Origin of the sequence: Enterococcus sp. SB12 (assembly GCF_030910025.2) — a bacterium.
GTDB classification, from domain to species: Bacteria; Bacillota; Bacilli; order Lactobacillales; family Enterococcaceae; genus Enterococcus_B; species Enterococcus_B faecium.
In genome coordinates, this window is the sequence record NZ_CP175675.1 from 1,587,081 (window position 1) to 1,644,751 (window position 57,671).

The 57,671-nt window shown below is 37.9% G+C and carries 54 protein-coding genes, 1 pseudogene and 1 riboswitch; of the genes and pseudogenes, 11 read left to right on the forward strand and 44 right to left on the reverse strand.

Translation table 11 applies throughout. The features are described 5' to 3' along the window. The first annotated feature begins 104 nt into the window (after nt 1-104). Both RBL01_RS07810 and RBL01_RS07815 read left to right on the forward strand, forming a co-directional pair. Nucleotides 105-503, forward strand: a complete 399-nt coding sequence (locus RBL01_RS07810; RefSeq protein ID WP_002298119.1) for a VOC family protein — start codon at nt 105-107, stop codon at nt 501-503. A 236-nt stretch (nt 504-739) separates the two neighbouring features. Continuing rightward, nucleotides 740-1,282 carry a folate family ECF transporter S component gene (locus tag RBL01_RS07815; RefSeq protein ID WP_002298120.1) on the forward strand — a complete coding sequence of 181 codons (543 nt, stop codon included), beginning with the start codon at nt 740-742 and terminating at the stop codon, nt 1,280-1,282. An 82-nt stretch (nt 1,283-1,364) separates the two neighbouring features. On the opposite strand, the gene lepB is transcribed toward RBL01_RS07815, so the two are convergent. From lepB to RBL01_RS07845, 6 genes are all read right to left on the reverse strand, one after another. Beyond that, nucleotides 1,365-1,916: a signal peptidase I gene (lepB, locus tag RBL01_RS07820; protein WP_002319406.1), complete on the reverse strand. Its 552-nt coding sequence runs from the start codon at nt 1,914-1,916 to the stop codon at nt 1,365-1,367. A 150-nt stretch (nt 1,917-2,066) separates the two neighbouring features. Then, nucleotides 2,067-2,294, reverse strand: a complete 228-nt coding sequence (locus RBL01_RS07825) for a YozE family protein (RefSeq protein WP_002327112.1) — start codon at nt 2,292-2,294, stop codon at nt 2,067-2,069. Beyond that, the gene (gene msrA, locus RBL01_RS07830) at nt 2,291-2,809 is read right to left on the reverse strand and encodes a peptide-methionine (S)-S-oxide reductase MsrA (RefSeq protein ID WP_002288397.1); all 519 of its coding nucleotides are present in this window, start codon (nt 2,807-2,809) and stop codon (nt 2,291-2,293) included. The genes RBL01_RS07825 and msrA overlap by 4 nt, the downstream gene beginning before the upstream one ends. Before the next feature lie 19 nt (nt 2,810-2,828). Further along, nucleotides 2,829-3,542: a YpmS family protein gene (locus RBL01_RS07835; RefSeq protein ID WP_002288396.1), complete on the reverse strand. Its 714-nt coding sequence runs from the start codon at nt 3,540-3,542 to the stop codon at nt 2,829-2,831. Between the two features lie 2 nt (nt 3,543-3,544). After that, the gene (locus tag RBL01_RS07840) at nt 3,545-4,441 is read right to left on the reverse strand and encodes an SGNH/GDSL hydrolase family protein (RefSeq protein WP_002319404.1); all 897 of its coding nucleotides are present in this window, start codon (nt 4,439-4,441) and stop codon (nt 3,545-3,547) included. A gap of 157 nt (nt 4,442-4,598) precedes the next feature. After that, nucleotides 4,599-5,441, reverse strand: coding sequence for a DegV family protein (locus RBL01_RS07845; protein WP_002298122.1), 843 nt, complete (start codon nt 5,439-5,441; stop codon nt 4,599-4,601). 131 nt (nt 5,442-5,572) lie between these two features. Between RBL01_RS07845 and trhA the strand changes: the two genes are divergently transcribed. Continuing rightward, nucleotides 5,573-6,226, forward strand: coding sequence for a PAQR family membrane homeostasis protein TrhA (gene trhA / locus RBL01_RS07850; protein ID WP_002288393.1), 654 nt, complete (start codon nt 5,573-5,575; stop codon nt 6,224-6,226). A gap of 62 nt (nt 6,227-6,288) precedes the next feature. Here trhA and RBL01_RS07855 read toward each other — a convergent pair whose 3' ends face one another. The 8 genes from RBL01_RS07855 to RBL01_RS07890 all read right to left on the reverse strand — a co-directional run bounded on the left by RBL01_RS07855 (nt 6,289) and on the right by RBL01_RS07890 (nt 14,816). Continuing rightward, entirely contained in the window at nt 6,289-6,816 is a 528-nt protein-coding gene (locus tag RBL01_RS07855) for a dihydrofolate reductase (RefSeq protein WP_002298124.1), read from the reverse strand. Nucleotides 6,817-6,835: 19 nt separating this feature from the next. After that, the gene (locus RBL01_RS07860; protein WP_002298126.1) at nt 6,836-7,783 is read right to left on the reverse strand and encodes a thymidylate synthase; all 948 of its coding nucleotides are present in this window, start codon (nt 7,781-7,783) and stop codon (nt 6,836-6,838) included. 11 nt (nt 7,784-7,794) lie between these two features. Then, complete coding sequence (locus tag RBL01_RS07865) at nt 7,795-9,678, reverse strand: ABC-F family ATP-binding cassette domain-containing protein (protein ID WP_033581979.1); 1,884 nt, start codon at nt 9,676-9,678, stop codon at nt 7,795-7,797. A 167-nt stretch (nt 9,679-9,845) separates the two neighbouring features. Then, complete coding sequence (locus RBL01_RS07870) at nt 9,846-11,918, reverse strand: cation:proton antiporter (RefSeq protein WP_002319403.1); 2,073 nt, start codon at nt 11,916-11,918, stop codon at nt 9,846-9,848. Between the two features lie 12 nt (nt 11,919-11,930). Further along, nucleotides 11,931-12,206, reverse strand: a complete 276-nt coding sequence (locus tag RBL01_RS07875) for a hypothetical protein (RefSeq protein WP_002290188.1) — start codon at nt 12,204-12,206, stop codon at nt 11,931-11,933. Nucleotides 12,207-12,567: 361 nt separating this feature from the next. Further along, nucleotides 12,568-13,023 (reverse strand): hypothetical protein, encoded by a 456-nt coding sequence (locus tag RBL01_RS07880; RefSeq protein WP_002290187.1) that lies wholly within the window; start codon nt 13,021-13,023, stop codon nt 12,568-12,570. Between the two features lie 153 nt (nt 13,024-13,176). Continuing rightward, nucleotides 13,177-14,385, reverse strand: a complete 1,209-nt coding sequence (locus tag RBL01_RS07885) for a CCA tRNA nucleotidyltransferase (protein ID WP_002319402.1) — start codon at nt 14,383-14,385, stop codon at nt 13,177-13,179. A gap of 98 nt (nt 14,386-14,483) precedes the next feature. Next, on the reverse strand, nt 14,484-14,816 hold the full coding sequence (locus RBL01_RS07890) for a nucleotide pyrophosphohydrolase (RefSeq protein ID WP_002290045.1): 333 nt from the start codon (nt 14,814-14,816) through the stop codon (nt 14,484-14,486). Nucleotides 14,817-14,963: 147 nt separating this feature from the next. Between RBL01_RS07890 and RBL01_RS07895 the strand changes: the two genes are divergently transcribed. Next, on the forward strand, nt 14,964-15,839 hold the full coding sequence (locus RBL01_RS07895; RefSeq protein WP_002319401.1) for a YitT family protein: 876 nt from the start codon (nt 14,964-14,966) through the stop codon (nt 15,837-15,839). A gap of 81 nt (nt 15,840-15,920) precedes the next feature. Here RBL01_RS07895 and RBL01_RS07900 read toward each other — a convergent pair whose 3' ends face one another. The 11 genes from RBL01_RS07900 to RBL01_RS07950 all read right to left on the reverse strand — a co-directional run bounded on the left by RBL01_RS07900 (nt 15,921) and on the right by RBL01_RS07950 (nt 27,342). Next, entirely contained in the window at nt 15,921-16,502 is a 582-nt protein-coding gene (locus RBL01_RS07900) for a ReoY family proteolytic degradation factor (protein ID WP_002289878.1), read from the reverse strand. A 5-nt stretch (nt 16,503-16,507) separates the two neighbouring features. Further along, nucleotides 16,508-17,767: a tetratricopeptide repeat protein gene (locus RBL01_RS07905; protein ID WP_002298134.1), complete on the reverse strand. Its 1,260-nt coding sequence runs from the start codon at nt 17,765-17,767 to the stop codon at nt 16,508-16,510. A 1-nt stretch (nt 17,768) separates the two neighbouring features. Next, a complete protein-coding gene (locus tag RBL01_RS07910; protein WP_002328593.1) occupies nt 17,769-18,815 on the reverse strand; it encodes a hypothetical protein in 1,047 nt (348 codons plus the stop codon). A gap of 233 nt (nt 18,816-19,048) precedes the next feature. Then, the gene (locus tag RBL01_RS07915; protein WP_002290178.1) at nt 19,049-19,324 is read right to left on the reverse strand and encodes an HU family DNA-binding protein; all 276 of its coding nucleotides are present in this window, start codon (nt 19,322-19,324) and stop codon (nt 19,049-19,051) included. Nucleotides 19,325-19,566: 242 nt separating this feature from the next. Next, complete coding sequence (der, locus tag RBL01_RS07920) at nt 19,567-20,877, reverse strand: ribosome biogenesis GTPase Der (protein WP_002296982.1); 1,311 nt, start codon at nt 20,875-20,877, stop codon at nt 19,567-19,569. A 181-nt stretch (nt 20,878-21,058) separates the two neighbouring features. Next, entirely contained in the window at nt 21,059-22,288 is a 1,230-nt protein-coding gene (rpsA, locus tag RBL01_RS07925; protein ID WP_002327116.1) for a 30S ribosomal protein S1, read from the reverse strand. Between the two features lie 144 nt (nt 22,289-22,432). Next, a complete protein-coding gene (locus tag RBL01_RS07930; RefSeq protein ID WP_410779629.1) occupies nt 22,433-23,392 on the reverse strand; it encodes an IS30-like element IS6770 family transposase in 960 nt (319 codons plus the stop codon). A 98-nt stretch (nt 23,393-23,490) separates the two neighbouring features. Then, nucleotides 23,491-24,171, reverse strand: coding sequence for a (d)CMP kinase (gene cmk / locus RBL01_RS07935; RefSeq protein WP_002294405.1), 681 nt, complete (start codon nt 24,169-24,171; stop codon nt 23,491-23,493). 48 nt (nt 24,172-24,219) lie between these two features. Beyond that, on the reverse strand, nt 24,220-24,855 hold the full coding sequence (locus tag RBL01_RS07940; protein WP_002294404.1) for an SAG1386/EF1546 family surface-associated protein: 636 nt from the start codon (nt 24,853-24,855) through the stop codon (nt 24,220-24,222). 65 nt (nt 24,856-24,920) lie between these two features. Next, nucleotides 24,921-26,324: a RecQ family ATP-dependent DNA helicase gene (locus RBL01_RS07945; RefSeq protein ID WP_002311164.1), complete on the reverse strand. Its 1,404-nt coding sequence runs from the start codon at nt 26,322-26,324 to the stop codon at nt 24,921-24,923. Then, nucleotides 26,311-27,342, reverse strand: coding sequence for a helix-turn-helix domain-containing protein (locus RBL01_RS07950; protein ID WP_002327117.1), 1,032 nt, complete (start codon nt 27,340-27,342; stop codon nt 26,311-26,313). Before RBL01_RS07950 ends, RBL01_RS07945 begins: the two co-directional genes overlap by 14 nt. 30 nt (nt 27,343-27,372) lie before the next feature. On the opposite strand from RBL01_RS07950, the gene RBL01_RS07955 reads away from it, so the two are divergent. Next, nucleotides 27,373-27,594 (forward strand): ferredoxin, encoded by a 222-nt coding sequence (locus tag RBL01_RS07955; protein ID WP_002319399.1) that lies wholly within the window; start codon nt 27,373-27,375, stop codon nt 27,592-27,594. 164 nt (nt 27,595-27,758) lie between these two features. On the opposite strand, the gene RBL01_RS07960 is transcribed toward RBL01_RS07955, so the two are convergent. The 9 genes from RBL01_RS07960 to xerD all read right to left on the reverse strand — a co-directional run bounded on the left by RBL01_RS07960 (nt 27,759) and on the right by xerD (nt 36,387). After that, entirely contained in the window at nt 27,759-28,496 is a 738-nt protein-coding gene (locus RBL01_RS07960) for an alpha/beta hydrolase (protein ID WP_002319398.1), read from the reverse strand. 153 nt (nt 28,497-28,649) lie between these two features. Beyond that, on the reverse strand, nt 28,650-29,990 hold the full coding sequence (locus RBL01_RS07965) for a M20 family metallopeptidase (protein ID WP_307781036.1): 1,341 nt from the start codon (nt 29,988-29,990) through the stop codon (nt 28,650-28,652). Between the two features lie 236 nt (nt 29,991-30,226). Then, nucleotides 30,227-31,750 (reverse strand): YfcC family protein, encoded by a 1,524-nt coding sequence (locus RBL01_RS07970; RefSeq protein ID WP_002327119.1) that lies wholly within the window; start codon nt 31,748-31,750, stop codon nt 30,227-30,229. Between the two features lie 377 nt (nt 31,751-32,127). Then, a complete protein-coding gene (locus RBL01_RS07975; RefSeq protein WP_002294393.1) occupies nt 32,128-32,739 on the reverse strand; it encodes an ECF transporter S component in 612 nt (203 codons plus the stop codon). Nucleotides 32,740-32,861: 122 nt separating this feature from the next. Continuing rightward, nucleotides 32,862-32,986, reverse strand: a riboswitch (FMN riboswitch). Nucleotides 32,987-33,067: 81 nt separating this feature from the next. Continuing rightward, entirely contained in the window at nt 33,068-33,784 is a 717-nt protein-coding gene (locus RBL01_RS07980) for a pseudouridine synthase (protein WP_002294391.1), read from the reverse strand. 5 nt (nt 33,785-33,789) lie between these two features. Next, nucleotides 33,790-34,359, reverse strand: coding sequence for an SMC-Scp complex subunit ScpB (gene scpB, locus RBL01_RS07985; protein WP_002327120.1), 570 nt, complete (start codon nt 34,357-34,359; stop codon nt 33,790-33,792). Then, nucleotides 34,343-35,113, reverse strand: a complete 771-nt coding sequence (locus RBL01_RS07990) for a segregation/condensation protein A (RefSeq protein WP_307781037.1) — start codon at nt 35,111-35,113, stop codon at nt 34,343-34,345. Before RBL01_RS07990 ends, scpB begins: the two co-directional genes overlap by 17 nt. Then, the gene (locus tag RBL01_RS07995; protein ID WP_002298147.1) at nt 35,110-35,481 is read right to left on the reverse strand and encodes a GNAT family N-acetyltransferase; all 372 of its coding nucleotides are present in this window, start codon (nt 35,479-35,481) and stop codon (nt 35,110-35,112) included. Before RBL01_RS07995 ends, RBL01_RS07990 begins: the two co-directional genes overlap by 4 nt. 18 nt (nt 35,482-35,499) lie before the next feature. After that, nucleotides 35,500-36,387, reverse strand: coding sequence for a site-specific tyrosine recombinase XerD (xerD, locus tag RBL01_RS08000; RefSeq protein WP_002294386.1), 888 nt, complete (start codon nt 36,385-36,387; stop codon nt 35,500-35,502). Nucleotides 36,388-36,596: 209 nt separating this feature from the next. Here xerD and RBL01_RS08005 point away from each other — a divergent pair. After that, nucleotides 36,597-37,887 (forward strand): annotated as a pseudogene (locus RBL01_RS08005) (ISL3-like element IS1251 family transposase). A 100-nt stretch (nt 37,888-37,987) separates the two neighbouring features. Here RBL01_RS08005 and RBL01_RS08010 read toward each other — a convergent pair. From RBL01_RS08010 to RBL01_RS08045, 8 genes are all read right to left on the reverse strand, one after another. Then, nucleotides 37,988-38,461 carry a Fur family transcriptional regulator gene (locus RBL01_RS08010; RefSeq protein ID WP_002294385.1) on the reverse strand — a complete coding sequence of 158 codons (474 nt, stop codon included), beginning with the start codon at nt 38,459-38,461 and terminating at the stop codon, nt 37,988-37,990. Between the two features lie 104 nt (nt 38,462-38,565). Further along, a complete protein-coding gene (locus RBL01_RS08015; protein ID WP_002290060.1) occupies nt 38,566-39,429 on the reverse strand; it encodes a virulence factor B family protein in 864 nt (287 codons plus the stop codon). A gap of 407 nt (nt 39,430-39,836) precedes the next feature. Further along, nucleotides 39,837-41,936 carry a cell division site-positioning protein MapZ family protein gene (locus RBL01_RS08020; protein ID WP_033606461.1) on the reverse strand — a complete coding sequence of 700 codons (2,100 nt, stop codon included), beginning with the start codon at nt 41,934-41,936 and terminating at the stop codon, nt 39,837-39,839. 219 nt (nt 41,937-42,155) lie between these two features. After that, complete coding sequence (gene rpoD / locus RBL01_RS08025; protein ID WP_002289498.1) at nt 42,156-43,265, reverse strand: RNA polymerase sigma factor RpoD; 1,110 nt, start codon at nt 43,263-43,265, stop codon at nt 42,156-42,158. Nucleotides 43,266-43,288: 23 nt separating this feature from the next. Beyond that, nucleotides 43,289-45,130 carry a DNA primase gene (dnaG, locus tag RBL01_RS08030; protein ID WP_072538623.1) on the reverse strand — a complete coding sequence of 614 codons (1,842 nt, stop codon included), beginning with the start codon at nt 45,128-45,130 and terminating at the stop codon, nt 43,289-43,291. 181 nt (nt 45,131-45,311) lie between these two features. Beyond that, entirely contained in the window at nt 45,312-47,627 is a 2,316-nt protein-coding gene (locus RBL01_RS08035) for a cation-translocating P-type ATPase (RefSeq protein WP_002327123.1), read from the reverse strand. Nucleotides 47,628-47,811: 184 nt separating this feature from the next. Next, nucleotides 47,812-48,672, reverse strand: coding sequence for a DUF368 domain-containing protein (locus RBL01_RS08040; protein ID WP_002298152.1), 861 nt, complete (start codon nt 48,670-48,672; stop codon nt 47,812-47,814). Between the two features lie 58 nt (nt 48,673-48,730). Continuing rightward, on the reverse strand, nt 48,731-49,363 hold the full coding sequence (locus RBL01_RS08045; RefSeq protein ID WP_002289460.1) for a lysozyme family protein: 633 nt from the start codon (nt 49,361-49,363) through the stop codon (nt 48,731-48,733). A gap of 166 nt (nt 49,364-49,529) precedes the next feature. On the opposite strand from RBL01_RS08045, the gene RBL01_RS08050 reads away from it, so the two are divergent. Both RBL01_RS08050 and mprF read left to right on the forward strand, forming a co-directional pair. After that, complete coding sequence (locus RBL01_RS08050; RefSeq protein WP_002289461.1) at nt 49,530-50,291, forward strand: alpha/beta fold hydrolase; 762 nt, start codon at nt 49,530-49,532, stop codon at nt 50,289-50,291. A 25-nt stretch (nt 50,292-50,316) separates the two neighbouring features. Beyond that, nucleotides 50,317-52,908, forward strand: coding sequence for a bifunctional lysylphosphatidylglycerol flippase/synthetase MprF (gene mprF, locus RBL01_RS08055; RefSeq protein ID WP_002328595.1), 2,592 nt, complete (start codon nt 50,317-50,319; stop codon nt 52,906-52,908). Between the two features lie 187 nt (nt 52,909-53,095). On the opposite strand, the gene tuf is transcribed toward mprF, so the two are convergent. Then, the gene (gene tuf, locus RBL01_RS08060; protein WP_002289463.1) at nt 53,096-54,283 is read right to left on the reverse strand and encodes an elongation factor Tu; all 1,188 of its coding nucleotides are present in this window, start codon (nt 54,281-54,283) and stop codon (nt 53,096-53,098) included. Between the two features lie 367 nt (nt 54,284-54,650). On the opposite strand from tuf, the gene RBL01_RS08065 reads away from it, so the two are divergent. Next, a complete protein-coding gene (locus RBL01_RS08065) occupies nt 54,651-55,007 on the forward strand; it encodes a YxeA family protein (protein WP_307780973.1) in 357 nt (118 codons plus the stop codon). Nucleotides 55,008-55,301: 294 nt separating this feature from the next. Here the strand turns inward: RBL01_RS08065 and RBL01_RS08070 are convergent, their stop codons facing one another. After that, nucleotides 55,302-56,306 carry a nucleoid-associated protein gene (locus RBL01_RS08070; protein WP_002294378.1) on the reverse strand — a complete coding sequence of 335 codons (1,005 nt, stop codon included), beginning with the start codon at nt 56,304-56,306 and terminating at the stop codon, nt 55,302-55,304. A 165-nt stretch (nt 56,307-56,471) separates the two neighbouring features. Here RBL01_RS08070 and RBL01_RS08075 point away from each other — a divergent pair, with 165 nt between their 5' ends. Together RBL01_RS08075 and RBL01_RS08080 are read left to right on the forward strand one after the other, a co-directional pair. Next, nucleotides 56,472-57,323, forward strand: a complete 852-nt coding sequence (locus RBL01_RS08075) for an aldo/keto reductase (RefSeq protein WP_002319269.1) — start codon at nt 56,472-56,474, stop codon at nt 57,321-57,323. Nucleotides 57,324-57,339: 16 nt separating this feature from the next. Then, entirely contained in the window at nt 57,340-57,585 is a 246-nt protein-coding gene (locus RBL01_RS08080) for a hypothetical protein (RefSeq protein WP_002319268.1), read from the forward strand. The last annotated feature ends 86 nt before the right edge of the window (nt 57,586-57,671 follow it).

Here is a 57,671-nt window from a genome sequence, read left to right on the forward strand (position 1 = left end):
ATGATGTAAATTTTATTTTGGTTTCTATATATGAATCTAAATTTTTGACAGCGTTTCCTAAATAAGAGATGATAGACGAACAAAACAGAAAGGAGACGAAACAAATGAATAGTATGGTTTTTGTTAATTTTCCTGTTGCTGATGTCAATCGTTCCGTTGCTTTTTATGAAAAGCTGGGTTTTAAAAAAAATGAAGAATTTTCTACTGAAGAAGCTGGTTCAATGGTATGGGATGACACTTTTTGGGTAATGCTTCTCTCTCATGATTTTTATAAAAAATTTATAAAAGATAAAGAAATAGCTGATAATAAAAAAACAAGTGGTGCTTTGATTTCGTTTAGTGTTGAAAACGCGGATGAAGTAAAAAAATTTGCTCAAATTGCAAAAGAAAATGGTGGTACTTTCCACGAAGTAGATATGGGAATGCCTGAAGAAGAAATGTTTTCATTAGAAGTCCAAGATCTAGACGGAAATACATTAGAACCCGTATGGATGAAGATGTAAGCAGATAACTAATCTGACGTTTTTTATAACAAAAAAACAAAGGCGGATGATACGATAAGTATTCTCCGCCTCTATTTTTTTCATTCGTACAATCTCTTTTTTACAGTTTATAAAAGCAGTCTTCTCACCCTTTTTTTAATTATTAGATGCCAGTGTATGTAAATCACCAATGTGTCATGACACATTGGTGGTTTTATGGTATCCTTTTATTATTAACTGACAAAGGAGAGAATATTTTGAACACTTTGATTGCAAAAGACGTTTTTAGATTGCCCGAAATGAATGCAAGATTGTTGTCGACCTCTGCTCTTTTATTAGCCCTTGATGTCATCTTATACAAGATAGCGATTGGTCCTGCTTATTTTCAAATCACATTCGGATTTTTAAGTATGGCGCTTATGGGTTATCTATATGGACCGATCTGGGCTGGTTTGCTTGAAATGTTGTCGAACACTTTAAATTTCACGATATTTGGTTCAGGAACGTTTCAAGCTGCTTTTCTTATCACGGCTTTCCTTGGTGGATTTATTAATGGCTTATTTTTATATCATAAAAAGATAAACCTGCCTTCCGTCATCGCTGCCCAATTATTGATTATGATCCCAGTCAGCCTTTTTATCAATTCTTGGCTGATGTCTGTTTTGTTTGGTGCAGATTTCAAAGTGATTTTTCTAGGTAGAGTCATCAGGAATATGATCCAAATCCCTATTCAAATAATGGTTGTTTATTCATTTATCAAAACTTTAGAGGCTAGAAAAGTGTTTAAACGAGCTGTTTGATTTTACGTACTAAGGTAGTAAACTGATTTTGGATTAAACAATAAAGCGTGCAGTCTCAACAGACTGCACGCTTTATTGTTTCTCACTGGATCCATTTTATTTCATCAAGTGGATAATAGACAAATCTTGCTTTACCTAGAATATCAGTTTTATTGATCGTGCCAAACGAACGACTATCTTTTGAAACTCTTCGATTATCTCCAAGTACAAAATAATTATCTTCCGGAAGCTTGGATTGTCCCGTTAGCTCTTGTAGTGTAAAGTCCGTCGTATAGGATGCATTTGCATGATCTGATTTCAGGTTTTTAGTTAGATAAGGTTCCTTAACTACTTTCCCATTGATCTTCAATTGATCATTTTGGTAGCTGACATTTTCTCCTGGAAGACCGATTACTCGTTTGATATAAATCGTGCCATCTGCTAATTGAAAAACAACAATATCAAATCGTCTGATCTCCGAAAATTTTTCCATCACAACCATATCACCTTGCTTCAACACGTTTTCCATTGAATTGCCTTCCACTGGTACCGGGATGAATAAAAATCCCCGCAACATGAACGCAAGGAATACAGAAACAAGTAAGTATTTGAATATAAGCCAGAAGCGATTAATATAGCGTTGTTTTTTTGTCAATCTCTATCAATCCATCCCTCGTTTTTTCATTCTTTCTTTATTATAAGAAAAATATCAAAAAAATGCGACTAGATAGCTGAAATAAAAATAATTCTTTCAATTAGGCTATTGGACAAAAAACTTTTTGATCATAAAGTACAAAACTATCTCTTATATGTCATGATTATTTTCTAAATATTTTTCCCATGCTTCGTCAAAGATATCCATGGATGGCAAATAGTCGACATTCAGTTCCAGATAATTAGAAATTTCTTCGTAGCTAGAGCTGTGCTTAGGAAATTGGATGTCTTTACCGGCTTCTGTAGCGAAAACAGATAAAGCATCATGTATGCCACCGCCTCGCAGTGTCATTAAATAATGAAAAAAGCTTCGATTCACCCTTCGTTCCTCCAATTTTCTTCGATAAAGGCAGCCCGGCGTGCATGGTTTCTTTTAAAATTTTCAGGATGCTTTTTATAATACTCTTGATGGTCTTCTTCTGCTAGATAAAATGGTTGGGCTGGTTCGATTTTTGTAACGATTGGCTGTTCGAAACGTCCACTTTCAGCTAACTGTTTCTTACTTTTTTCAGCAATGATCCGCTGTTCTTCTGTCAAATAAAAGATCACCGGGCGATAATTGTCACCGCGATCCTCGAATTGTCCGAAAGCGTCAGTTGGATCAGTTTGCTGCCAGTAAAGTTCTACTAATTGTTCATATGAAATCAATGTTGGATCATAGATAATCTCCACTGCTTCTGTATGTCCAGTCGTTTGGCTTTTTACTTGTTCATAAGTCGGATCTGGTACATGCCCTCCAGTATATCCTGACATCACTGTATGGATACCAGGAAGCGTGTCGAAAGGCTGGATCATACACCAGAAGCAGCCTCCTGCAAATATTGCTCTTTCCATTATGATTCCCCCTCTAATACTACTCATCCGATGATTTTTTATTTTCTTTTGTCTTGCTTTCAGTACTGCTGGTGCTAGTTTTGTTGGTATTTGAGTTATTTGAAGCATCAGAGGTATCTTTTGGCAAATATAGACTAAACCGAATGTCATCATTTACTAAGTCGATTTTATCTGCTTTAATATACATCCCGTTTTGCATTCGGAATTGATCCAACCTAAGCATGATAGTCAGATCATCTGTATTGACTTCGATCCAATCTGGTAATTTATAGTTTCTCTTGATCATATTCATCACATCTTTGATTGGCAAACTCAATGTTCCGATAGAAAGACTTCTAGCTTTTAGTTGGACATTTCCGTTTTCCATCACATACGGATCAAAATATAAATAGAAATCGATAGGAAAACCTAGTACTTCGAAAGTACCATTGAGTAGTGCTTCATTTTCCAAATAAAATTTATATTCAATATCACTATCTTTTTGATACTCACTAAGGAAAAAGCTGATGATTTGATTGACTTTTTCTTTATTTGAATTGATCGTTAAGACAGGATCTCCTTGTCTTTCCGTAAGAGCCGGTATTTCTGGGAGTTCTGGTTCCCGATTAGCAAAAATACGGCTGCCTAAAAATACGGTCGAACCAAGTACTACCCCAAGAAGGATAAGGAAGGCGAATTTCCAGTAATTTGTTTTCTTTGTTTTGTTTGAAGATACGTCAGATCTTGTTTTCATGTTTATTGATCATCCTCCTTCTCTAGCCATTGGTTTTGTGTCTCGATCAGCTGATCTCTCACTGCATTTGCCATCAATTGATAACCTAAATTATTTGGATGGAAATGATCTTCTTCATAGAGCACATTATTTTTGATGCCATTTAGATTTTCTGTCGTGCTGGTTGTTTGATCTGTTCCTTCTTCTGTGACACCTACTTCCTGATTCAATCCTTGATAAAGCAAATCATTGATTGGGATAAAGTAGCAGTTCGGCATTTTTTTCGTCACCGTTTCTGTTCCTTTGTTCCAATTGTTAACAATTGTCTGCATGTCAGTGATCTCAGGAAAGTTCAAATAAAATGGATTGTAGATGCCTAAAATGTAAATAGGTGCGGTTTTATTGAGGGATCGAAATTCTTCCAATAGTTCTGTGACATTTTCCTGATAGTTTTTCAGTGGCTTTTTAAAGGAATTGACCGTTAACCCGAATAAATTATTTTGGATAACTTTCATCAAATCATTACCGCCAACAGTCAGTGTGATAAAATCAGCTGTTTTGATATTGTTTCGAATTTCTTCTTTTGTTTTTACTCGCTTTAAGATCTGGTCACTTCGTTCACCATTTACACCATAGTTTTCTGTTTCAACCGCGGTCAAATTATAACGGTCTTTTAGATCATTTGCGACAAGGGGAACGAATCCTCCTTGCTTGGTTTGATCTCCTACTCCTTCAGTCAGCGAATCTCCGATAGCTATGTAGTGAAGTTTTTCTTTTTTATTTGGATTTTCTCTCACAGTAGTTACTGGTTTCATTAGTGGGCCAGCTTTCGGTATAGAAGCAGCTAAACCTGCATAGATGATGATCGCAATTAATAATGGGAACAAAACGAGGATCAAATGTCGTTTCGTTAATTTCATTTTTTCACCTCTTGTATTCGATTGGTTCTAATGTTATCAAAAATTTTATCAAAAAGGTAGTCTTTATGAAAAAAGAAAACAATTATTTTCCTAATTTTATAAAGAAAAAGAGAATAAGCTGCAAGCCTTTCAGGCTGAGGGCTTATCCTCTTTTCGACTAATCTACATAATACATGATTGCAAACGCGTCTTTACCAGTATGCGTAGCGATAACCGGATTCGTATGCAGTACAGGGATATGCATGTCCGGGAATAATTCTTGCAAACCCTCTTTGAATTCTTGCGCCAATTCTTTTGCATCCGCATGTGAAATACCGATTTGTCGCACATTTGGCAATTCTTTCAGTTCATTTTTCAAATTATTAAACCATTTATCGAACGTTTTCTTTCCTCGCCCCTTAGTTACAGGGATTAATTCAGAATGGGCGAAATTCATCACCACGCGTATGTTCAAAACACTAGACAGCAAACCAGTTGTTCGGCTGATTCTTCCACCTTTTACCAAGTTATCTAGTGTGGATATTCCGATGTATAATTTTGTATTGTCTTGTACTTTTTTGACTTCTTCAAGGATTTCCTCTACTGTTTTACCTTCTTTTGCTAATTCAGCTGCTCGAATTACCTGAAAAGATAATCCTTGGTCAGTGGTATCACTGTCGATAACCGTTACTTTCGTTTTTGTTAGATTACTGGCTTGTCTTGCTGCTTCTACTGTTCCACTCAAGCCTTTTGTCATATGGATCGAAATCACTTCACTGCCGTCTTCTCCTAGCTCATCATACATCGAGATGAATTCTCCAATCGGTGGTTGGCTTGTTTTGGGCAGATTTTTTGCTTTCGCCATCATTTCCATAAATCTTTCGCCGTCTAGTTGGTCATCATCGGGATATACTGTTCCGTCGATCATGATGGATAGCGGCATGACACGAATGCCTAAAGCATCGCGTACATTTTTTTCCATCGTACATGAAGAATCTGTTACGATTTTTACATTTGTCATTATTTTCTCTCTCTCTTTCTTTAACAAGATGCCTTATTCATGTTAAACTACATGTAAGACAATTTCTATTTTTAGTATAACAGACAAATAATGATTTTTCATTAATTACACCTAGTAAAGGAGCCGTTTTCATGGAAAAAACGAAATTTAATCGAACGTATGAAATATTAAATGAAGTGTTTAATGCAGTCACCCATGGAATTGGGACTGGATTGAGTATCGCGGGACTAGTGGTTCTTTTAGTAAAAGGTGCCCACTTGCATTCCTCCCTCCATATTGTCTCTTATGCTATCTATGGATCGATGATGATTCTTTTATTTTTAACGTCTACTTTGTTTCATTCATTGATTTTTACAAAAGCAAAAAAGGTGTTCCAAGTATTCGATCATAGTTCGATTTTTCTTTTGATTGCAGGAAGTTATACTCCTTTTTGTTTGCTGAGTATCCGAGGATGGCTAGGTTGGACTTTATTTGTATTAATCTGGTTGTTTGCGATTCTTGGCATTATATATAAAGCGTTGACGTTGCATAAACGGGAGAGAGTATCAAAAGTATCTACGATCATCTATATTTTTATGGGGTGGCTCTGTGTCGTGGCTGCTGTTCCTCTTTATCACTCTCTTGGAATGACTGGTGTTATTTTGATGGTAGCAGGCGGGCTTTCTTACACGATAGGCGCATTCTTTTATAGCTTGAATTCTATCCGCTATATGCATGTTGTTTGGCATTTGTTTGTTATGTTAGGTGCAGGTTTTATGTACTTCTCTGTTTTATTCTTTACTTAATAAAAAAAATAAAGCTATGGATGGGACAGCTCTAAATAACAGCTAGTCTATCCATAGCTTTTTTATATCGTCAATTCGCCTGTCCCGCTTTTTACAGGATTCTCATTACGCTGATACGTTTCAAATTGATGCGGATAACGATTTTTTTCATCTATTTCTCCTTGACTAGTATTGATCAGTGACCAATCAGACCAGTCAACAGGTGGAAAATAAGCATCTCCATCGAATACATGATGGATGACTGTACGGTATAATATCGTACAAAATGGCAGAAATTCTTGATAAACAGCTGACCCTCCAGCGATGAAAAAGATACCATCTGTTTCTTTTTCCAGAGCAAGCACGTCTTCCACACTATGCATGACATGCACGCCTTCTGCTTTATAGGAAGAATCTCTCGTCAAAACAATCGTCTGACGATTCGGCAACGGACGGCTACCCATCCCTTCGAAAGTTTTTCGTCCCATCACTAGTGTATTTGCTTCTGTCATTTGTTTGAAGAATTTCAGATCATTTGGCAAACGCCAAGGAAGACGGTCTTCTTTTCCAATCAATCCGTTTTCATCCTGTGCCCAAATTGCAGCTAACATTTTCTCATCCTTTCTGATTCTAAACAGCGATAGGAGCTTTGATCGCCGGATGTGGGTCATATCCTTCTAATTGGATATCTTCCATCTCAAAATCAAATACTGACTGCTTTTCCTGATTCAAAACTAAAGTCGGAAATGCGCGTATTTCTCGGCTCAATTGTTCTTTCATTTGTTCGATATGATTGATATAAAGATGAGCGTCTCCTAATGTGTGAACAAATTCGCCAACCGCTAAACCTGTTTCATGTGCAATTAGGTGAGTCAGCAACGCATAACTTGCAATGTTGAACGGAACGCCTAGAAACACATCCCCACTGCGTTGATACAATTGGCAGCTTAGCCGTCCCTCTTGAACATAAAATTGAAACATCGTATGACAAGGAGGCAAAGCCATGCTAGGAACATCTTCCGGATTCCATGCAGAAACGATCAATCTTCTAGAATCAGGCGTCTTTTTGATTGCTTCGATCACTTCTTTGATTTGATCGATAAAGCCACCGTCTTTTGTTTCCCAGTGTCGCCATTGATAGCCGTAGATGTGTCCAAGATCGCCGTATGTTTCAGCAAAGGAATCATCGGTTAGGATCTTCTCGCAAAAAAGCTTGCTCTGCTTTTTATATTCTTCATTGAATTCAGGATCTGTCAAACATCTATGGCCAAAATCAGTCATATCTGGTCCATTATAGTCTGGACTTTTGATGTAGCGTTCAAATGCCCATTCATCCCAAATATGGTTTTTATTTTGTAATAGATAGCGGATATTCGTATCTCCTTTTAAAAACCAAAGCAATTCACTTTTGATCAATCCAAAAGGTACTCGTTTCGTTGTTAACAAAGGAAACCCTTTTTGCAGATCAAACCGCATTTGGTATCCGAATAAGCTTAATGTGCCTGTGCCTGTTCTGTCTTCTTTACGATGCCCTTCTTCCAACAATTTTCTTCCTAAGTCAAGATACGCTTGTTCCATCCTTTTTCCTCCTAATCTTCTACCCATTCACTCAAGTATTCCCACCGTGCCATTTTTTCTTCAAGTTGTGCTTCTGTTTCAGATACGTCGTTTTGCAATTCTTGTAATCGAGTGAAATTATCTCCTTGATGATTCATCTCTTCTTGGAGCAATGAGATTTTTTCTTCAAGTTCTGCAATCTCATCTTCAATCGTTTCCCATTCTTTTTGTTCCATGTAAGATAATTTCTTCTTTTCAGCAGGTTCCTTGCTCTGTATTTTTGGTTTCGCTTTTTCAGCAGGCTGCTGGGTCTCTTTTTGCTTCAGTAAATAACTGGACATGTTTCCGTAATAAAGTTCTTGTTTTCCGTTTCCTTGGAATACTAATAACTTATCTGCTACCTTGTCCAAGAAATAACGGTCATGGGAAACAGTGATCACAGCACCTGGAAAACTTCTAAAATAATCTTCCAAAATCGTCAATGTTGCTATGTCCAAATCATTGGTCGGTTCATCCAATAATAAAACATTAGGTTGCTGGATCAGCAGTTTCAACAAAAATAACCGGCGTTTTTCTCCGCCTGAAAGTTTGCCTATCAGTGTCCCATGCATAAATCTTGGAAATAAAAATCGTTCAAGTAATTCTGCTACTCCGATTTGACTGCCATCTGCTGTTTTTGCTTCTTCAGCAGCTTCTTGTAAGTAAGCAATCATCCGTTTATCTGGTGCCATTTCTTCATTTTCTTGTGTATAATACGCAAGATGAACCGTTTCACCGATAGACATTGTACCGCTATCCAGGGGAATTCTGCCAGCTAGAATATTAAGCAATGTCGATTTTCCCGCACCATTTTTACCAGTAATACCTAGTCTTTCCCGAGATTGAATCAGTAAATCTAAATGTTCTAGCAGTGTTTGGTCATTTATACGGTAACTGCCATCTTTGATTTCCAGTACTTTTTTCCCTAAACGTTGTGTCGCTAGGTTCAGCTCTAAATCATCTTCTTGATTTACTTGGTACAAGTTCTCCTTTAGATCTTCGAAACGGTTGATCCGTGCTTGCTGCTTGGTGCCACGTGCCTGTACGCCAGCCCTCATCCAAGCTAATTCCTGTTTATAAAGCCGCTTGCGCTTTTCTTCTTGTTCTACTTCTACACGATCACGTTCTGCTTTTTCTAAGACGTAAGCTTCATAATTTCCTTTGTACTCGTATAATTTTCCAAATGAAAGTTCGAAGATTCGGTTTGCTACTCTATCTAGAAAATAACGATCGTGGGTAACCATCAATAGGGCGCCACGGTATTGTTTCAAATAGTTTTCCAACCACTCGATCGCTTCATAATCTAAATGGTTTGTTGGTTCGTCTAGTAATAGTAAATCGGGTTCATCAATCAACACTTGCGCCAGACTAACTCGTTTTTTCTGACCACCTGATAAAGTACTGATTTTTTTATCTAATTCACTGATTCCTAATTTTTGCAAAATAATCTTTGCGTTGGTATCTGTAGTCCAAGCATCTTCTTTATTCATTTGTTCTTCTGCTTTAGCATAACGTTTTTGCACATCAGGGTCTTCTCCGTTTTCCCCTAGTTCGATCAATGCTTCCTCATATGCTCGAACAGTTTGGATCAAGGGGCTGTTTCCTTGAAAGACTGCTTGGAGAACAGTTAATTCATCGGAAAATTCAGCTGCTTGAGAAAGATAACCAATACGGTAATCAGTTGGATAAAACACTGTTTGCCGATCACCGTCGCCGCTATCGATACCGGCAATAATATTTAAGAGACTTGTTTTACCCGTCCCGTTCGTCCCAATCAACCCGATACGGTCTTTTTCGTGGACCAAAAAAGAAATCTGGTCAAACAAATCTTTTTCACCATAAGTTTTTTTGAGGTCAGTTACTTTTAATTCTTTCAACATGTTCCCTCCTTATCTTGGATATTGTATCATAAAAATAGTGAACTTCAGGAAAATTTTTTTGGTATTTGTTCTTTTTGTGTTCTCAAAAAAAGAACAGGACCGATTCGATCCTGTTCTGATATGTTTTGTTTTTTATAAAACTTGAAAATTTTTACCTTTTTATTTTAATGGACTCGTTTTTTTGACTTTGCTCGAAAAGCAAATCGGAAAGAAAAGTTATCAGATGGTTTGTTCATCGTATAAGATTCTAACAAATTGATATTCCTGCGATAGCTGTTCGCAGAAAACGTCGTGATTTTCTCAGCAACTTCATATTCATCAATGATTTTTCTTTCAAGATAATAACCTCTTAGCATTTTTTTCGTAAACAGACTATCTTGCTGGATCATCCACGAAGAAATCAAATTCCCCGAGTTCATTTTTATTCCTTCAAGTTTGCGTTGCTGGATAAAAAATTGAACCATCGTTTCATCATAAATATCAGTCAAGTTATCTAAACTTTCAATAATCAACTGAGTATTTTTTTGATATGTCTCTCTGATTTCTTGGATATCTTCATCACTAATAAATGTCTGACGATCAGCATATCTTCTTTGCCAAAACATTTTCGGATGGAGAACGATTCGCATTAACCTACGGACAACAATGAACCAAAAGCCGATAAAAGACAAAATCTGGCTTGTGATAGAATGTTCGAATCGAGAAAGAAAACGGGAGTAAAAACGATAACCATTAGAAGAAAGCTTGCCCGAACGATAACTTTCATCCAATCCATCCCGTTCGATCGACAAAATCAGTGCTTGTATTTCTTGTACTTCTTGCTTTTCATCATCGGTTAAATCTTCCAAGTACAGATCACGTATCCGTTCTTGATAATTTTCTATCACTGCTTCAGTGGCTAAAAATTCTTTTGTATTACGATCAATTTCCTTTATTTCTTTTCGCAAAACTTCAACGACCTCTTCTAAAATCATCAAAGCATTCAAATCCGTGCTTTTCGCTTCCTCTGTTTCCGTCAGCATAGGCAAGACAATGATCCCTATGACCAAAGTCACTAAGATAACACCCGCCGTCAGGAACAAAAGCAAAGACCGCTGGTAAAACATCATATTATTGATTGAAAATGGCAAAATAAAAATCGTAGCCAAACTGACTGTTCCCTTTACACCGCCAAATGTTAAGATCAAGATCTCGTTCAACTGTTTTTTGAACTTTTTGCTGCCATCTTTGAATACATAAAAAAGACTGATAGAAATGAATCTGATCACAAAAAGCATGACAGAGATCAATACGATAATCGCTAATAAAAGACCGTTTGGATATAAACCGTCTCCCCATACTGGCGAGAACACTTGCGTCAATTCGATTCCTAAAAATATAAATACTAATGCATTCAGCGTAAAAGCAATAGTTGTCCATGTACTGTGGGACAAGCTCGACAATTCTGCATCAAACACAGAGATTTTCCTAAAACCAGAAGCTTGGAGAATACCTGCTGCCACTGCAGCAATGATTCCAGATACATCAAATGCCTCTGCCAATACATAGGCTAGAAAAGGAAGCAAAAGTTCGATCAGCAGATACCCTGTGACATCTTGTGCTGATGCTTTTTCGATCAAATGAATTATTTTTTGTTTGAACCAGACAAGCAAAAAGCCGATCAAAGCTCCCCCAATACTAGAAACTACTAGACTCATCCCCGCGTTTACTGCTGAAAAAGATCCGGTGATCAGCGCACCAAGAGCAAACTGGAAGGCAGTAACACCTGATGCATCATTCAAAAGACCTTCTCCTTCCAAAATATGCATCGCCTTTTTAGGGATATTCACTCGTCCAGAAAGAGAACTGACTGCTACCGCATCTGTCGGACCTAACGCTGCTCCAAAAGCAAAGCAGGCAGCAAGTGGGACACTTGGCAACAGGAATGATAATGTCGCACCTACCCCGACAAGGGTCAAAATGACTCCTCCAAATGCCAAAAACAAAATTGTCCCGAAATTTTTGAGAATCGAAGAAATATCTGCTTTTTCTCCTTCTCTAAATAACAATGGTGCAATAATCATAACTAAGAACAATTCAGGTTCAAAATCGATTGATTGTCCCCACTCTGTCAGACCTAATACCACTCCAAGGAAAATTTGGATCAGTGGAGCTGGAATCATTGGCAAAATGCGGCTAGCTATGTTCGATAAGGTGATCGTTACTGCAAATACAATAACTAACTCAGCAAATTCCATCGTCCATCCCCTTTATTTTTTATTTTGTGTAAGCATTTTTAAAAATTGTTCTTTTTTCTTTAAGATTTTGGTTTCGACTACTTCAACCTGTGTTTGGTTTCCCTCTAATTCACACTGTACACGTTTTGACTCCAAACGAAGCAGATCATGTTTCAGACGTTCCAACTGACGATACATCAATATATTTCTTTTACGCAACTTACAAAGTATTTGACGGCGGTCATCCATCGAAAGGGCGCCATAGCGATCATGCAACAGTTTTTTTTGTTGTTCAAAACTCTCTCTCATTTTCCAGATCTCCTATACACAAACTTCCATCATTATAGCAAAGTTCTTTTTGGATGAAAAATATTTCATTGTTTCATCGTTTATTGCTAGTTAGAAATTTCCATAAATTTTTCAACGCCTCATTCTATTCCAAATAGTATCAGATATCAAGTAAAACTTAAGAAAGATAAAAGTTTCTGACAAAAGGATGTTTACTTTTCCATTCCTGCCTTTCTTGTTCTTTTATCACAACAAAAAAATGGGGCTGCGACAAAAATCTTGTCACAGTCCCTTATTCTGAATAAACGGTGTGCAAGAGACAGCCTATCAGTAGTAATAAGACACATCTCTTTCACAGCCTCATTTTTGCGTAAAAATCGATTTATTCGAAAAATTCCCCGTATACATCTTCTACACGTTGATCTGGATTGATCACGATATACAAGTTACCTGTTTTTTCGCTGATTTTTGTTGATTGATATTGATTGTCTAATCCTTCTGTTCCTTTATCTAGATATGGGAAGTACACAAGATCAGGTGTGCCATTTCGGTAAAGGATTTCCATTCGCTCGATATCTTCGTATTTCAATGCGCGATTAAACATGCCCATTTCCAGTCCGCCTAGGTTGATATCATGTGTCGCAACTGCGTCCCCTTCATGGAAGATTTCGATTTTAAATCCAGCACACGGATGGATTTCAACAAATTCACTGCCATTGATTCGTCCAAAACTTGTTGTGATTTGTTTAATCCAAAGATCGCCGATATGACGGCGGTTGATCGTCCAGGTTTCTCCATTTCTAAAATAAAATTTTAGCGCTGTCATTTCTTTACTCATTAAAAAGACTCCTTTATGATGTAATTTATTCTTGTACTACCTCAGTTTAGCACAAATTTATGTAAGTGGTCACATCTTATGTTTTTTCTTCTAATGACGTATCTGCCCACTTTAAGTAGCCAACAAAGCTGAGCAGATACAGTCTAGTGTTTTTTAAATCAATTTTTCTTTCGATAAAAAATCCAAAACCTGTTTTTTATCATTTTTTATTCTTTGTTCTACGACGGCTTTTTCAGCTAATTGCAAAGCTTCACTAACCCACTTACCAGGTTTTTTTCCAGTTTCTTCTAGCAAGATTTTACCATCTACTGCTAATTCGCTTAATGACTTGATAGGTAAACGATCATAGGATTCTCCTACGGCATCCATCTGAGGTGTTTCGTCAAAATAGATCATCAATTCTTCTACTTGCAGTGCATGTTTTTTGCCTAAGAAGTACAATTCGAATGGTTCCAAAGCTCCAGTTTCTCGTTGTCGTAGTCCTTGGACAAGTGCTTGAACGTCTTTAATCATTTGGTTAGAACACTTCCACGATTTCAAAAAGGAACGAATCTCATTTTCTTTTAAATCCAGTTGGCTGATCAATAATGTCCATGCTTGGCTCTCTTCTTTCAATGTGACGGATGGTAATTCAGCAAAACGTAAAAGTGCTTCGCCTTCTTCTTTCAAACCGGGACAGCAAATGTAGCACTCTGTTTCAATAAATGCATGGATTCCCGCGGCTCGTTCATTTCCCAAGAGCATCTTGATGAATTCCACATTTATACGTTCTACAGATATTTTACCTAATAGCTCGTGGTTTTCTTTGATGGCGTAGAAGGTTTCTTCCTCTAATTTGAACCCTAGTTGACTGACAAAACGCAACCCGCGCATCATTCGTAAGGCATCTTCATGGAACCGCTCATGAGGATTGCCTACAGCTCGCAAGATCTGTTCTTCTAGATCTTGCAGACCATCGAACAAATCGATGATTTCTCCATCTTCTTTCAAAGCAAACGCATTGATCGTAAAATCTCTTCTTTTCAAATCTTCTGCCAACGAACGAACGAATTCGACATGATCTGGTCTGCGGTAGTCCTGATAAGTTGATTCCGTCCGAAATGTGGTGATCTCATATTGTTCATCATTTTCTAATACCAACACAGTTCCATGTTCGATCCCAATATCTATCGTTTTTGGAAAAAGCTGTTTGATTTCTTCTGGAAATGCGCTTGTTGCGATATCCACATCATGGATTGGCTGGTTCAGCAAGATATCACGAACACTTCCACCTACAAAATAAGCTTCATATCCTGCATTCTCTAATTTTTTCAGAACTGGAATTGCCTTTTGGTATTCCAGAGGTAATTGTTTTAATTTCATTTTTCCAACCTTTCCTGCGTGTTTCTTGTACTGAGATAAAGACTCAGTTGCATGGTGACTGTTTGACAAGTCCGTTTCAGAGTCTTCAAGGCCAGGACTTACTCGTCCTTACGCTCAAAGCGATTATGGTCTCTTTGATTGAATTTTTCCATGTTTTTTTCAAAAACTTCAGTTAAGTCGATATTCAATGAATTAGCCATGATCATCGTAACGAATAAAACATCACCAAGTTCTTCTGCTACCGAGTTAACTGGTTCAGAAGCCTTTTTGCTTTTTTCTCCATAAGTGTGGTTGACTTCTCTTGCCAATTCACCTACTTCTTCAGTTAATCGAGCCATCTGAGCTAATGGAGAGAAATACCCCACCTTGAATTGCTGGATATATTCATCCACTTCCTGCTGCATACTGTATAAAGAACGCTTTTTATCCATCTTTTCCCCTCCAAAACTATCTTACCAAAACTTTAACGCAAATCCTAGATAAGAGCAATTGAGAAAATCGAATTTCCATGCTACATTTAGGAAGGAATTTCTAAATGGAAATTCTGTGAAAATACATAATTGAAAGCTGGAATTCATATGGTCAAACGAAAAACAGTAAAAGAAGTTCTTTTTATCATTATAGGAACAAGTATTTATGCATTTGGTCTTGTTTACTTGAACATCGCTAATCATTTAGCAGAAGGGGGAGTCTCAGGGATCACCTTGATCTTAAGAGTTTTATTTGGTATTGATCCAGCTTATACGACTTTATTAATCAACATCCCATTGATTTTACTAGGAGGAAAGATCCTGGGTAAACGTTCCTTGGCCTATACTGTTCTAGGTACACTTTCTTTGTCATTCTTTTTATGGATCTGGCAAAGGGTTCCACTAGAAATCAATTTACAGCATGATCTACTGATCGTTTCTCTACTTGCGGGTTTAGTTGCAGGTGTAGGAAGCGGGATCGTCTACCGCATGGGTGGAACAACAGGCGGCAGTGATATTATCGCTCGGATTTTAGAACAAAATTACGGCATCACTATGGGGCGTTCCCTATTGGCATTTGATATCATCGTCTTACTTGCTTCATTAACCTATATCGACTTGAAACTTATGATGTATACGTTGATTGTTTCGTATGTTTTCAGTCGTGTGATTGATTCGATCTTAGATGGCGGATATTCTGCAAAAGGTCTACTTGTCGTCTCCAACAAAAGCGAAGAGATTGCACCACTACTGATGACCGGTCTGCAAAGAGGTGTGACTTTCCTTTCTGGAGAAGGCGCATTCTCTGGTAATTCAAAAAAAATCATCTATATGGTCGTTAGCTCTAGTGAATTAACTGAAGCTAAGAGGATCGTCCATGAGATTGACGAAAAAGCTTTCCTTTCAATCATCAATGTGCATGAAGTGGAAGGGCAAGGCTTTACTTATTTGAAGCCACAGACAAGATTACTGAAAAAACTATAAGAAAAAAGACAAAGATTGGCTATGAGGAAAGATTCCACATCCAGCTGACCTTTGTCTTTTTTAGTACTATACTATTTTTAACTAATTGTTATGTTCACTTACCCGGTTACTTTTCTTTTGTGTCTGCAAAAGGATCTTTCGGTTAACTTCATCAGATAATTTCAAAAAAGCATCCCTATCTCCATCTTCTAGTGCTTGATCGATTTGAGCATAAAGCATTTTTAGTTTTGCCTCTTCTTCTTTTTCTTGAAAATATCGTTCGATTAATTCAGTATCTTCTTCACTGACTGAAGAATCCCAAGAAGAAAATGGATTGTCTTCTAAGATAGATAGATATTCTCTTGTCTGCCAAGCATTTTCGAATATACATTCCACATATAAAGGCTTTTTCCAATTCAAACGGATTTCATGAAAAATCTGGTCTGTGTCCGTAAATTCTTTTCCCTGCAAAAACAATTTCATGGGTTCCCCTTCAACAGATAGATCACTGATCTGCAGTCCTCGATCCGCAAAATTCGCCCCTTCAACAAAGTGGACATTGCTTAAAATCGCTTCATGATTGGCAAGATAATTCAAGATCCAAAAAACTTCTCTTCGGCTAAAAGATACATGATTGACCATCCACGTTAAAAAATTCTTCTTTTCCCGTACATCAATTAGCATTTTTCTCACCTCTCTGTTAGGTCATCTAATAATGACAGTGCCTCCATATCTCCTGGTTCAAGTGTTAAATAATAAGTCAATAATTCTTGCGCTCTTTTCAGCTGCCCTTCTTCTCTTAAGAAAAAGGCATACTCTTTCAAGAAATCTGGTTCATGTGATAGTTCATGATAAGCCTGTTCATAGTGTACAGCTGCAACGGTAAAGTCTTCTAATTCATTATAAGCATGGGCTAGGTTCCATTCTGCATAAGGATTAGCAGTTTCTTCCATCTGATTGATCACTTGTATCACATCTTCATATCTTTCATCATCCAAGTAAAGATTGCTTAAAGTAAGTAATGTTTCATCTTGTTTGTCTCCTACTTCTAAAGCTTTCAGTAAAAGTTCTTCTGCTCGCTGTCTATCATGCAGACGGAAAGCATTTTCCGAGGCCAGGTGATAAAGTTCGACTTGGTAAGGATTTTCTTTGATTCCTTCTTCTAACACTGTTTGTGCTTCTTCAATCATTTCTTCTTCTTGAAGAGCTTGTCCTAGATATAGATATAACGATTGATAATGCGGATTAACTTCTCGAAGTTCTTCCAGATAGTTGATTGCCTGCTGATTTTCTTTCAATTGAAGATTCGTAAAAGCTAGCTGGAACAGTCGATCATCTGTCCTTTCTTCTTTCAGTGCTTCTTCTAAAGGTGCGATAGCTGCTTCGAATTCTCCTTGCATACTTAAGGATTGTCCTAAACGTTCCTGCATCGAGATTCCTGAAATTTCATTTATCCCGCTTGCCAACAATGTTTCATAAACCACTGCTGCCTCTTTGAAACGATCAACTGAAAAATACAATTCAGCTAGCGCAAACTGGATCAATGGTTCATCAGGAAGCAACCCAGCTGCTTCTTTCAATTTTGCTTCACTCACTTCAGGGATTCCGATAACTTGGTACAAATCAGCTATCGCCAATAAGCTTTGCGGATAGTAATCACTTTGCTTATCCACTTTTTCCAGGTATTCAAAAGCTAAGTCGATCTCATTATCTTCGATTGCAATTTCTGCTAACGGGATGTTCAGTCCGTCATTTTCTGGGTATTGGTTGATCAGTTGTTCAAAAATCTGTTTTGCTTCGATCAAAAAGCCAATAGCCAGCAATTCTTCGCCTAGTTCAGCTAATATATCTGCTGGGTCTTCTTTTAATGCTTTTTCTAAAAAGATTTGTGCTTGTGACAAGTCTTCATCTGATAAAGCTTGCAACATTTTTTCGCTATTTGTATTCATTTCAATTCCCTCTTATCTCACTGACGATTTGTTGAAATACCGTCATTGTTCTCAATAATTCTTTTTCGTTTGGACGTTGGTATCCGTCTATTATACCTATTTTTTCTAAAACAAGTATTTTTTTGCTTTTTTCTGCCAAAAAAAGAACTTTTTCCAAATACTCCATCTTTGAAATCTGTTCCAGCCAGTGGATTGGATAGCCAAGCAAGTCCAGCCACACAAAAAAGTTTTTTAGTTGGAAATCAAAAGGATATGCTTGGAGATTCCACACGAAATGAAACATCATTCCTAAAAATTTTTTCATACTAGCAGAAAGTAGATGGCCATTTTCGGTCAGATAAAAAGCTTGTTCAAACAGTTTACCATAATTTGACAGGTTTTCTGCCTCTAATTGATAAAAATAGATCATTTCTTCGATCATCCCGGCAAACGGCCGAGTCGTTAATTGCTTTTTATTTGGATAGTTTTTATACAGATTTTGCAAAAAACGATGATCACAAATCATTCCGCAACAGATAAAAGTCAAAAAGTCAATCTGCTTTCCGTCCACTTGCCGCTCGCTGATTGTTTGATCATAAACGATGCGTTCTGGCAGATTGATGGTTTGCAGCACTACACGATTTGGTAGCTGCAAAATCGTCCGCTGCGGTGTTAATGTTCGGCTTAGAGAACGGATCGATACAGGGATCATCCATAGTGATGAATCAAGGGTTGTATGTTTTTGAAAAAAACCTGCCAGATCCATGATCCCTTCATTTCCAAATCCGATGATAAACATGGATTGATTTTCGGGATAGCGTTTGACGAAATCAAGCAGGTTCTTTAATTCTGTTAAATGATTGCATTGAGTGTTGGCACAAATATACCAGTCATTGTTTGCTTGATTTGCAAATAACGGGTTGATCTTATCTGCAAACAAATCATAATAGCGCTGATTCGTTAAAAATAAGATTGGCTGATCAATGGAAAGTTCTCTTAGCTGGCTGACTAGCGTTTCCCCGTAAAACACTTTCGTCAACGCATCTTCTACTTGATAATCAAGTTCCATACGCATCCCTCCTCTTCTTATTTTATTTTACCATTAGTAAGCAAATTCTAGAAAAGATAAGAGCAAAGCTCACCTCATAACTTGGAAATAAATAAAAATTAAATAAAATACATGTGTTTTCTATGTATGACATACGGATTCGAAATCTCTGTCTCTTATTTATTCCTTTTCTGCTAGGAAATAAAAAGAAAAGCACTTGTAGCCCTAGAGCCACAAGCGCTTTTTCAACTGTCTTATTTAACAGCGTCTTTTAATGCTTTACCTGGTTTGAATGCAGGTACTTTGCTAGCTGGAATTTCGATTTCTTCACCAGTTTGTGGGTTGCGACCTTTGCGAGCTGCGCGTTCGCGAACTTCAAAGTTACCAAAACCGATTAATTGAACTTTTTCGCCGTTAGCTAAAGCATCTTGAATAGTTGAAAATACAGCATCTACTGCTGCAGTTGCATCTTTTTTAGTTAAATCAGTAGCTGAAGCAACTTTTTCGATTAATTCTGCTTTGTTTGCCATGGATAGATTCACCTCCTCCACAAGAGATATGATAGAAATATCATTTAGTTAAAACTTTCTGAGTGGTCCAGAAGTTTAAAAAGAAATATTGATTAACTTCAATATTCTGTTATCACGATATCATATGAACCGCTTAATAGCAAGGTTTTTACCAATTTTCACATGCTTTTTTTAGTCATAGAAACGTAACAAACGAAACTGTCTTTTTCTTTTGAAAAAAAAACGTCGATATGGTAAAATGCCTATTTTCTCCTACGAGGGATAATTCGGATGGATGTCCCTTCAAAAGTAAATGCTTTTCTGATTTGATTTTCTAAGAAACGTTCATAAGAAAAATGCATCAATTCCTCTTCATTGACAAAAACGACAAATGTAGGTGGTTTGACAGCGACTTGTGTAGCATAAAAAATCTTCAGGCGTTTTCCTTTATCTGTTGGTGTTGGATTGATTGCTACAGCATCCATAATGATATCATTCAACACAGCCGAAGAGATACGAAGATTTTGGTTCATACTTACTTGTTCGATCATTTCAGGCAGACGTTCCAACCGTTGTTTAGTCACTGCAGAAACAAAAACGATTGGAGCGTAATCAAGATACCGGAATTCATCACGAATCTCTTGTTCGAAATCACGCATTGTATTGGTTTCTTTCTTTACAAGATCCCATTTATTCACGACGATAATAATTCCACGACCAGCTTCATGGGCGTAACCCGCTACTCGCTTGTCTTGTTCCCGAATCCCTTCTTCAGCATTCAGTACCATCAAAACGATATCAGAACGGTCAATGGCACGCATTGCACGCATCACGCTGTATTTTTCAGTATTTTCGTATACTTTTCCGCGTTTACGCATACCAGCTGTATCGATCATTAAGAATTTCTGACCACTTTCAGAAACGAAGTGGGTGTCGATTGCGTCTCGGGTCGTTCCTTCAATATCCGAAACAATTACACGTTCTTCTCCTAAAATCGCATTGATCAAAGAGGATTTACCAACATTTGGGCGACCAATCAAACTAAACTTAATCGTGTCGTCGTCCTCTTCTTCAGTCTCTTCAGAGAAATACTTCACTGCTTCATCTAAAATATCACCAATCCCTAGTCCATGGCTTCCTGAAACAGGATAAGGATCGCCTAGCCCTAAGGAATAAAATTCATAGATATCGTTTCTCATTTCTGGATTATCTACTTTATTGACTGCTAAAATCACTGGTTTATTACTTCTGTATAAAATTTTCGCAACCATCTCATCTGCGTCTGTCACGCCTTCGCGTCCGCTGACTACACAAATGATTACATCTGCTTCTTCAATCGCGATTTCTGCTTGATGCTTGATCTGATCCATAAAAGGTTCATCGCCAAGATCAATTCCGCCTGTGTCGATCACGCTGAATTCTCGACCTAACCATTCACCTTTTGCATAAATACGATCACGAGTTACTCCAGGAGTATCTTCGACAATCGAGATACGCTCACCAGCGATGCGGTTAAAAATCGTAGACTTACCGACGTTCGGGCGGCCAACGATTGCAATTGTTGGATTTGCCATATTATTTCCTCCTCACAAGTTTCCAATCTCACTTAGTTTAACGAATGCATTGCCAACTTTCAAGCATAGATTGTCAATTAAACGAAGTATTTTTATTCCTTATTGAAATACTAATCGCTTTTCAAAAGAAAAACTGAGACAAAAGCAGCTGCTTTCATCTCAGTCACAGATACAAAATCAATTATTTTTCAGAATCATCGGTTGCTTTTTCTTCTACTTCTTCTTTCAACGCATCACCTAAAATGTCTCCCATAGTAAATCCAGTATTTTCTTCTGGTAATTCATAAGACTCAACATTTTTTGGTTCTTCTTCTGAAGCTGGTTTTTCTTCTAAAGCTTTGATACTCAATGCAATACGATGTTCTTCTGGATGGATCTCTAATACTTTCACTTTCACTTCGTCACCTTCATGAAGCACTTCATGTGGTGTCGCAATATGTTTATGTGAAATTTGAGAGATATGGACTAGCCCTTCTACTCCAGGGAACACTTCAACAAAGGCACCGAAGCTTGTCAAACGTTTAACTGTTCCGTCTAATACTGTGCCAACTGGAGCTTTTGTATCGATTTCTGACCAAGGTCCAGGCTGTGTGTCTTTGATTGACAAGGAAACACGTTCTTGTTCAGGATTGATAGACAACACTTTGACATTTACATCATCATTGACAGCCAATACATCACTTGGTTTTGCTACATGACTATGTGAAATCTCTGAGACATGGACTAGACCGTCAATTCCGCCTAGGTCGACAAATGCGCCAAAATCAGTAAGACGTGCGACACGTCCGCTGAGAACATCTCCCTCATGAATCGTTGAAAGAATTTCTTTTTTCTTTTCTTCTCTTTCGTTTTCCACTACCGTTTTATGCGATAAGATCAAACGATTTTCTGATGGTTCGATTTCGATGATTTTAAAGCTCAATGTTTTGCCTTTATAGTCTGAAAAGTCTGCAACAAAATGATCTTCCACCATTGATGCAGGGACAAAACCACGTACACCGACGTCAACGACTAAACCGCCTTTGACAACATTTGTAACAGGTGCTTCGATCACCTTGCCCTCTTGGAAATCTCTTTCGATATCTTCCCAAACTTTTTTAGCATCTAAACGGCGTTTTGAAAGTAGGTAGCTGCCGTTTTCTTTATCTTTGCCGATCGTACTGATAACGACTAAGTCTAATACATCACCGACTTTTACTACTTCGCTGATATCTTCTACCGGCAAAGTTGATAATTCTTTTGCCGGAACGACTCCTTCAACTCCAGCCCCTTCGATTCCGACAATCACTTGTTTGTCTTCAATGACTAAAACTTCGCCCTTAACAACATCGCCAACTTTTACTTCTTGTACGCTTTTCATTGCGTCTTCCATTGACTGGTTGTTCTCTTGATTTTGATCAAATTCTGTCATAACACTTGTCCTCCTAACCAACATTCTGCCGTAAGTACGGTACTGTTTTTAGTTTAATTGATTATTCAAAAAAAATAAAGCGATTTCGTTCGTTTTCCTTGAAAAAACAATTGTTTTTCATTTTTTTTCTTAATTTATGATTTGTCAAATTAAGCTAGAATAAAATGCTTCTTGTACATAGCTCAAAAATATTTCGATTGGTGTTCTGTAATTCAATGATTTTCTTGGAATATGATTACGTTGATTGCTGACACTGGAAATAAATGTCTGATTCACTTCTCTAAAATCCATTGATTTCGGCAGTCCATTACGACGCAGAATCCCGTTAGAATTCTCGTTTAATGGGCGTTGAGAAGGTGTTCCAGGGTCCGCAAAATATATATCAATATCATGTTGGTTACTAATGGCTTTCCAGTTAGAAAATTCTTTTCCACAGTCAAACGTAATAGATTTAAAGAAGTTTTTAGGGAAGCGAGAAAACCATTGATTAAGGGCAGTTTCAATATCTAATGCCTTACGGCCGTTGGGTTTAATCGTGATAATGACTTTAGATAACCTTTCAACTAAAGTAATGACGGCACTTTTATGATGAATGCCAACGATCGTATCACCTTCAAGGTGACCAAACTCAGAATTGAAATCAGGATAATTATCAGGTCGATCATGGATTGAGCGCTGATACTGTTGTTTTCCCCGTTTTTCCTGATGGCCATTGGGTTTTCTTTTACCTTTCATCGGTAGTGTGTCAATATCAAATATTCCTTTAGAAAATAAACGATAAAGTGTTCTCATACCGCATGAAACAGGCCTTTCTTTTCGCCCGATAATGACGTCAGGCGTCCAACCAAGAGTGACTTTCTCTTTAATGTAATCTACTTCATGAGCAGGTAATTGAATGACTTTTCTCCCACATTTTTTCTTATTTTCTTTATACTGGTGCCAATAATCAAGAGCAGTCTTGCCTTGCTTGAACTTATTGACTACATTATAAATAGTTTGTATAGCACGTCCCATTCGGTTAGCGATTTCAACCGGCTTATTATGTTGAAGATAATATGATTCTATCATTGTCAGTTCCTCTATGGTAAGATGTTTGTAGGTCATTTATGGTTACACTCCTTTGTTTTCTTTCGTCGGAAATACAATTTGAGTGTACCATAAATGCCTTTTTATTTTTCTAACTTAATTTTACAATTCGCGATTTAAAAAAGAAGATAACCTTTTTTCAAAACAACAGCTTTTATTGCTGCAACGACTTCTGGAATCGATTTGCCAGTCGTATCGATACGAACAGCATCCTCTGCTTGCTTCAGCGGAGAGACGTCCCTTGTTGAATCATAATGGTCTCTTTCCTGTATCTCTTTCGTCAGTGTTTCAAGATCAGTCGGAATTCCTTTTTCTTGGTTCTCTTTGAAACGTCTTTCTGCACGCTCACTTACGCTTGCTACTAAAAAGATTTTCACTTCTGCATTCGGTAATACAGCTGTCCCGATGTCTCTTCCGTCCATGACAACGCCACCGCGTTCCCCTATTTTTCGTTGGATAGCAACTAATTCTTCTCTGACTTTTCCATGTGCAGAGACTTCAGAAACAGCTTTTGTGACATCTGGTTGACGGATTTCTAATGTCACATCTTTTGATGCTATGAATACATGCTGTCCATCTTCTTGTTGCGAAAAAGAGATAGGATACTTTTTGATCAGCGAAACTAGCCCTTCTTCATCTGAAAAAGATACATTGTTCGTAATAGCTAAATAAGTTACTGCGCGATACATGGCACCGGTATCTGTATAAATATAATTCAATTCTTTTGCTAATATCTTGGCAACGGTACTTTTCCCAGATGAAGCAGGCCCGTCGATTGCAATACTGATTTGTGTCATGATATAACTCCTTTTTCTCAAAAAAAAAGCCGCAAAGCGCGGCTATTATTATTTAATTCTTAATTCTTGACCAGGGTAAAGCATAAAGTTGTTTGGATCTAAGCCATTCAATTCAAACAATTGATCAGTGGTGATCCCTGCACGCTCAGCCACTTGTTTTGGACCTTCGCCTGCTTGAACAGTCGTTGTTGAACCGGCTGCAGCTGATGAAGAAGGTGTTGTTTCTGCTGCATTGCTGCTTGAATCCCCTGCTTGATAAGTTGCCTCACTTGAGGAAGTCGGTGTTGTCTCTGCTGCAATACTGCTTTCTGACGTTACACCTGTATCTTGAGACACAGTAGATTCTTCCGCGATTGTACTAGATTCTACTGTTGAAGTCTCAGTTGACTCCTCTTTTGTTGTACTTGTAGAACTTTCTACTACTGATGTCGAAGTTTCAGAAGAAGTTGCTGCTGTTGCATTGTTGCTTGATCCATTTCTGATCCAGAAATAAGCACCTGCTGGAATAGCGATACATAAGACCAGTAAAATCAAAAATAGCGAAAGAAATAATGTATTTCCTTTCTTTTGTTGTCTCTGAGAACTTCTTGATGAAACTTCATCATCTGTATCGTAGATTGGTTGTTCCCATGGTTCTTGTGTTTCGTTATTTTCTGTAGATTGATGTCTATCTTTTCTGCTCACTGTTTTACCTCCTAAACTCTATCGTGTGTATTATACCATAGGAAAAAGTGTCTTGTCCTAAAAAATCAATGTTCCATGTTTTTTTTAAATAAATTTAGTAAAATCGTTTCCCAATGAAGTTGTTCAGTCTTAGAAAAAAGCTTCCTCTTTGGCAGAAGTTCTGCTTTTGCTCCATCAATATCACAACAATTCTGCGGCTTTTCGGAGAGTTTTTCGCCAAAATAAGCTAAGATGAATTTTCTGCGGCAGTTTTCTTCATTAATATAGCGAAGCATCTGCTGCAGGCGGAATTCTTTTTCTTTTTCCTGACGTTTGAGCCGTTCCACCCAATTTTCTGGTTTTTCAGACTGCTGGATCAGCTCCATCCATTTTTTTTGCAGCTCATCAAAGGGAGCTTGCTCTGTGGCATATTCCAAATAAAGCTCAAAACTTTGTCGCTGTTCTCTAGAAAGTTGATTAAAGAAATAATGGATACGTTCATCCCCACTTTGATAAAAAAGAATTGCTGCACTTTCTTCCTGATCTCTGCCTGCTCGACCGATTTCTTGTACATAGTTTTCTAGACTGTCTGGCAAATCATAATGGACCACATAACGGATATCAGATTTATCGATCCCCATACCAAATGCATTCGTAGCAATGAGAAACTGCAGCTGATTTTTTACAAACTGCTGTTGAAGTTGTCTTCTTTGAGCTGCATCAAGACCACCGTGATAGTATCCAACTGTAAAACGTTCCCTGAATAAATGATACAAGCGTTCGACTTCTTTTTTTGTTGCACAATAAATGATTGCCGCTCCTTGTGCTCTTTCCATGAAGTGTTCAAGTTCTTGTTCTTTTTGCTGCGTTTTCCGAACAAAAAGCGAGATATTTTGCCGATTGACTGATTGTCTGATCTCTTTTGGTGGTCGATCAAATAGTACATGACGTATATCTCTTGCTACTAAATCTGTTGCTGTCGCCGTTAGTGCCAGTGTGACCGGGTTTCCTAAAAGCTTTCGGATTTTTCCTAACTGTTGATATTCTGGACGGAAATCAACTCCCCATTGAGACACGCAATGAGCCTCATCTACTACATATAACGCAATATTTTGTTTTTTCAGATGCTCTAAAAGAGAAGGATTAGTCAACATTTCGGGACTCAAAAACAAAAATTTATATTGCGATAGATGACGGAGGACGTATCTTCTTTCAGATTGCGAAAGTAAACTATTGAAAGCAGCTACTCGTTTCTCCCCTCGTTTTTGTAATTGCGTCACTTGATCTTCCATTAGGGAAAGCAGCGGTGACACGATGATGACCAGACCTTCCATTAAATAACCCGTCAATTGATAGCAAAGGCTTTTTCCCGTTCCTGTAGGCAAAATAGCGAGAGTATCTTCTCCATCAAGCAACGCCTGAATAATTTCTTCTTGGCCGGGTCGAAATGAATCAAATCCAAAATATTTTTTTAATTCATTTATTAACATTCTGTATCGCTTCCTTTCTCAATAGATAGATTTGATACAAACGAAATTCTCCATAATCTAATTGTCCATCTACATTCCATTCGCTAAAGCGCCACTCTCGCACGGAATCCTTATTTGGTTCCAAATGTCCGATTGTTTCTGCAGAGAGAATCCGCTCGTATGGAAAATCATCAAAAAACAAGGCCCACTCAATAAGATGATCTGTTACTGTTCCTCTTTTTAAATGACGGATTGCCATGATCTGGTCAATTGTCTGACCATTCATAAACATCTGCTTGGTGATCATCATGCTTTGATTGAAATTTTGCTGTAATAATGAATCGATCAAAGCGTGCCAAAGCGAATCTGGCCGTTTTTCGATTTGTGCTAACAAAAGGTGGATACATCTGCTTTGTTGCAGATAAACCGCTGACTCATCATTGTTTTTTGCCAGCTGATAAGGAAGCAGCCCTGTTCGCTCATTTCCAGATAATTGGTTAGCTAAAAAATCTGCTGCTTCTTCTGGTATCTCCGAAAACAGCTGCACCAAACTCTCATACGCAGTATCAATCAAAATTTCACGTGGCAATTGGCTTTCACTAAGCCATTTTTTTAGTTGAAAAGTATAAAAAGGACTTGTCTCTGCTGGAAGATAGTCTTGAATACCCGTTGCCAGATTAGAAATTACTTGAACAGCAAATTTAATGAGCCGCCAACTAGTTTCCCCAGTTCTGCCATAGCGGTCAAAACGCAAACCAGTATGTTCTATTTGATGTTCGGACAACATATCAGCCCCTGCAGGCGTTAGCTTTGCTTCATTTTCATTTATTTCGATCCAACCTTGCTGCGCAATTTTTTGCAAAATTTGATAAAACTTATCCTGCTTCAATTCTGGAAAACTGTTATGGATAAACAAAAGTTCGTGAGTAAATCCATAAATAAGTACTGAAGTCGTTCGTTTTCCCACAAGGAGTTGGTAAAGAGAACTAATCCGCAGCTTGTGTCCTGATGAAAATAGCGATAAAATAAAAACAATCATATTATTCTCCTTAAGTTAGGATGGTTAGAAATGTCACTACTATGTAAACTTGTACCTGAACGCTGTATTGCATGCGGTCTTTGTCAAATCGAAGCGCCAGATATTTTCGATTATGATGAAGAAGGAATCGTTTTATTTGCCCAAGAACCAGAGGCTCATCAACAGTTCGTGATTCCGGAAGAAGAAACATATGTAAAAAAAGCGTATCAAAAATGTCCAGTTCGAGCGATTTTATTAGAAAATAAAATATAAATATAAACGAAACTTTAAAAACGTACACTAAGTTCTCTAAACTTGAAAATAAGCCGGGATCTGTTTCTCTTGTTCCGTGAAATCCCGACTTATTTTGAAAGATTCATTTGCTATCTATAGTTAATTGACTAGTTTTTTCACGGACCCTATAGGACCCATTTATATTATTTCAACTTTTTCAGCCAGTTTTCCAATGTATTGACGATCACAGTTTGCTGGTCTGCGTTAGAAATTTCTGCCTCTCCATCTCCTTTTTGCTCACCATAGCTGCCAAAACCTCCATGATTTCCGCCATTGATTGATACATACTCTGTTCTTTCCGGTAAATACTGCTTAGCTTCTTGATAAGCTTCCTGATTCAATACTTTATCTTTTGTCGCCGTGATCGATAAAACAGGAACAGCTGATTCTGTCAATGTTCCTTTTTTGTCGGGATAACTTGCCATGAAGAATACCCCTTTTAAATGTTTGTCTGAATGATTCTTATTGACATAACGACTTGCCATTACGCCACCGAATGAATGGCCACCGATTACATAATCGGAATTTGGAAAATCTTCTTTGACCTTATCCGCTTTGTTTCCGCCCATCACTGCTAGATCAAGTGGCATTTTGACAATAGCGACTGAAAAGCCGTTTTTTGCTAAATCTTGCGCCCAAATACTATAACTTTCTGGCTCTACGAGAGCACCAGGATAAAAAATAAGTAATGGAGACTTTCCATGATTCTTTTTCTCTCCTTCAAAAAATAAGTAATCTTCTTTGTTTTTTCCTTCTTTTACCAACACTTGCGCTTCTGACGATGGTTCGTACGTATTTTGCTGTATATAGTAATAACCGGCTCCACCAAGTAATCCTAAAATGATGACTAAGCCAATTAGTATTCGTCTAAATATTTTCACTTTCTCCCACCTTTTCTATCTGAGTGACCCCTTTTTCTTAATCAAGTATGATTATACCTTAAAAAAAATAAGAGAGAAATGCAAACTTTCCAGCATCAAATAAAAAAAGACGGAATATCCATTTGAATATCCGCCCTTTTTGTATGTTTATTTTTATTTAGCACATAAACGATACACAGCTTCTGCATAAATTTCCATTGCTTTATACATACTACTTAATTCCCATCGTTCATTCGCCTGGTGCATAAAGTCAGGAGTATCAGGGAACATCGCACCGAATGCCACACACTGGTTCATCGTACGAGCAAAAGTAGCGCCGCCTGATACAAACGGTTCAGTCATGTCTTCAGTAATATCGCGATATGTCCCCAATAGATTTTTCACTAACTCACTGTCTAGTGGCACGTATAATGAATCAAGGAAGTCAAATTCTTCATAAGTCAACCCATATTTTTCTGCTGTTTTAGTTAATTTAGCTACTAAATCATCTTTCTTGAATGTAACAGGGATTCTCATATCTACACCGATTTTTGTTTGTTCTGGTGTGATTTCCAAACTTGCAAAGTTCATCGTTAGCTCGCCGGATTGTTCATCTTCTGTTTTGCCCACGACAGCTTCACCAGTTGCATTTTCTTGAACTAATTTTCCTAAGAAATTGATTGGGCCAAAATCGAATACTTCTGAAAGAGCAATTGCCAGACGAGAAATAGCATTCACTCCTTGTGCTGCATCTTTCGCGTGGATACTTTTACCAAGAACGACGATGCCTTCACCTTGTTCTTCGAAATCGAATTCGTGTTTTTTCAATGCTTCTTTTACTTCAGAAAGCTTTTCTCCAGAGTAAGGAGCTGCATCAGGAACAACATTCAACGCTCCTCCAGCTTTTACAGAAAACTCGTTCGTTCCTGGTCCTGTCAAGTAAGCTTGCAATAAGCCTTTTTCTGCATAAATTAAAGGAAATTCAGCATCTGGCGCAAATCCTTGCGTAATTCCTTCTTCTTTTTCGTTATATTTTTCTAAACAACGCCATAAATTTTCTTCATCTGTACCAAAGATAAAACGAATACGTGTCTTGAATTCCACGCCAGCATCAATCAAAGCTTTGACGGCATACATTGCCGCAATAGAAGGACCTTTGTCATCTTGGGATCCGCGACCAACTAACCAGCCGTCTTTTATAGTTGGATCGAATGGTTTTGTTTCCCAATTATTTTCGTCCCCTGCTGGAACAACGTCCATATGACACAAGATACCGAATAATTCATCTCCAGAGCCAATCTCTGAATAACCGTAATAGCCTTCTGGATCTTTAAATGTTCTAAATCCTAGCTTTTCACTGATTTCCAATACTTTATCCAAAGCTTCAATCACTTTTTTACCGAAGGGATGTCCTTGTCCTGAATCTGCTTCATCTAGTACGGAAGGAATTCGGATCAATTCGCTCAATGATTCTAATGCTTGTTCATGATGTTGTTCTGTCACAAATTTTTTCATGATATTATCCTCCTAATATGTTAAAAAGGGTCATGTCAAATTCCTCCGACACAACCTCTTCTTCTCAAATAATGACGTTTTAAGCCTGCTCCATCAGCAAGCAGAATGTTCTTAACAAATGATGAAAGAAAAAACACTCACTGAATGGAGCTATTGACTTGTCCACGTGCTTATCGATAGCCGTTTATCGGTTTCTTCATTCTTATGATAGACCTTGTACCTGTATTTGTCTAGGTTTAGAACATTGCTGCTACACCTAGGATCACACAGATGGCTACAAATAATATCGCAATTAATTTACCGGTAAATTTCCACCACACTGAAACATCGAAACGAGCAATTGCTACAGCACCCATTACGATAGCAGATGTTGGTGTAATTAAGTTTACTAAACCAGATGCAGATTGATAAGCAGTGATTACTAAATCCTTACCGACGCCGGCAAATTCACCCATAGGTCCCATGATTCCCATTGTTGCAGCAGCTAAGCCGGAAGTTGAAGGAATCAAGAATGACATAGGGATATAGAAAATAAATGTAATAATGATGAATACACTTGAAGATAATGAACTTAATCCTTGTTCGCCCCAATGTAAGATGGTGTCTGTGATTAATCCATTGTTCATAACCACTTGGATACCACGAGCAACAGCTACTACGATTGCTACACCGATCAAATCAGAAGCACCAGCTAAAAATTCAGAGACAAATTCAGACTCTTTCATGCCATAAGTGATTGCTACTACGATGGACATTACTAAGAATAACATAGTAATTTCTGGGAAGTACCAGTCACCTAATGGAAGCATGCTTTTACCTAGAACCGTACCTAGTACCGGAAGGTTTGTTAACCAGTTTGTCAATGATTCAAAAATCGTGAAATTCGCATTCAAGGTTGTCCAAGGAATCAAACTGATGATCATGATACCAAAAGTAATAAAGAACAATATATTAACATGTTTTTGTTTTTTCGTGATTACTTCTTGACGACCGATTGCTTCAATATCGAAATGCTTCATATCTTCTTTACGTTGGTTGTATACTAATGATTTTGTTGGATCTTTTTCGATCTTTGATGCATAACGATACACATATACAATAGAAATAGCTAACAAAATAACGAACATCAAGAATCGAAGACCAATACCTTCACCCATCGAAATCCCAACAGCTTGTGAAGCTACGCCTGTTGCAAAAGGATTTACCGTTGAAGCTAGACAGCCTACTTGAGACCCTACTAATACGATTGCTACAGCTACTACTGTATCAAAGCCTACAGCCATCATGACTGGGATCAGTAAAGCATAGAATGGAATCGTTTCTTCTGCCATTCCGTAAGTAGAGCCGCCTAATGCAAATAACAGCATCAATACTGGAATAAGCATTTTTTCTTTTCCTTTGAATTTCTTCACAACTGAAGCAATCCCGGCATCTAGTGCCCCTGTTTTGTTGATAATACCTAAAAATCCACCAACAACCAAAATGAAGAAAGAGATTGGGATTGCAGCAGGTGTTTCTTTAGTTAGCTCCCCCGCTGGTACACCTAGCATCCCATTGATTGGCGCCATGAAAATATCCCACAGCCCTTGAGGATTTTGTTGTACTCGTTCATATGATCCAGCGACGATGTTGCCTGCATCGTCTACACTATAGTGCCCAGCTGGTATAAACCAAGTAAGTACAGCGATTACTGCAATAATAATAAATAAGACCGTATACGCTGAAGGCATTTGAAATTTTTTCTTTTTTGTTTGTTCCATCTTCTTCTTCCTTTCTTTTCCGTTAGAGACAACAATTTTGGCTCTAATGTTATTTTATCAAAAAGAGTATCAGAACAAAAATAATAACACGCATTTTGTAAAACTTTTGTTCAAAAAGTTCGTTTTTCCCTATTCCCTCCTCTTTTTACAGGTTTTTAAAGCTTTCTTCTTTTTCATTGTAGCGTTTCCTTTTTTTTATAAACAAACATTTTCGTCTTTTAAAAGGAGAAGAATTTCACATTTGTAAAGAATTGATTGATTTTTATGCATAAATCAAAAAAATACTCAAAACAAACAAATAAAACGTTTACATTATTGCATATCTTGTATTTTTTTCCAAAAAAAAAGACCAAGAAATTTCTTGATCTTTTTGATATTTATTTGACTGCTGTATGACGTTGTTCGAACTGATGTTGTTTTCGACTTAACCATGGAAGAAGTTGCGCATGCAGCACTAAAAAGACAGCACTCACGATGAATCCTTTGATCAAGTTGAAAGGAACGATCCCAATCAGTACATAGTTTGCTAAAGACATGCCCAGCATCTGTGTTGCGTTCAGTCCTAAAAACATTAAGTAAAGAGGCGTAATAACGAAATAATTTGCGATACTCATAAAAATAGTTAGAGCGATGGTTCCTGTAATGACACCTAAAAATTTGTTTCTTCCTTTATGCTGTTTCTTTACACTAAAGAAATAATAAATCGGGAATGTAAAGATCGTTGTTGATAAGAAACTAGCAGTGTCTCCTACCAAATTATCCGGAGAAAAACCTGTAGTCAGCAGATGTAATACTGAACGCAAGAACGCTGTTGCAACTCCGGCCGCTGGACCGAATAAGAACATGCTGATCAATACCGGGATATCACTAAAATCGATCTTCAAAAAACTAAAAGCCGGCATGATCGGAAAAGCAAAATACTGTAAAACTAATGCGATCGCAGCAAACATCGCTACTGCAACCATTTTCTGTACACGGGTGTTCTTCATTTGAAATCCTCCTGTTAGGACTCCTCTTCAGCGAACTTTTTGACGTTTCTCTCCAAATGAAAAAACTCTATTTTCCAGGGAAAATAGAGTTAGAGTTATTTGATCAAGCGTCGTCAAATAAGCTCTATCTTCTTTATCCAGACTATACTGTCGGTATCGGAATTTCACCGATTCAGCTATTTTTTGCAAAATAGGTCGTGGACTATAACCACCGGTCGGGAATTTCACCCTGCCCCTGAAGACGAACCTTATATAATTTTTGTTTACATATTCATTATACATATCTATTCAAAAAACGCAACATCTAACACTTATAAAAAGTAAGTGTTCATTTTGAGTGGTTCAGCAAACTGCTGACTTCTTTTTTGTTCAGTTCACGGTAATCCCCAGGACGTAGGCCTTGTAAAGTCAGATCTCCGTATTTTTCACGTTTTAGTTTTTGCACAGGAAGACCAACTGCTTGAAGCATATTTTTCACTTGATGATTACGTCCTTCGTGGATCGTCAATTCCACGATACTGTGGTTTGTCTTAGGATCCACTGATAAAATTTGGAATTTAGCTGGAGATGTTTTTCGTCCTTCGATCTTTATTCCTTTTGTCAAAGGTGCAAGCATCGATTTTGTAGCGATCCCTTTTACCTTTGCAACGTAAACTTTATCCACTTCATGTTTTGGATGTGTCAGGCGCTGAGCAAAATCTCCATCATTTGTCAGTAGCAAGATCCCCGAAGTATCGTAATCCAGTCGACCTACAGGATAGATACGTTCTTTTACCATCGGCAAAAGATCCGTAACAACTTTTCTTCCTTTGTCATCTGCAACAGCAGAAATAACTCCTTTAGGTTTGTACAATAAATAATAACCGTATTCTTCTTGATAAATTGGGACTTCATCCACTTCCACAGTGTCATGTTTCCCAACTTTTATCCCTAATTCCCTTACAACTTGTCCGTTTACTTTTACACGTCCTGCAAGGATGAATTCTTCTGCTTTTCGACGAGAAGTGATGCCAGCGTGGGCAATTACTTTCTGTAATCTCTCCATTACAATTATTCTCCTTTATTCATTCCATCAAAGAATAGATCTGGTGACACGTCTTCTTCAAGTGAAATTTCCATTTCTTGTGTATCAGGCAGTTCTTCTAATGATTTTAAACCAAAATAATCTAAGAAGTAGCCAGTTGTTCCATATAATATCGGCCGACCTGGTCCTTCTACTCTACCTTTTTCTTCAATCAGTTTATGGGCAGCCAGACGCTGTACCGCTCCTGAAACCTGAACTCCTCGAATCTGCTCGATTTCAGCTCTTGTGATTGGCTGTTTATAAGCGATGATTGCTAAGGTTTCGACAGCGGCTTGAGATAATGTGTTTGATGTCCCTTGCGCATATCGCTTAAGTAAGGGAGCCAGCTCTTTTTTAGTCGTTAATACATAATGGCTTTCTGTTTCAAAAATATGCAAAGCTGAGTGCGAGTTTTGAGTGTAAGATTCTTTTAATTCTTTCACTAAACTTGTGACTTCTACTTCACTGAGATTTAACAGTCCGCTTAATTCTTCATTACTGATCCCTTCCTCGCCAACAATAAAAAGAAGGGCTTCAAGTTCACTTAATTTCGTCATGTTCGGTATCTCCTACTGCTGGATAAAGCATAATTGATTCATAGTTTTCTTTTTGTTGCGCAATGATCTGCCCTTTTTTCATCAATTCTAGCAAAGCCATAAAAGTAGTGACAACTTCACTTTTAGAAGGTGACTCAAAAAAAGAATCGAAAGTACAGCCATGCGCATTTCTTTTTATATGCTCTTCGATAAATACCATTCGTTCTTCGATCGTTGTGTCATCGGGCGTGATCGTTTTTTCCACTTTTTGAGAAAATTTCTTACGTTCTAAGATTTTCTGCATGGCACGGATCAAATCGATTTTTTTGACTTGTCCTCGCTTCAATGGCTTTTCAACATCCGCTAACCCATCGATGTTCATAGGTTCTTTTGTGTAATAAAGACTTCGTTCCTCTGCTTTTTCTGTCAGTCTTTCAGCTGCATATTTATATTTACGGTATTCTAAAAGCTGAGTGACCAATTCTTCTCGAGGATCTTCTTCCCATAATTCTTCATCATCTATGATGAATTCTTGGACAGGAAGCAATGTCTTGCTTTTGATTGCCATCAATGTAGCAGCCATCACTAAGTATTCTCCTGCAACAGCTAGTTCTAGTGTTTTCATTGTATGGATATAATTCATATATTGCTCCGTGATCGTAGCGATCGGTATATCATATATATCGATTTCCATTTGCTGAATCAGATGAAGCAGCAGATCGAGAGGACCCTCGAATACATCTAATTTAATATTGATCTCCGTCAACTCATTCACTCTTTCTTCTTTTTCTTTGCTAGCCATTTTCCAATGTAAGGCTCTGTGATTTCAGTTGCACGGATGGAGACATCCGGGTACTTTTCCTGTAATTCATCTAACATTTGAAAGCCCATATTCTCACCGCGATAAGACGGATTCAAAGAAATGTCATGGATGATCAGCTGATCGTTCGTTGCCCAGTAAACACCAATAATCCCTTGAATGTTGGTTGAACCTTCTGGCGTAAAGAAAAAAAGTTCATAATCGTCTTCAGATTCGTACGTATCAATCTCCTTCAACAAAGAAGTTTTACCTGTCAGTTTCTTATGGAAACTCAATAGTCCCATAGCAATTTTACGGTTTTCTTTCCGGTAATGTGTTAACATCTTCTCACCTTCCTATGACTAAGCCCTTGGAAAATGCTGCTTATAAACATCCGTCATTCTTTTCTTCGTGATATGTGTATAAATCTGAGTCGTAGAGATATCCGCGTGACCTAACAATTCCTGTACTGTCCGCAAATCAGCTCCATTTTCTAGCAGATGTGTGGCAAAGCTATGTCGCAGCGTATGTGGTGTTACTTCTTTGTAAATCCCAGCCTCTCGTACTAGCTGCTTCAGATTTTTCCAGATTCCTTGCCGAGAAAGACCTTTCCCATGATTATTGACAAATACATGCATTTCAGATGCGTCCTTTACAAGTAATGGACGTGCTTCGTCTAAGTAGCGTTCCAGCCATTGGATCGCATAATCACCTAAAGGAATGATCCGCTCTTTATCTCCTTTTCCAACTGTCTGTACCAGTCCAAGAGAAAGATGAAGATCTCCCAATTTCAATCCAATCAATTCACTGACGCGCATCCCAGTAGCATACATGACTTCCAAGATTGCACGATCTCTTATCCCTAACGTTTTTGTCGTATCAGGTGCTTCAATCAGCTTTTCTACTTCTGTCAGAGTCAATGTACTTGGTAATTTCTGTGCTTTCTTCGGCGTATCGATATGTTGCATCGGATCATGATCAGTGATACGCTCTTGCCGTAAAAACTGATGGAATCTTCTGAGACTTGAGATCATCCGAGTAACAGTTGCTGTCGCTTTTTTTTCTTCATGCAACTTCTCCAGAAAACGGATGACTAAAAAGCGATCGACATCCTGCCATGAAGCAATTTTCTGCTCCTGTAGAAAATGCAAGTACTGTTCCAAATCACGTTCATAGCTTTGTCGTGTATTGGCGGACAATCCCCGTTCAATATTCAAGTAGTGGAGATAATCGTTGATTTGCTCTTTCATAATAATCCCCCTCATGCCTCTCTATCATATCAGATACCGCTTCATTCTGATAGTCTTTTTCCATAATCTGAGCAAAGAAAAAGGGCTCTATACTTTTTGATGTTGGTGGATGACACCAGCATCTTTTTTATTTTCCAAAACATATAGAAAAGACACCTTGAAATCCTTTAGAATTAATTTGGCGAACCAACCCAAAAGGAGGAATCAAGATGTCTTACACTCACCTTATCAAAGAAACATTAGATATTCTAGACTTATCAGTTACTTTTAACGAAAATTGTCTCACAAAAGAAAAATACAAAGGGCAAATCTGTCATATTTATCGTGGAAACTTGATTTATACAGCCCAAGAATGCATCCACTGTAAACACCAGATTGCTTCAGATATTGTGCGTTGGGGTACAACAACCGTCCGGTTGTTAATGAACGATGTTTCTGAATACCGTACCTACCTCGAATTGAAAAAGCAACGCTTCAAATGCAAAGCTTGTCAGCGGACCTTTGTCGCAGATACTTCTGTTGCGAAAAAACATTGTTTCATCAGTGAGAAAGTCCGCTGGTCTGTCGTGACTCGTCTGAAAAAATACCTCAATGACAGAGATCGCCGCTCAGAAAAATCTATCGGTCTCTTCTGTTTACCGTATTATGAAGCGATTTTATCGTCCGTTGAATCCTTTTCGGACACCGTTACCTAAGGTACTTTGTTTTGATGAATTCAAATCAGTTCGGGGTGTTTCAGGTGCTATGAGTTTCATCATGATGGATGGACAAACACAGCGCTTATTGGACATTGTCGAGAACCGACAACTGCCTTTTTTAAAACGTTATTTTAGTCATTTTTCACGAGAAATTCGTGAAGCGGTCGAATGGATCGTGATTGATATGTACGCTCCTTATGTATCGCTCGTTAAAAAGCTGTTTCCAAAAGCACAGCTGATTATTGACCGGTTTCACATCGTCCAACATATTGGTCGTACCTTTCGCAATCATCGAATCAAAGAAACGAACCAACTATTAAAAAGCAAAGAACAAAAACACTATCAATTAGGTAAGCAATTAAAAAGATACTGGAAACTTCTTCAAAAAGATGAACGCAAGCTTGATTATACTCGACGCCTTTGGCGACCTGGCTTCAAAGCTCATTTAACAGAGACCGATATTGTGGATCGCTTACTGAAAGGGAGCCCTGCTTTGCGTGTAGGCTATCAGTTATATCAAGACTTTCTTTACGCTGTAAAGGAACGAGACTACGTATCGTTTGAAGAACTACTTACCAATAATATCATGCTTCCCGAAGGCTATCAGACGACCTTGAGAACGTTCCAGAAATTTCTGCCACAAATCAAAAATGCTTTACAACAAAGTTATTCAAATGGCCCACTTGAATGTCTGAACAACCATATCAAAGTGTTAAAACGAAATGCATATGGCTTTCGTAGCTTTTATAATTTCAAATTGCGCATCATGATTCGTCATGGCAACGCATTGATTTTCAACTAAAAAAGATCAAGAGGAACTGATCCACTTGATCTCCAATTATTCTAAGATTTCTCTTTACCAACATCATTTGACAAAGAGCCAGAAAAAGCCGTCTAGACACTCAGACGGACTGGTTTCTTTTTTCTTTTTCATAGCATTCCTGACAGATTCCATGGAACGTCAGCCGATGATCTTTTACTAAAAAATGATAACGTTCTTCTACTACTTGCTCCACTTCAAGTAAAAGATCCTCTTCTACTTCCTCGATCGTGCCGCAGTTCAAGCATAGTAAATGATGATGGAAATGTTTGGCGCCTTCTTTTCTCAAATCATAACGGGCTAATCCATCATTAAAACTTACTTTATCGACAATTTTCAATTCTGTCAAGATTTCAAGGGTTCGATAAACAGTAGCAAGTCCAATTTCCGGACTCTTTTTTTTCACTAAAAAGAAGATTTCTTCTGCAGATAAATGCTCTTTCTCATTTTCCAAAAGCACAAGCAGAGTAGCTTCTCTTTGCGGTGTCAGCTTAAACCCCGCTTCATGTAGCTGCTGTTTTGTTTTTTTCATCGCCGAAATAGCATTCATGACCATTTACTCAACCCCAACAATTTATAATAATTACAAATAAAAAAAGATATAACACTATGTTAATTAAAATTATTATAAGCTAGTTAAGAAAAACATGCAAGGGATTCTCAATTAGATTTTTTGACTAGTTTTGTCACACCGTTTTCTTGTGTAATCAATCCTTGTTTCAAAAGATTACCTAATGCGCGCTTAAATGCTCCTTTGCTGATACCAAAAGCTTTCATGATTTCTTCTGGATCCGATTTATCTGTAAAGTTGATTTGCTGATCTGCAGAACGTTCTAAAATGGTTAAAATCATTTGTGCATCATCTGATATAGCTTCATATGCTCTTGGCTTCAATGAAAGATTCAGTACACCGTCTGGTCGGACACCAATCACTCGACCTTTTATCTGCTCGCCTAGACGAGGTTCATTATATCGTTCAGAAGGATGGATAAACCCAAGATAGAAATCTTCCGTTAAAACGTACGTACCTGTTAATTTCAAGCGGTATGCTGTTCCTATCACATCTTTGTTTTTCATTTCTTCTGTTCCATATTTGCTTAAAGATTTGAATATTTTTTCATCTGCTAAACTGCCCCAAATACGGTCTTTTGCATCAACTCTAAGGGAAATCATCAAGCGATCCCCTTTTTTAGGCCATAGCTCTGTCATTGTCGGCAATTCATCAAGAGATACGACAAAGTCTTTATCTGGAAGACCGATATCGACAAACGCACCTAAATCTTTTCGTGTAGCAGTAACGATTCCAAAAGCGTAATGACCGATACGGCTTTTAGGAATTTGTGTAGTGATCCGATTTTCATGTTTTTGATTTTGGTAACCGAATCCTTCAACTGCTTCACCGATTTTGTGTTCACCTTCTGATTTGCTTAAGCCAAAGGTTTGTCCGTTTTTTTGGACAAAGTAGTTTTTTTCATTTTCATCAATAATAATACCTGTAAATATAGTTGCTAATAAATCGTTCATTTTTTTCTCCCTCTATAGTGAAAGGTTTTCTTAATACATTTCTTTGCTATCATAACATAATGTTTTCTGATTGAATAGCTGACCCTTGCTTAAGGGAAATGAAAAAGGGAGTATGACAAAAATTGTGTCACATTCCCCTTTTTCGAGCAAGCGGTATTCAATCAGTTAGTCTTCGGTACTAGATCAAAAAGCGGGAAAATATGAGAAGCTGATTTTCCTGTTTTTTTCTCTAATACTCAGAATAAAATGCTGATTTTACAATCTCTTTCTTAAACGGTGTTCTCTTGCCAACTCTGACTCACAATTCACAATAGTCAGTCATAAACTATGAGAAGCTGTTTTTTGAAATTGTTCCTTGTGACTCAGAATTAAACGGCAGGCTCACAGCCTCTTTCATTTGCCTAAAATTAATTGCTCCCATTTCCTCCGAACCATCCAGTTTTACAGTTGATGGTTACGATGTAAAATGGCAAAGCACTTTCTCCAATGCCTTTCATCAATGCAGATTTTGTTGAAGTGGCATATAGATTATAATAGCCTTCCCCATTTTCGATTCTGGCTTTTTCTAATCTGTAACCTCCTTCAACGATATATCCACGTTGGATACATGTAGCAATTACTTTGCTTTGGACACCTGGTGCCCAAGTCCACGCAGGATTAGACGCATCGGCAATATCACTTGCTCTGGCTGATTTGATTGGCTGATTCGCTGAGTTTGAAGAGGGAGGAGTCGCTGAAGCAGCTTCTTGCTGTGCTGCTAGTGCGACCGCAGCTTGTTGAGCGGCTTGAGCGGCAGCTGCTGCTTGAGCCGCTTGTTTTGCTTGTTCTTCAGCTGCTTTTTTCGCTTCTTCTGCTTTTTTCTTTTCCTCTTCTTCTTTTTTCTCTTTATCAGTGAGCATCTTATCTACTTGTTTCAATTGTTCATTCAACTGAGCAGATAGATCTGTATTTTTCACCTTTTCAACTGCTTCTTTTGCCGTCTTGTATTGGTCGCGTGTTGCTGAATCCACTACTTTTCCGTCTTTAAAGACTATAGCTGTTTTTTCTTTAGCTGTTTGCAATTCAGCATATTGATTTTTAGCTTCTGTTTGTGCTTGTTGAATCAATTTTCCAAAATCTGTGTTATCCGTTTCGATTGCTTGGATCTCTTTATCTGCTTTCAACTTGATGTCATCTGCTAGATGATCATCGACGATGGCAGGTGCTATGAACCACTCATTCACTTTTTGGATATCTCGGATCTTAGATTGGATATCTTGGTAAGTTGTTTCTAACTCTGAATATCCTTTTTCATTCTTAAGACTGGATAAATCATTTTTTAGTTTTGATAAATCTTGATGGATCATGCCTGAACGAATGAATTGATGGTGATCATCCGTATAAAATGAAGCAAGTGCCCCACGAAGCTCTTCCATTTGTTGCTGTCTTTTTGCTTCCGCAGCTACTTCGGCTTCTACTTTTTGATGATGGTCATAATAAGCCCAGCTTCCTCCACCGAGTAGAAGTACTGCTGCTAAAACGAGATAAGGTACTTTTTTTGATTTTTTCTTTTGCGCTTTATCTAGATCTGTTTTTTCTAAGTTTGATTCTTGATGTGTTTTTTCAGTATCTGGCACGATTGTTATTGATTTTGCTTCTGCTTCAAACAGCTTAGGCTGGTTCTCTTCTTTTTCTATTTTTGCTTCAAGAGCAGTACCCTCTTTGCTTACAGATTGATTTTCAGCATCGGATTCACTATTTATTTCATCGGGCTCTGTTGACTTTTTGTCTGTGTTTTCGAGTATTTCTTTTTTCTCTGCTTCCGGCAGCTTATTCGTTTTTTCCTCTTCTAATTGTTTTTCAGTAAATACTTCAGTTTTTTCTGGGATATCCGTTTTTACGTCTTTTATTTTTACTGTTTCTTTACCTGTGGCGTTTTCTCTATCAGAGTCTATTTCAGTTTCTTGTTCCTTTTCTGGCTCTACTTTGTTTTCCTGTGCAATTTTTTCACTGATCATTTTGAGCAGCTCTTTCGCGTGCTCTTCTTTTGTATCTTCACGATGTGCTTTGATATAAGCGGATAGTATCGAATTTTCTTCCTCATTATCGACGATTTCTTTCAGTTCAGCTACTCTTCTTTTTTGTTTTGATTCAAGCGTTTCTTCTTGATTCTTTCCTGATTCTTCCGAAGTCTCATGAACAGTTGCTTTCTTCTGTTCATTTTTCTCTATATTAGTTACTTGATCGTGAGCAGGTGGTTCTTCGTCTTCTGGTTCTGCTTTTTCGAATAATTCCATTACAGATTCTAGAGGTAAATCTTTCAATTCCGACCATTCGATTGGATCGTTTAATTCTGTATCAGTAAAGACTGCATCTTCAGTTGATTCATCCTGCATAGTTGCATCTGTATTTGTTTCTTCAATTGATTCTTTTATTTGCTGATCTTCTGCAGTTATTTGATGACCGCAGTCTGGACAGATAGTATTCTGCTCCATTTTTTTCGATCCGCAATTTGGACATTTTTTCATCACTTAGCGATCGGCTCCTTTACTAGGTTTACGCTACCATTTAATCTATCATATTCTATACGTCACGCCAATAGCTTATTTTTAGGATTTACTTAAAAATAATGAATGAATTTCCTTCCTATAGAAAAAAAAGCTTGAGACTGCGTAGTCTCAAGCTTTTTTTCTTTTAAAATAAACCAAACAGTTTTACTGATTTCTCTTCTGGTCAATAGTCCACGCTTATTCTAAGAAATCTTTTAATTGTTTTGAACGAGAAGGATGGCGCAATTTTCTTAATGCTTTAGCCTCGATCTGACGAATACGTTCCCGAGTAACACCAAATACTTTCCCTACTTCTTCCAATGTTCTCGTCCGGCCATCATCTAAACCAAAACGTAAGCGAAGGACATTTTCCTCCCGGTCAGTCAATGTATCTAGTACATCTTCCAATTGTTCTTTTAGTAACTCATAAGCTGCGTGTTCTGCTGGACTTGTTGCTTCCTGGTCTTCTATGAAATCACCTAAGTGAGAGTCATCTTCTTCACCGATTGGCGTTTCAAGGGAAACAGGTTCTTGCGCGATTTTCAAGATTTCTCGGACTTTTTCTGTTGGAAGATCCATTTCCGCACCGATTTCTTCTGGCGTAGGTTCTCTTCCAAGGTCTTGCAGCAATTGACGTTGGATACGTATCAATTTATTAATTGTTTCAACCATATGAACTGGAATACGGATCGTACGTGCTTGGTCAGCGATTGCTCGAGTGATGGCTTGACGAATCCACCATGTAGCATAGGTTGAAAACTTAAATCCTTTGCGGTAGTCAAATTTTTCAACTGCCTTCATCAGTCCCATGTTTCCTTCTTGGATCAAGTCAAGGAACTGCATGCCTCGTCCTACATAACGTTTAGCGATACTTACTACTAAACGAAGGTTTGCTTCTGCCAGACGCTGTTTCGCTTCTTGGTCGCCTTCTTCGATTTTCAATGCTAACGCTACTTCTTCTTCCGCAGTTAAAAGGGAGACACGGCCAATTTCTTTCAGATACATACGAACCGGGTCATTGATTTTTACACCGGTTGGCGCAGATAGATCTTCTGTTTTTGCTTGTTCAGCTTTTTTCTCAGCACTCTTCAAGCTGTGAATTGATGGATCACCATTTTCATCCACCACACTGATACCTGCGTCTTCAATCTTTTGGATCAATTTGTCCATTTCATCTGCATTCAAAGTGAATGGTGTAGCAAGCTGATTGGATAAATCATCATATACAACTTGTCGTTTGGGTTTGTTTTCTTTGATGAAAGCTGCTACTGCTGCTTCATACGTTTTTTTATCTGTTCCATTTGCCATAAAAGAAGGCCCCCCTTGAGTAGCTATTTGGCTTGTTTTAACTGTTTCGTTAAATTGATGATTTCAATCGTCAATTCAAGCTCAAGCTGTTTGTTTCCAGTTCGTCTGGCTTCTTGCTGCATTTGTTTTTTTAATGTTATTTCATCAGCTAAGCCAGATTTGCTGATCACATCTAGCAAGTCTTGGATTTCTCGTGGCGAACTTTCTTCTGCCACCGGTAAATATTCGATTTCCACCACCAACCGCCTTAAATTTTCATCTTGCAAAAAGTCTAAAAACTCTGCAAGGTTGAATTCATAATGTTGTGAGACATATGCATCGAATAAAAAATAAACTTCTGCATATGCATCATGAATAAACTGAAATTCTCGTTCTTTTAAAATATTACGGACAGAAACTTCTTTAAATGCACGATATAATAGAATCTGCTCTGCCTTTTCTACTTGCGTCAAAGGTCTCTTTTTCCGTGCAGTTTCTTGTCTCGTAACCTGAGTGTGTTGACTTTCCTGAGGTTCTTGACGATTTTGCTGATTTGTCCTTCGAAGATCGCGCAGTTGTTTTTGTATCGTCTCTCTGCCGATCTGAAACTCTGTTGACAGTTGAGATAGATACATATCTTGTTCGATTGGTGAAACAACTCGGCTAAGTTCAACTAGTAATTCTTCGAGGTATTCGATCTTGTCTTTTTCATTATCTAAATTTTTCCCTTGTTTTAAATAACGTGATTTAAAAGTAAAGACTGTTTCGCGCCCATGAGCCACTAATTCTTGGAAAGATGCTTCTCCATACTTACGGAGATATTCATCAGGATCAAGCTTTTCTGGAACGACTACGACAGAAAGTGCTAATCGACTGTTTTGCCGAAGCAATTCAATCCCTCGATTGGTTGCTTCAAAACCTGCGTTGTCTCCGTCATAGCAAAAGACCAATTCTTTCGTCAGCTTTTCCATTTGTTGGATCTGTTGAGCTGTTAGACTTGTCCCCATAGAAGCTAATCCAGTTTTGATACCAGCCTGCCATGCAGCAATCACATCCATAAAGCCTTCGAACAACAAAATTTCTCCGTTTTTCCGGATATCGCTTCTTGCTTTATCAAGATTAAATAAAACTTGTCTTTTATTGAACAGTTCTGTTTCTGGACTATTCAAGTATTTGGGCTGATCTTTTTCCTGCCCTTTTTCAGGTGCAAGCCAGCGTCCTGAAAAACCGATCGTCTGGCCTTGAGAATTACGAAGTGGAAACATCACTCTTTGATAAAAACGATCAGACTTACGGCCATCATCATGCGTGACAAACAATCCAGAGCGTTCTAACAATTCATTTGAAATTGATTCATTCTTGAATACTTGCTGAAGAAAAGAACGCTCATTAGGTGCAAAACCTATGTTGAATTCTTCAATTAATTCTAAAGACAACCCACGACTTTGCAAATATTCTAAAGCTGGCTGTCCAGCTTTTGTATGCAATAGCATGTGATGATAGATTTCCGCTGCTTTTTCATGAGCAGCAATCAGTTTCCCCGTAGCAGATTCAGGATTTTGGACAGCTATAGTACGCTGACGCCATTGATCTTCTAACGGTATCTGTTCGAAGTCTGCCACTTTTACCACTGCTTCTGGAAAACTTAGACCTTCTAGTTCTTGAAGAAAAGTAAACACGTTTCCGCCCTTACCACAACCAAAGCAATGAAAAATCTGCTTGTCTTCTGCAACAGAAAAAGACGGTGTACGTTCTTCATGAAAAGGGCACAGCCCCAAGTAATTTTTACCAGACTTTTTCAACTGGACATATTGTCCAATCACCTCAACGATATTCGTTTGACTGCGTACTGTTTCGATAACCTCTTGAGGAATCCGTTGAGCCATTTTTTCACCCCCTGCTCTATTGATATCTTTTGGGTTTAACAGAAGATATTTCAGGAGAATAACCGGTAAAAAATCGCACTAACTGAAATCAGTGCGATTTTAAAGGACACAATTATACATGTTTGATTGTATCATATTTCATTGCTTTTTCAAGTATAACACATTTCTATCTCATTAAGCATCAATTTGCTACTCTTTTCAGTAACTGATTTTGAATATCAGCCTTCCAGTACAATACTCGAAGAACAATATTTACGAGCATGAATACAAAGAAGTATCCTACGCTCTCTCCCAACCCTAAGTTTACTTCCAAAATTCCATGGAACAGCATTGCAGCTACATATATCCCTACGATCGTCGTTACTGCTAGGAAGATGCGCAATGGGTTGAAGGGATAACAAGCTTTTACAACTGCCATGCAACTGATCCCAATCAGCAAGTAATACATCAAAGTAGTAGTTTCAGCATTTCCCCATGCGAATGTTTTTCCAAGTAGATACACCGCAATGATATTCACTACTACAAGCAAGGCATTTGGTAAAGCATTAATAAGTGCTGTAGGCAAATAACGGTAAGTGATTTTTCTTTTATCTTGTTCAAAAGATAAAAAGAAGGAAGGATACCCTTCAATCGCTAAATCAATCAGCGTGATTTGGATAGGGATAAACGGAAATCCAATTGCTGTAACGGCACATATAATCGATAAAATAAATGAATAAATCGTTTTGATAAAAAAGATGCCTGAGACTTTCGTCACATTGTTGACCACTCGGCGTCCTTCAAACAGGACTTCTGGCAATGTAGTAAAATCAGAGTCCAACAATACCAGATTCGCAATCTGACGTGTTGCTCCATCACCTTCTGCCATAGCAATGCTGCAATCTGCTTCTCTTAACGCCAAAACATCATTCACACCGTCGCCTGTCATTGCAACCGTTCTGCCGCTTTCTTTCAATTCATTTACCAGCAATTTCTTTTGCTGAGGACTCACTCGTCCAAAAACCGTATAGCGATGAGCAGCTTCTCGCACTTCCATTTCTTCAGTAATTTGAGAAAGATCGACATACGCATCATAATTCGGTAATCCTGCACGTCTAGCGATATTGGAGACAGTAAAAGGATTGTCTCCAGAAATCACTTTCAGATCCACACCTTCCTCATGAAGATAAGCTAGTGTTTCTTGAGCGTTTTTTCGGATTGGATCATCGATTTCAAACAGAGCAACCGGCTCAACAAATGCTGTTTTTTCTTCGTTCAATTGCTGATCTGGAGCGATCCCCAACATAAGTACGCGATAGCCATTCGCTTGGGCTGTTTTTAGACTGTCCGGAAGCCGATCTTCTTCCACCAAACGTTCAGGCGCTCCTACGTACACGACTCCCAGTTCTGGAAATTCCATCGCGCCCCATTTGCGATCAGAAGAAAATGCGACTTTGTTTGTCACATCATACCGATTAGAAAGCTCAAAATAATCTCTCATAGCCCGCATAGTGATGTTGTTATCACTGCTTTCTGCCAGATACGTCCCCATAATTTCTGGGATGGCTTTCTCGTACAGCGGATGCAGTGCTTCTACCCGCTGGATACTCATTTTTCCTTCAGTAATGGTCCCTGTTTTATCCAAGCATAATGTATCGACATGGGCCAGCGTTTCAATGGAATACATGTCTTGAACAAGGATTCGTTTTTTTGCCAGTTTGGTTACCCCTGTCGTTAATGCAATACTTATTAGCAATACCAAACCCTTTGGAAGCATGCCTAACAAAGCTGCTGCAGATGCAATAACAGAAATTTTGATAGAAGCATCGCGGATGAACAGTGCTTCCAAAAATAGTATGATCCCCAAAGGAATAATCACGAAACTAGTGAATTTGGATACTTTGCGAATCGAATCTACAAGTTCAGAACGAATAGCTTTGTGAGTCTTTGCCTCGCTAGTCAAGCGGACAGCATAATTATCTGCACCTACTCGGATAACTTCAGCCATGACAGAACCGCTTGTCAAAAAGCTTCCAGAAAGCAATTCAGCTCCAGTTTCTTTGACAATCAAATCAGATTCGCCTGTCAAAAGAGCTTCATTTGCTTCTGCCCGTCCAGATATAACCTGTAAATCGGCTGGTATCTGTTCTCCTGCTCCGATTTTTACCAAATCTCCTAATACCAGCTCTTTAGTAGAAATCGATTGTTCTTTACCGTCCCGGATCACTAGTACTTCTGATTGGGAAACAATCGATAATTTCCGTACAAGATTTCTTGCATGTATTTCTTGATAAATTCCAATAACGATATTGACGACAATAATTGCTAAATACGCCATGTTGGAATACGCACCTACAAATAACAGACAAATCCCAATACCAAAGTTCAGAAAATTGAATAACGTCAATATATTATCGCTGAATATTTGTTTTGTACTTTTTGATGCATCTTCCTGGTAGTCATTTTGCTGGCCAGAAGCCATTTTCTGAACTACCTCTTGCTGTGTAAGTCCATTCATTTTCTTTTTCTCCATTTCCCGCCAACTTTCAAAAATAATCACGTGTTTAAGTCTAGCGTGTTCCAAGATTAAAAACAACTTGTTTTTATAAAATTTATAGAAAAACACACGAATGATTTTACAAAAAAGATGCCAACCTTTTTGTTTGAATCACCCGTGTGCTGTTTTTATTATCAATCTATCTTTACTTATATTGTTCCTCCAAACGGCTCATCCACCAACCTAGCGCTGTACCGGCTATAAAAAGAACAGGACAAGCTAGTACCCCAGCAACTCCCAATCCCGCGTAATCAGTAGGAATGATCATAATCGTTGAAGCAAAAACTACACCTAAAATGAAATGGAATAGCTTGCTATATGCCTTTGAGAAAATGTAATCCATGATTTTTGACAATCCAAGAACACAAAGAATCCCACCAATTCCGATCGGCACAATCACTTCAAGTCGTACTTCTTTAAATCCGTCAGCCATCGCTTTATACAATCCCATATACACCAAAAAATTAGAAGGGCTCAATCCTGGGACGATCATACCCAAACCAATCAATCCGCCGGCAATCAGCCATGTTCCAAAATTCTGATCGACTTGCCCGTCAAATAATTGAGCGCCGTATAATAAAAATAAATAAGCCAGAACAAAAGTAACAACCATGATGATCACATCAGAAGTATCTCTTCCTTTTTTCCCTGCTTCTTTCCATAACGCAGGAACAGTTCCAGCGATACATCCGACAAAAAACCATAATATCGTTGTTTCATACGCACCTAATAAAAAACTGACTAAAAAAGAAAGTAGAAAGATGCCTGTCACTCCGCCTAGACCAACAGGCAGAAAAAACAAAACATTTTCTTTGAAATTTTTTGTAAGGTGGGCTAAAAAAGAAATCAGCCGCTCATACATGCCAAAGACAGCTGCTAATGCACCACCGCTGACTCCTGGCAAGATAAATCCTGAACCGATAAACATTCCCTTCACAAACCGTAACATCCAGTCTTTGGTTGTGTACCCCACTTTTTGATTTTCCATTTTTTGCCTTTTTTCCACTATTTGCGCACTCCTTCTTTCAACTAATTTTATTCATGATTGAACATTTCCTGCTATTTTACTTAAAGACTTTTTCATAGGTCTCTATTATTTTTTCATTCATTTTGACAATATCAGGATAAAACATGTTACCTCCATTATGATAGAGATAGCCGCCATTGTAAAGCAAGGACTGGATCCGCCAATATCGGTATTGTTTCCCTTCCTCATTTCCTAAAAGTGGGCTCAGCACATCTTTAGAATACGCTTCTGCTAATTCTACTGTGTTTTCTCCGCCATGATTTTTTACATAGGCAATATAATCTTTCCCAAAATTATATGCTTGGACAGCTGTCCATAAATCGCATCCTTGTTTCTTTGCTTCTACTATCATTTCCGCCAAATATTTGACACCTTGATCAATACTGTCAGCTGGATTATCAATGATCTCAGCTTCTCCATGCAGACTTTCCGAGCTCTGCATGAGATCTGTCCCTTTTCCTTTTGATTCGGTCAATATTATCGCCTTGATCAAATTCTCGTAGTTTTCCATATGATAATTTTTTGCAGCTGTTGTTATTTCTATTTGATAGCTTTCCACTCGTTTTACCGAACGATAAGTTCTTCCTCCTAAAAACAACACCGCACCAATAACCGTCAGAATGATCATGTAAAAAAGAATACGGATAATAGATAATCGTTTTCGCTTCATTTCATCACCTAGTTATTTTGACATCTTTTTTTATCTTACTATTTCTTTATCTTCTTGGCTATTTCTTCCTTGATTTCTGTGTACGCCTTAAGAAAAAATGAATTTTCCTGTATTTTTTGTCATCTTACGAAAATGATCGTTGTTTTTCAGTAAAAACAATTGCCCAATGACTGATATAATCGTTATACTTTACACAGTAGGTGATTATGTGAAAAAAGAAAAGAAATATGCAAAAATGCCAGATGGGAGCGAAATTTACTATGAAAAGAGCGGTCAGGGCTTCCCTCTCTTTTTACTGCATGGCAATGACGGCAGCGGCCGCTTTTTTTCAGAACAGGTCCCTGTACTCGAACGCTACTATACCGTGTATCTAGTAGATAGCCGAGGACATGGTCGTTCGACAAACGAAGCATCTATGTTGAATTTTCAGTTAATGGCCGAGGATCTGAATACGATCATGTTGCTGGAAAAAATCGATCAGGCAGATTTTCTTGGATTTAGTGATGGAGCAAATCTAGCACTGGTATTTGCCAGCAGCTTCCCTAAAAAAGTTCATCGATTGATTTTAAATTCTGGAAACACGCTTGTTAAAGGCGTTCGTTTTTCTGCCAGAGTCATCAGTAATATTCATTATGCATGGGTATGGTTACTCTCTTTATTTCGCCCAAGTCTTCGCAAAAATCTTTTAGTTATCAAACTTTTGCTGCATGACATCGGGCTTACAGAAAATGATTTAAAAAAAATCAACTCCCCCACTTTGATCATCGTGGGAAAAAAAGATGTAATCAAGCTAAAACATTCTTTGTATATAGCTAAAACTATACCAAAAGCTTCCTTTGTGCTTGTGAAAGAACAAGGACATGAATTAGCTAGAAAAGATCCTGAACGCTTCAATCGAGAAGTTCTTCAATTTCTTTCTGAAACATAACTATTAGGAATAGAAGGTGATTTATTTGTTAAAAAATACCATACAATGGCTGAAAAACCACCTAGGACTGTTCAAAACAATCTTTTTGATTTCTGTCATTGTCATTATTGTCGGTGAATTGATGTCCATCGGTAAAACTCTATCTATCCAGCAATTAGGAGAAACGTTTGCCACTATACCTGTATGGAAAAGCGGACTAATGCTATTGATTGGTCTTGTCTCTGTGTTACCTATGATTGGTTATGATATTATTTTGAATCGGATGCTTGAACAAAAGCAGAATCCTCGTTACTTGTTTGAGACAAGCTGGCTGATCAATACAATCAACAATATTGCCGGTTTCGGCGGGTTTGTTAGTGTGGGGCTTCGCTCTGAATTATATGGACAAAAGAAAGAGAGCAGAAACGTGATCCAAGCATTATCGAAAGTTTTCTTGTTTTTGATGGCTGGACTTTCTATTTACAGTCTGCTTTCTTTTTTACTTGTAGTCTTCACGCCAGTTGCTCCTTTTTTGAAGCAATATTGGATATGGTTGATCGGCGGCGGTCTATATTTTCCTGTCGTCTTTTTATTTACTACTTTCAAAAAGAAAGGATTCCTTGGTGGTACCTCACTTAAAACTCAAGGACAGCTATTGCTAGTTTCATTGTTGGAATGGACCGGTGTCCTGTTTAGTTTCCTTTCTGTTGGTTATTTAATGGAAATCCGGATTGATCTGTGGCAAACAATTCCGTTATTCATTGCTGCTTCAGTGATAGGAATCGTGTCTATGATTCCAGGAGAAATTGGGAGTTTCGATGTAATGATGATTATCGGGTTGTCCGCTATTGGTGTGCCAAGAGAAATAGTCGTTGTGTGGATCTTGCTCTATCGCCTGTTCTACTACATCATTCCGTTTTTGATTGGAATCGTCTTTTTCTTCAAAAATATCGGTTCCACTTTTGATCAGCGTTATTCTGGTATCCCTAAACAATTAGCAACAGAAATTGCGCATAAAATCGTGGTTGTCTTATTATACTTTTCTGGAATCATGCTAGTACTTTCTGCCACTATCCCGCAAGCTTTTACAGAGTTTCGCTGGCTTCATAGTTTGAACCCATTGAAATTTCATTTTATTATCCAATTTCCTAGTATACTATTGGGATTTCTTTTAATCATTATGGGCAGAGGGATCGCAGCACGTGTGAAACGAGCATATTTGCCTACAATCTTCTTGATTGTTCTAGCTTTACTTTATGTTTTATTAAGTGATTTTAGTTTCACACCGGTGGTTTTCTTGTCTATTCTGCTTCTGATCATTCTTGCTTCTAAAAACGAATTATTTCGGGAACAATTGATCTATTCATGGGAGTGGCGTACGATCGATGGAATCATTATTGGTGCACTGTCCTTGCTTTACATCGTTATTGGGGTATACAATCTGCCGGATTTCCCTCATCGGCGTCACCATTTTATTTCCTTTTTCTTATTTCCTTCTGAAAAGATTTGGTTTTCGGGATTGTTGGCCATCATCGCTGTTAGTTTCATGATCGTTCTATTTGTTCATTTCCTTCAAGGAGAAAAGAAACAGATTGGCGAAGCCTTTAATGAAGAAAAGGCCCTGAAGATCCTTACAACTTATGGAGGAAACTCCGATAGTCAATTGATCTTCTTAAAAGATAAGCGGATGTTTGCCTATGAAAAAGACGGTGAACCAACTGTTCTTCTCCAATTCGCTTGCTTCAATAATAAATGTATTGTAATGGGTGATCCTTCTGGTAAGAAAGAAGATTTTCCAGAAGCAATCGAAGCTTTTATCGAAGAAACAGATCGACTATGCTATTTACCAGTTTTCTACGAAACAAGCGAAGAGATTGTTATGATTTTGCATGAATTCGGCTACGATTTCATTAAGATGGGGGAAGAAGCTTATGTAGACCTGAATAGTTTTACAACTTCAGGGAAAAAAATGAAGGGCACTCGTGCTGTCTTGAATCGGATCGAACGAGAAGGATTTACATTTGATGTCTTACAACCACCATTTTCTACTGAGCAAATGAGTACTTTCAAAAATATCTCTGATAATTGGTTGGGTTCACGAAAGGAAAAAGGGTTTTCTTTAGGCTTTTTCTCTGAAGATTATCTACAAAGAGCGCCTATTGCAGTTGTCAAAAATACCCAAGAAGAAATTGTCGCTTTTGCAACGATCATGCCTACTTACACGAACAATAAAGTAGGAACGATTGATCTGATGCGATATGATCCTAAAAAAGCACCTTCTGGCAGTATGGATTTCTTGTTCTTGCATTTGTTTGCCTATATGAAAGAAGAACATATCCAATGGTTCAATTTAGGGATGGCCCCTCTTTCAAATGTCGGAACTTCCAGAAAGAGTTTTTTACAGGAAAGGATTGCATACTTGGTTTACGAGTTTGGTTCTCATTTTTATTCTTTCCATGGATTAAGAGAATATAAAAGCAAGTACGCTACAAACTGGGTCTCACGTTATACTCTATATTCTAGAGATAGTTGGATTGCATATGTTATGATTGCTTTGCTGATTATTGATAATGCGCCAGTTGAGCAGACACAAGGTAGAATAAGCGGTTTGAAAAAATGGATACGAAAAAAGTATTAAAAACTGCATACCGATAGATGAACACTCTCATGATGAATAAAAGAGACTGAAGTAAAACGAAAGTTCATGCTTCTACAATCTCTTCTTATACAATTGAAGAACAAAGAGCGGTCCAAACAGAAATCCTGTTTGGACCGCTCTTTTATTTTAAACATTTTTCATTACCAAAATATTCGAGTCGCGTTTCTTATGCTTCGATCTCTGTAACGATACCTGAACCTACTGTCCGTCCGCCTTCACGAATTGAGAATGTCGTTCCGTTTTCAACAGCGATTGGATGGATCAAGTCAACATCAATCGTCACGTTGTCACCAGGCATGACCATTTCTGTATCTTCTGGCAATGTGATTGTTCCTGTAACATCAGTTGTGCGGAAGTAGAACTGTGGACGATAGTTGTTGAAGAATGGAGTATGACGTCCACCTTCTTCTTTTGTCAACACGTACACTTCTGCTTTGAATTTTGTATGTGGAGTAATGGAACCTGGTTTAGCAAGTACTTGTCCACGTTCGATATCGTCACGTTGGATCCCCCGTAACAACACGCCTACGTTATCCCCAGCTTCCCCGTAATCTAACGTTTTACGGAACATTTCTACACCTGTTACAACTGCTTTTTGTGTTTCAGGTTTGATCCCTACGATCTCTACCTCATCACCGACACGAACAGCACCACGATCAATACGACCTGAGGCAACAGTTCCTCGACCTGTAATTGAGAAGACGTCTTCCACTGGCAATAGTAATGGTTTATCTGTATCACGTTCTGGTGTTGGGATATATTCATCTACTGTATCCATCAATTCCATAATAGCAGCTTCAGCATCTGGATCGCCTTGCAATGCTTTTAATGCGGAACCTTTGATCACAGGAGTGTCATCGCCTGGGAAACCATATTCGCTCAATAACTCGCGAACTTCCATTTCTACCAAATCGATCAATTCTTCATCATCGACTAAATCAACTTTGTTCAAGAAAACAATCAGGTATTTTACACCAACTTGTCGTGACAATAAAATGTGTTCACGTGTTTGAGGCATCGGACCGTCAGTTGCAGAAACAACTAAGATTGCACCATCCATTTGTGCTGCCCCTGTAATCATGTTTTTCACATAGTCCGCGTGTCCTGGTGCATCAATATGCGCGTAGTGGCGTTTTTCTGTTTCATATTCTACGTGTGCGGTATTGATCGTAATCCCACGTTCACGTTCTTCTGGAGCTGCATCAATACTAGCATAGTCTTGAGGATTTGCTAGGCCTTTTTTGCCTAATACTGTAGTGATCGCAGCAGTTAAAGTAGTTTTCCCATGGTCAACGTGTCCAATCGTACCAATGTTAACGTGTGGTTTACTTCTGTCATAATGTTCTTTTGCCATAATTTACAAACCTCCTAAATAATATAGATCACTGAAAAATTTCAGCTCTCACCTTTTTATTATAGTCTTTTTTTGACTAAATCAAAAAGAATACGTCCGACTTACTTTTTGTAAGATTCGAACTAAGCTTATTATACGTCAATATTGGTCAAAGTCAACTAAGAGCACTCGCTTGTCTTATACGCGAAAAAAGTACCTTTTATAAATAAAAAAATGTGTTTTTTGAGAAAAACTTCAAGATAGTCCTTAACTTTCTTTTGAAGCAATAAGAACAAAATGAGGAAAAGTTTAAAATTCAGCTGTTGCCAACAACTTTCAATAGACGAAATCTTCTATTTCGTTAATAATAAGGAAAGAGGTGAAGTACATGAAAAAATTAATTGGCGTACTTGTCGTTTTAGGCATATTTCTCGGCGGAAGTTTTGCAGCTTATCATTATTTTTACGGCGGCGAAGCTTATTATACAAAAATCACGACGAATGGCGAAATGTCAGCTACCCAAGCAGATAACGGAGAGAAATTCACGACTTATACCTACAAGCAAGCGGCTTATAATAAAGATGGTGAAAAAGAACAGGTGACGCTTCGCGAAGAAAGAGAACATCCATTAAAGATGAATGCGTATCTTAAACTCAAAGTCAATCCTCGTAAAGGTGTATTAAGCTGGGAAGAAATAAAGGCTTCTGAAGTGCCTAAAAATGCGGCAGAAAAAATCGATAATTAGTAAATGGTCTTAAAATTTTATTAGATAAAAAGAGGCTGGGACAGAAGCGTTTAACTCCAAGAAATAAGAAGAAATTCACGAAAATTACTTTTCAAATTTTTGTGAATTTCAGCTTATTTCCGAAGGAGTTGCTTCTGCTTCCGCCGTTTATACGTGTTTAGAGCGTGAGACAAAAGTAAAGAACACTTTTGTCTCACGCTCTTTTTTTGTTATATTCGTCTTTTCCGATCCTTCTCTTGACACAATTCATTCAACTGATCACTGGTACTTGAACACCTAATGTTCTAGTCATTTTTATAAACGATTCAATACTTCATCCACATTTTTGATCATCACGGATATCGTACCATCCGGATTATTCACAAATTCAATCAAATCTGGGTTGCGATATACATCTACTGGTACGATCAGTTCGATCCCGTTTGATAGCTTGAATTTTTGTTTTCCAAATTTTTTCTCAGAAATTTCTTGCACTTCTTTTACAGGAGGTGCTTCTGGGACAAATCCTTGCTCTTGTACTTCTTCTTTAAAAGCCATTTTTGCTGTGATGTTTTCCTTGAAGACTTTTTCCGCAATCATCTCATGATCCAACCGACCTTTTTCTTCTATCGTATCATAGACAGCTTCTTTCAAATCAGCCATGATATCAAATTCTTCTGTCTCAAATTTTTTTCCAAGATGCTTGGCTACTTTTTGGATCACTTTTACATTTTCTTCTAAAGAAGGTGCAGGAACACTTTCGATCACTCTTCCAGAAAAATAAAGCTCTTTTTTGCCAGAAAACTCATATTTTTTTTCAATTAATTCGTAGGTCCAATCAGTCAAATTCACAGCGAATGCTTCATCTGCTTTTTGTGTTTTCGCCCCTAGAATTGCTCGATTCAAAATCAAGCGGTTGTCGATCCCTGCTTCGTCTGCTTCAACAAAGTGAGTGTAAGCCTCACGATAATTGACTTTCAATAAAGATAAGTACATCACTGTATCTAATTCATACAAAACAACAAATACATCTGCACTAGGTGCTTCTTCACTTTCTTGGTAGATATCGAACCACCGCTGAACGATTGCTTCACTTGCTTCCACAAAATTTTCTTGAGCGATTTTAAGTGATTCAACGATCATGCTTTCTTCTGCTAGTTGTCCAGTTTTTGTTTGAGCAGAAGAGATTTTTTGGATCTTCTTTTGAAGAAAATCACGAATATATTCTTTTGTCAGATCCAGCTCTTTTTGTGAAAAGACTGGAGAACCAGTTTCTCTGTCAATAATATGCAGAATTGCTTTTTTTAAATAGATATCCATTTTCTCATTCCCTTCTGTCTTAGTTTACGGAAAAAAAATCAAAAATACCAGAATCAAAATCATTTTCTTTTAAACAAAAATTTCAAGAGTAGAAACAAAATGGATTCTTTTTTTCAAAAAATGCGCTACACTTATAGTTGAACGAATAAAAAAGGAGCTGAAAGTATGAATTCATTAACAAGCACTTATCGTCTATCAAATGGTTACGAAATCCCGGTAGTAGGATTCGGCACATGGCAAACACCTGATGGGGATGTCGCTGTTTCCTCTGTTAAAGAAGCGCTGGCTGCAGGTTATCGCCATATCGATACTGCCCAAGGATACAAGAATGAAGAAAGTGTCGGCCAAGCGATTAAGGAAAGTGGAATTCCTAGAGAAGAGATATTCTTGACAACAAAATTATGGAATGCAAACCACAGCTATGAACTTGTGATGTCTTCTTTTGAAGAATCATTGAAGAAGCTCCAAACAGATTATTTAGATCTGTTTTTGATCCACTGGCCAAACCCTGTTGCTTTTCGTGATAATTGGGAACAAGCAAATGCAGATACATGGCGAGCATTTGAAGAACTGTATGAAGCAGGTAAAATCAAAGCAATCGGTGTGAGCAATTTCTTACCCCACCATCTAGATACACTAGCAAAAACAGCAAAAATTATGCCGATGGTCAATCAAGTTTTCCTTGCACCAGGCGAATTACAGCCAACTGTAGTTGAGTATGCAAAAAAACATGATATGATCCTCGAAGCATATAGTCCATTAGGCACTGGTAAAATCTTCGATGTGCCTGAAATGAAACAAATCGCTGAAGCACATGACAAGACGATTGCACAAGTTGCTTTGCGTTGGTCGCTGCAACACGAATTCCTTCCTCTTCCTAAGTCAGTGACACCAAGCAGAATCAAAGAAAATACTGAATTATTTGATTTTGAATTAACAGAAGAAGAAATGAAACAAATCGATCAGTTAGATGGTGTAGTCGGCAAAGCAAAAGACCCAGATACTACCCAATTTTAAGTCGAAAGGTGATTTTATGGATCCAATCGAACGCTTGAATTCTCTCTCGGAAGAAGTTACCCAGACTTTTCATTCCGATTTTGTCTTTTTGATCGATGCAGAGAAAATCCAACATTTTCCTGCAAGAAACTGGACACATGATCAAATCATCGAAGAACTGAAAAAACGGTTAGATCATTCGCTAATGGTCAAACCCTGGCACGAACATGAAGTCATTTATTCACCTGAACTACCTGTTTTTGCCTTGATACCGAAAAAATAGAAAAAATGGAAAAAATGGAACGGATTATGTATATATACATAATCCGTTCCATTTTTTATTTTTCTTTCAAAAAACGGGAAAATACG

What these genes read in the sequence shown, in the direction of transcription:
- RBL01_RS07810 (WP_002298119.1), top strand. Translation starts at nt 105, where the DNA reads ATGAATAGTATGGTTTTTGTTAATTTTCCTGTTGCTGATGTCAATCGT.
- msrA (WP_002288397.1), bottom strand. Translation starts at nt 2,809, where the DNA reads ATGGAAAGAGCAATATTTGCAGGAGGCTGCTTCTGGTGTATGATCCAG.
- RBL01_RS07835 (WP_002288396.1), bottom strand. Translation starts at nt 3,542, where the DNA reads ATGAAAACAAGATCTGACGTATCTTCAAACAAAACAAAGAAAACAAAT.
- RBL01_RS07840 (WP_002319404.1), bottom strand. Translation starts at nt 4,441, where the DNA reads ATGAAATTAACGAAACGACATTTGATCCTCGTTTTGTTCCCATTATTA.
- RBL01_RS07845 (WP_002298122.1), bottom strand. Translation starts at nt 5,441, where the DNA reads ATGACAAATGTAAAAATCGTAACAGATTCTTCATGTACGATGGAAAAA.
- trhA (WP_002288393.1), top strand. Translation starts at nt 5,573, where the DNA reads ATGGAAAAAACGAAATTTAATCGAACGTATGAAATATTAAATGAAGTG.
- RBL01_RS07855 (WP_002298124.1), bottom strand. Translation starts at nt 6,816, where the DNA reads ATGTTAGCTGCAATTTGGGCACAGGATGAAAACGGATTGATTGGAAAA.
- RBL01_RS07860 (WP_002298126.1), bottom strand. Translation starts at nt 7,783, where the DNA reads ATGGAACAAGCGTATCTTGACTTAGGAAGAAAATTGTTGGAAGAAGGG.
- RBL01_RS07870 (WP_002319403.1), bottom strand. Translation starts at nt 11,918, where the DNA reads ATGGAATTTGCTGAGTTAGTTATTGTATTTGCAGTAACGATCACCTTA.
- RBL01_RS07875 (WP_002290188.1), bottom strand. Translation starts at nt 12,206, where the DNA reads ATGAGAGAGAGTTTTGAACAACAAAAAAAACTGTTGCATGATCGCTAT.
- RBL01_RS07880 (WP_002290187.1), bottom strand. Translation starts at nt 13,023, where the DNA reads ATGAGTAAAGAAATGACAGCGCTAAAATTTTATTTTAGAAATGGAGAA.
- RBL01_RS07885 (WP_002319402.1), bottom strand. Translation starts at nt 14,385, where the DNA reads ATGAAATTAAAACAATTACCTCTGGAATACCAAAAGGCAATTCCAGTT.
- RBL01_RS07890 (WP_002290045.1), bottom strand. Translation starts at nt 14,816, where the DNA reads ATGGATAAAAAGCGTTCTTTATACAGTATGCAGCAGGAAGTGGATGAA.
- RBL01_RS07895 (WP_002319401.1), top strand. Translation starts at nt 14,964, where the DNA reads ATGGTCAAACGAAAAACAGTAAAAGAAGTTCTTTTTATCATTATAGGA.
- RBL01_RS07900 (WP_002289878.1), bottom strand. Translation starts at nt 16,502, where the DNA reads ATGCTAATTGATGTACGGGAAAAGAAGAATTTTTTAACGTGGATGGTC.
- RBL01_RS07905 (WP_002298134.1), bottom strand. Translation starts at nt 17,767, where the DNA reads ATGAATACAAATAGCGAAAAAATGTTGCAAGCTTTATCAGATGAAGAC.
- RBL01_RS07910 (WP_002328593.1), bottom strand. Translation starts at nt 18,815, where the DNA reads ATGGAACTTGATTATCAAGTAGAAGATGCGTTGACGAAAGTGTTTTAC.
- RBL01_RS07915 (WP_002290178.1), bottom strand. Translation starts at nt 19,324, where the DNA reads ATGGCAAACAAAGCAGAATTAATCGAAAAAGTTGCTTCAGCTACTGAT.
- der (WP_002296982.1), bottom strand. Translation starts at nt 20,877, where the DNA reads ATGGCAAATCCAACAATTGCAATCGTTGGCCGCCCGAACGTCGGTAAG.
- rpsA (WP_002327116.1), bottom strand. Translation starts at nt 22,288, where the DNA reads ATGACAGAATTTGATCAAAATCAAGAGAACAACCAGTCAATGGAAGAC.
- RBL01_RS07930 (WP_410779629.1), bottom strand. Translation starts at nt 23,392, where the DNA reads ATGACCTACAAACATCTTACCATAGAGGAACTGACAATGATAGAATCA.
- cmk (WP_002294405.1), bottom strand. Translation starts at nt 24,171, where the DNA reads ATGACACAAATCAGTATTGCAATCGACGGGCCTGCTTCATCTGGGAAA.
- RBL01_RS07945 (WP_002311164.1), bottom strand. Translation starts at nt 26,324, where the DNA reads ATGTTAATAAATGAATTAAAAAAATATTTTGGATTTGATTCATTTCGA.
- RBL01_RS07950 (WP_002327117.1), bottom strand. Translation starts at nt 27,342, where the DNA reads ATGATTGTTTTTATTTTATCGCTATTTTCATCAGGACACAAGCTGCGG.
- RBL01_RS07955 (WP_002319399.1), top strand. Translation starts at nt 27,373, where the DNA reads ATGTCACTACTATGTAAACTTGTACCTGAACGCTGTATTGCATGCGGT.
- RBL01_RS07965 (WP_307781036.1), bottom strand. Translation starts at nt 29,990, where the DNA reads ATGAAAAAATTTGTGACAGAACAACATCATGAACAAGCATTAGAATCA.
- RBL01_RS07970 (WP_002327119.1), bottom strand. Translation starts at nt 31,750, where the DNA reads ATGGAACAAACAAAAAAGAAAAAATTTCAAATGCCTTCAGCGTATACG.
- RBL01_RS07975 (WP_002294393.1), bottom strand. Translation starts at nt 32,739, where the DNA reads ATGAAGAACACCCGTGTACAGAAAATGGTTGCAGTAGCGATGTTTGCT.
- RBL01_RS07980 (WP_002294391.1), bottom strand. Translation starts at nt 33,784, where the DNA reads ATGGAGAGATTACAGAAAGTAATTGCCCACGCTGGCATCACTTCTCGT.
- scpB (WP_002327120.1), bottom strand. Translation starts at nt 34,359, where the DNA reads ATGACGAAATTAAGTGAACTTGAAGCCCTTCTTTTTATTGTTGGCGAG.
- RBL01_RS07995 (WP_002298147.1), bottom strand. Translation starts at nt 35,481, where the DNA reads ATGTTAACACATTACCGGAAAGAAAACCGTAAAATTGCTATGGGACTA.
- xerD (WP_002294386.1), bottom strand. Translation starts at nt 36,387, where the DNA reads ATGAAAGAGCAAATCAACGATTATCTCCACTACTTGAATATTGAACGG.
- RBL01_RS08010 (WP_002294385.1), bottom strand. Translation starts at nt 38,461, where the DNA reads ATGGTCATGAATGCTATTTCGGCGATGAAAAAAACAAAACAGCAGCTA.
- RBL01_RS08015 (WP_002290060.1), bottom strand. Translation starts at nt 39,429, where the DNA reads ATGAACGATTTATTAGCAACTATATTTACAGGTATTATTATTGATGAA.
- RBL01_RS08020 (WP_033606461.1), bottom strand. Translation starts at nt 41,936, where the DNA reads ATGAAAAAATGTCCAAATTGCGGATCGAAAAAAATGGAGCAGAATACT.
- rpoD (WP_002289498.1), bottom strand. Translation starts at nt 43,265, where the DNA reads ATGGCAAATGGAACAGATAAAAAAACGTATGAAGCAGCAGTAGCAGCT.
- dnaG (WP_072538623.1), bottom strand. Translation starts at nt 45,130, where the DNA reads ATGGCTCAACGGATTCCTCAAGAGGTTATCGAAACAGTACGCAGTCAA.
- RBL01_RS08035 (WP_002327123.1), bottom strand. Translation starts at nt 47,627, where the DNA reads ATGAATGGACTTACACAGCAAGAGGTAGTTCAGAAAATGGCTTCTGGC.
- RBL01_RS08045 (WP_002289460.1), bottom strand. Translation starts at nt 49,363, where the DNA reads ATGAAGCGAAAACGATTATCTATTATCCGTATTCTTTTTTACATGATC.
- RBL01_RS08050 (WP_002289461.1), top strand. Translation starts at nt 49,530, where the DNA reads ATGACTGATATAATCGTTATACTTTACACAGTAGGTGATTATGTGAAA.
- tuf (WP_002289463.1), bottom strand. Translation starts at nt 54,283, where the DNA reads ATGGCAAAAGAACATTATGACAGAAGTAAACCACACGTTAACATTGGT.
- RBL01_RS08065 (WP_307780973.1), top strand. Translation starts at nt 54,651, where the DNA reads ATGAAAAAATTAATTGGCGTACTTGTCGTTTTAGGCATATTTCTCGGC.
- RBL01_RS08070 (WP_002294378.1), bottom strand. Translation starts at nt 56,306, where the DNA reads ATGGATATCTATTTAAAAAAAGCAATTCTGCATATTATTGACAGAGAA.
- RBL01_RS08075 (WP_002319269.1), top strand. Translation starts at nt 56,472, where the DNA reads ATGAATTCATTAACAAGCACTTATCGTCTATCAAATGGTTACGAAATC.
- RBL01_RS08080 (WP_002319268.1), top strand. Translation starts at nt 57,340, where the DNA reads ATGGATCCAATCGAACGCTTGAATTCTCTCTCGGAAGAAGTTACCCAG.